At 71.2% G+C, this 56163-nt stretch carries 59 protein-coding genes and 1 tRNA gene (2 of these 60 running past the window's edge); 38 read left to right on the plus strand and 22 right to left on the minus strand.

The window, feature by feature from the left end:
* The 4 genes from ACLQ2N_RS01280 to ACLQ2N_RS01295 form a co-directional block, all read right to left on the minus strand.
* A protein-coding gene (locus ACLQ2N_RS01280; protein ID WP_425808432.1) for a PQQ-binding-like beta-propeller repeat protein crosses the window boundary here: on the minus strand, positions 1-776 show its beginning. It extends 1990 nt beyond the left edge of the window; only the first 776 of its 2766 coding nucleotides appear in the window; its start codon is at positions 774-776; the stop codon falls past the left edge of the window.
* 230 nt (positions 777-1006) lie between these two features.
* Positions 1007-1297, minus strand: coding sequence for a hypothetical protein (locus ACLQ2N_RS01285; protein ID WP_425808433.1), 291 nt, complete (start codon positions 1295-1297; stop codon positions 1007-1009).
* A gap of 55 nt (positions 1298-1352) precedes the next feature.
* Positions 1353-2105 (minus strand): TetR/AcrR family transcriptional regulator, encoded by a 753-nt coding sequence (locus ACLQ2N_RS01290; protein ID WP_425808434.1) that lies wholly within the window; start codon positions 2103-2105, stop codon positions 1353-1355.
* A 26-nt stretch (positions 2106-2131) separates the two neighbouring features.
* On the minus strand, positions 2132-3067 hold the full coding sequence (locus tag ACLQ2N_RS01295) for an AurF N-oxygenase family protein (RefSeq protein ID WP_425808435.1): 936 nt from the start codon (positions 3065-3067) through the stop codon (positions 2132-2134).
* A gap of 177 nt (positions 3068-3244) precedes the next feature.
* Here ACLQ2N_RS01295 and ACLQ2N_RS01300 point away from each other — a divergent pair, with 177 nt between their 5' ends.
* Both ACLQ2N_RS01300 and ACLQ2N_RS01305 read left to right on the plus strand, forming a co-directional pair.
* The gene (locus ACLQ2N_RS01300; protein ID WP_425808436.1) at positions 3245-4363 is read left to right on the plus strand and encodes a ferritin-like domain-containing protein; all 1119 of its coding nucleotides are present in this window, start codon (positions 3245-3247) and stop codon (positions 4361-4363) included.
* Entirely contained in the window at positions 4347-5390 is a 1044-nt protein-coding gene (locus tag ACLQ2N_RS01305; protein ID WP_425808437.1) for a protein kinase family protein, read from the plus strand. Before ACLQ2N_RS01300 ends, ACLQ2N_RS01305 begins: the two co-directional genes overlap by 17 nt.
* 2 nt (positions 5391-5392) lie before the next feature.
* Here the strand turns inward: ACLQ2N_RS01305 and ACLQ2N_RS01310 are convergent, their stop codons facing one another.
* Positions 5393-5890: a GNAT family N-acetyltransferase gene (locus ACLQ2N_RS01310; protein WP_425808438.1), complete on the minus strand. Its 498-nt coding sequence runs from the start codon at positions 5888-5890 to the stop codon at positions 5393-5395.
* Between the two features lie 87 nt (positions 5891-5977).
* On the opposite strand from ACLQ2N_RS01310, the gene ACLQ2N_RS01315 reads away from it, so the two are divergent.
* A complete protein-coding gene (locus tag ACLQ2N_RS01315) occupies positions 5978-6844 on the plus strand; it encodes a hypothetical protein (protein ID WP_425808439.1) in 867 nt (288 codons plus the stop codon).
* Between the two features lie 7 nt (positions 6845-6851).
* Here the strand turns inward: ACLQ2N_RS01315 and ACLQ2N_RS01320 are convergent, their stop codons facing one another.
* From ACLQ2N_RS01320 to ligD, 7 genes are all read right to left on the minus strand, one after another.
* The gene (locus tag ACLQ2N_RS01320; protein ID WP_425808440.1) at positions 6852-7157 is read right to left on the minus strand and encodes an SCO0607 family lipoprotein; all 306 of its coding nucleotides are present in this window, start codon (positions 7155-7157) and stop codon (positions 6852-6854) included.
* A gap of 76 nt (positions 7158-7233) precedes the next feature.
* Entirely contained in the window at positions 7234-8331 is a 1098-nt protein-coding gene (locus ACLQ2N_RS01325; RefSeq protein ID WP_425808441.1) for an amidase family protein, read from the minus strand.
* A 4-nt stretch (positions 8332-8335) separates the two neighbouring features.
* Entirely contained in the window at positions 8336-9793 is a 1458-nt protein-coding gene (locus ACLQ2N_RS01330; RefSeq protein ID WP_425808442.1) for a penicillin-binding transpeptidase domain-containing protein, read from the minus strand.
* A complete protein-coding gene (locus tag ACLQ2N_RS01335; RefSeq protein ID WP_425808443.1) occupies positions 9790-11187 on the minus strand; it encodes an FtsW/RodA/SpoVE family cell cycle protein in 1398 nt (465 codons plus the stop codon). Before ACLQ2N_RS01335 ends, ACLQ2N_RS01330 begins: the two co-directional genes overlap by 4 nt.
* Before the next feature lie 103 nt (positions 11188-11290).
* Positions 11291-11626: a zinc-ribbon domain-containing protein gene (locus ACLQ2N_RS01340; protein WP_425808444.1), complete on the minus strand. Its 336-nt coding sequence runs from the start codon at positions 11624-11626 to the stop codon at positions 11291-11293.
* Positions 11623-13737: a PBS lyase gene (locus ACLQ2N_RS01345; RefSeq protein WP_425808445.1), complete on the minus strand. Its 2115-nt coding sequence runs from the start codon at positions 13735-13737 to the stop codon at positions 11623-11625. Before ACLQ2N_RS01345 ends, ACLQ2N_RS01340 begins: the two co-directional genes overlap by 4 nt.
* A 148-nt stretch (positions 13738-13885) precedes the next feature.
* A complete protein-coding gene (ligD, locus tag ACLQ2N_RS01350) occupies positions 13886-14776 on the minus strand; it encodes a non-homologous end-joining DNA ligase (RefSeq protein WP_425808446.1) in 891 nt (296 codons plus the stop codon).
* A gap of 62 nt (positions 14777-14838) precedes the next feature.
* On the opposite strand from ligD, the gene ACLQ2N_RS01355 reads away from it, so the two are divergent.
* On the plus strand, positions 14839-15927 hold the full coding sequence (locus tag ACLQ2N_RS01355; protein ID WP_425808447.1) for a Ku protein: 1089 nt from the start codon (positions 14839-14841) through the stop codon (positions 15925-15927).
* Between the two features lie 100 nt (positions 15928-16027).
* On the opposite strand, the gene ACLQ2N_RS01360 is transcribed toward ACLQ2N_RS01355, so the two are convergent.
* Complete coding sequence (locus ACLQ2N_RS01360) at positions 16028-17938, minus strand: S53 family peptidase (RefSeq protein WP_425808448.1); 1911 nt, start codon at positions 17936-17938, stop codon at positions 16028-16030.
* Between the two features lie 385 nt (positions 17939-18323).
* Here ACLQ2N_RS01360 and glyA point away from each other — a divergent pair, with 385 nt between their 5' ends.
* Entirely contained in the window at positions 18324-19631 is a 1308-nt protein-coding gene (glyA, locus tag ACLQ2N_RS01365) for a serine hydroxymethyltransferase (protein ID WP_425808449.1), read from the plus strand.
* Between the two features lie 61 nt (positions 19632-19692).
* Here the strand turns inward: glyA and ACLQ2N_RS01370 are convergent, their stop codons facing one another.
* A complete protein-coding gene (locus tag ACLQ2N_RS01370; protein WP_425808450.1) occupies positions 19693-19938 on the minus strand; it encodes a DUF397 domain-containing protein in 246 nt (81 codons plus the stop codon).
* On the minus strand, positions 19935-20798 hold the full coding sequence (locus ACLQ2N_RS01375; RefSeq protein WP_425808451.1) for a helix-turn-helix domain-containing protein: 864 nt from the start codon (positions 20796-20798) through the stop codon (positions 19935-19937). The genes ACLQ2N_RS01370 and ACLQ2N_RS01375 overlap by 4 nt, the downstream gene beginning before the upstream one ends.
* Positions 20799-20996: 198 nt before the next feature.
* On the opposite strand from ACLQ2N_RS01375, the gene ACLQ2N_RS01380 reads away from it, so the two are divergent.
* Together ACLQ2N_RS01380 and ACLQ2N_RS01385 are read left to right on the plus strand one after the other, a co-directional pair.
* Positions 20997-21848, plus strand: coding sequence for a hypothetical protein (locus tag ACLQ2N_RS01380; protein WP_425808452.1), 852 nt, complete (start codon positions 20997-20999; stop codon positions 21846-21848).
* 299 nt (positions 21849-22147) lie between these two features.
* Positions 22148-23059, plus strand: coding sequence for a MarR family transcriptional regulator (locus ACLQ2N_RS01385; protein WP_425808453.1), 912 nt, complete (start codon positions 22148-22150; stop codon positions 23057-23059).
* A gap of 10 nt (positions 23060-23069) precedes the next feature.
* Here the strand turns inward: ACLQ2N_RS01385 and ACLQ2N_RS01390 are convergent, their stop codons facing one another.
* Both ACLQ2N_RS01390 and ACLQ2N_RS01395 read right to left on the minus strand, forming a co-directional pair.
* Entirely contained in the window at positions 23070-23492 is a 423-nt protein-coding gene (locus tag ACLQ2N_RS01390) for an NUDIX hydrolase (RefSeq protein WP_425808454.1), read from the minus strand.
* Positions 23489-24148, minus strand: a complete 660-nt coding sequence (locus tag ACLQ2N_RS01395; RefSeq protein WP_425808969.1) for an NUDIX hydrolase — start codon at positions 24146-24148, stop codon at positions 23489-23491. Before ACLQ2N_RS01395 ends, ACLQ2N_RS01390 begins: the two co-directional genes overlap by 4 nt.
* A gap of 408 nt (positions 24149-24556) precedes the next feature.
* Between ACLQ2N_RS01395 and ACLQ2N_RS01400 the strand changes: the two genes are divergently transcribed.
* The 7 genes from ACLQ2N_RS01400 to ACLQ2N_RS01430 all read left to right on the plus strand — a co-directional run bounded on the left by ACLQ2N_RS01400 (position 24557) and on the right by ACLQ2N_RS01430 (position 29804).
* Positions 24557-25066: a nucleoside-diphosphate kinase gene (locus tag ACLQ2N_RS01400; protein ID WP_425808455.1), complete on the plus strand. Its 510-nt coding sequence runs from the start codon at positions 24557-24559 to the stop codon at positions 25064-25066.
* Positions 25067-25146: 80 nt separating this feature from the next.
* Entirely contained in the window at positions 25147-25446 is a 300-nt protein-coding gene (locus ACLQ2N_RS01405; protein ID WP_425808456.1) for a hypothetical protein, read from the plus strand.
* Between the two features lie 150 nt (positions 25447-25596).
* The gene (locus tag ACLQ2N_RS01410; protein WP_425808457.1) at positions 25597-26181 is read left to right on the plus strand and encodes a CYTH domain-containing protein; all 585 of its coding nucleotides are present in this window, start codon (positions 25597-25599) and stop codon (positions 26179-26181) included.
* Positions 26182-26220: 39 nt separating this feature from the next.
* Entirely contained in the window at positions 26221-26985 is a 765-nt protein-coding gene (locus ACLQ2N_RS01415) for a hypothetical protein (RefSeq protein ID WP_425808458.1), read from the plus strand.
* Between the two features lie 2 nt (positions 26986-26987).
* Positions 26988-28382, plus strand: coding sequence for a hypothetical protein (locus ACLQ2N_RS01420; RefSeq protein WP_425808459.1), 1395 nt, complete (start codon positions 26988-26990; stop codon positions 28380-28382).
* Positions 28383-28440: 58 nt separating this feature from the next.
* A complete protein-coding gene (locus tag ACLQ2N_RS01425) occupies positions 28441-29178 on the plus strand; it encodes a class I SAM-dependent methyltransferase (protein WP_425808460.1) in 738 nt (245 codons plus the stop codon).
* A gap of 173 nt (positions 29179-29351) precedes the next feature.
* The gene (locus ACLQ2N_RS01430; RefSeq protein WP_425808461.1) at positions 29352-29804 is read left to right on the plus strand and encodes an ATP-binding protein; all 453 of its coding nucleotides are present in this window, start codon (positions 29352-29354) and stop codon (positions 29802-29804) included.
* Between the two features lie 14 nt (positions 29805-29818).
* On the opposite strand, the gene ACLQ2N_RS01435 is transcribed toward ACLQ2N_RS01430, so the two are convergent.
* The 4 genes from ACLQ2N_RS01435 to ACLQ2N_RS01450 all read right to left on the minus strand — a co-directional run bounded on the left by ACLQ2N_RS01435 (position 29819) and on the right by ACLQ2N_RS01450 (position 31070).
* Complete coding sequence (locus ACLQ2N_RS01435; protein ID WP_425808462.1) at positions 29819-30073, minus strand: hypothetical protein; 255 nt, start codon at positions 30071-30073, stop codon at positions 29819-29821.
* A gap of 99 nt (positions 30074-30172) precedes the next feature.
* Positions 30173-30586, minus strand: coding sequence for a PIN domain-containing protein (locus ACLQ2N_RS01440; RefSeq protein WP_425808463.1), 414 nt, complete (start codon positions 30584-30586; stop codon positions 30173-30175).
* A complete protein-coding gene (locus tag ACLQ2N_RS01445; RefSeq protein WP_425808464.1) occupies positions 30583-30846 on the minus strand; it encodes a CopG family transcriptional regulator in 264 nt (87 codons plus the stop codon). The genes ACLQ2N_RS01440 and ACLQ2N_RS01445 overlap by 4 nt, the downstream gene beginning before the upstream one ends.
* Positions 30847-30998: 152 nt before the next feature.
* Positions 30999-31070: transfer RNA gene (locus ACLQ2N_RS01450), tRNA-Arg, on the minus strand.
* Positions 31071-31286: 216 nt separating this feature from the next.
* Between ACLQ2N_RS01450 and ACLQ2N_RS01455 the strand changes: the two genes are divergently transcribed.
* The 24 genes from ACLQ2N_RS01455 to ACLQ2N_RS01570 all read left to right on the plus strand — a co-directional run bounded on the left by ACLQ2N_RS01455 (position 31287) and on the right by ACLQ2N_RS01570 (position 55779).
* Entirely contained in the window at positions 31287-31700 is a 414-nt protein-coding gene (locus tag ACLQ2N_RS01455; protein ID WP_425808971.1) for a response regulator, read from the plus strand.
* Positions 31701-31755: 55 nt separating this feature from the next.
* Positions 31756-32859 carry an ArgS-related anticodon-binding protein NrtL gene (gene nrtL, locus ACLQ2N_RS01460; RefSeq protein WP_425808465.1) on the plus strand — a complete coding sequence of 368 codons (1104 nt, stop codon included), beginning with the start codon at positions 31756-31758 and terminating at the stop codon, positions 32857-32859.
* Between the two features lie 25 nt (positions 32860-32884).
* Positions 32885-34276 (plus strand): diaminopimelate decarboxylase, encoded by a 1392-nt coding sequence (gene lysA / locus ACLQ2N_RS01465; protein ID WP_425808466.1) that lies wholly within the window; start codon positions 32885-32887, stop codon positions 34274-34276.
* Between the two features lie 125 nt (positions 34277-34401).
* Complete coding sequence (locus ACLQ2N_RS01470; protein WP_425808467.1) at positions 34402-35712, plus strand: homoserine dehydrogenase; 1311 nt, start codon at positions 34402-34404, stop codon at positions 35710-35712.
* 6 nt (positions 35713-35718) lie between these two features.
* Positions 35719-36789, plus strand: a complete 1071-nt coding sequence (gene thrC / locus ACLQ2N_RS01475; protein WP_425808468.1) for a threonine synthase — start codon at positions 35719-35721, stop codon at positions 36787-36789.
* A 310-nt stretch (positions 36790-37099) separates the two neighbouring features.
* A complete protein-coding gene (gene thrB / locus ACLQ2N_RS01480; protein ID WP_425808469.1) occupies positions 37100-38017 on the plus strand; it encodes a homoserine kinase in 918 nt (305 codons plus the stop codon).
* Between the two features lie 405 nt (positions 38018-38422).
* A complete protein-coding gene (gene rho / locus ACLQ2N_RS01485) occupies positions 38423-40441 on the plus strand; it encodes a transcription termination factor Rho (protein WP_425808470.1) in 2019 nt (672 codons plus the stop codon).
* A 287-nt stretch (positions 40442-40728) separates the two neighbouring features.
* Positions 40729-41829 carry an LCP family protein gene (locus tag ACLQ2N_RS01490; RefSeq protein ID WP_425808471.1) on the plus strand — a complete coding sequence of 367 codons (1101 nt, stop codon included), beginning with the start codon at positions 40729-40731 and terminating at the stop codon, positions 41827-41829.
* A 155-nt stretch (positions 41830-41984) separates the two neighbouring features.
* On the plus strand, positions 41985-42209 hold the full coding sequence (gene rpmE / locus ACLQ2N_RS01495) for a 50S ribosomal protein L31 (RefSeq protein ID WP_018102644.1): 225 nt from the start codon (positions 41985-41987) through the stop codon (positions 42207-42209).
* Positions 42210-42359: 150 nt separating this feature from the next.
* Positions 42360-43436 (plus strand): peptide chain release factor 1, encoded by a 1077-nt coding sequence (prfA, locus tag ACLQ2N_RS01500; RefSeq protein WP_425808472.1) that lies wholly within the window; start codon positions 42360-42362, stop codon positions 43434-43436.
* Positions 43437-43484: 48 nt separating this feature from the next.
* On the plus strand, positions 43485-44330 hold the full coding sequence (gene prmC / locus ACLQ2N_RS01505) for a peptide chain release factor N(5)-glutamine methyltransferase (RefSeq protein ID WP_018102642.1): 846 nt from the start codon (positions 43485-43487) through the stop codon (positions 44328-44330).
* Positions 44331-44385: 55 nt separating this feature from the next.
* The gene (locus ACLQ2N_RS01510) at positions 44386-45033 is read left to right on the plus strand and encodes an L-threonylcarbamoyladenylate synthase (protein ID WP_425808473.1); all 648 of its coding nucleotides are present in this window, start codon (positions 44386-44388) and stop codon (positions 45031-45033) included.
* Positions 45030-45671: a protein-tyrosine-phosphatase gene (locus tag ACLQ2N_RS01515; protein WP_425808474.1), complete on the plus strand. Its 642-nt coding sequence runs from the start codon at positions 45030-45032 to the stop codon at positions 45669-45671. Before ACLQ2N_RS01510 ends, ACLQ2N_RS01515 begins: the two co-directional genes overlap by 4 nt.
* A 91-nt stretch (positions 45672-45762) precedes the next feature.
* A complete protein-coding gene (locus ACLQ2N_RS01520) occupies positions 45763-47181 on the plus strand; it encodes an MraY family glycosyltransferase (protein WP_425808475.1) in 1419 nt (472 codons plus the stop codon).
* 260 nt (positions 47182-47441) lie between these two features.
* Positions 47442-47879: a hypothetical protein gene (locus ACLQ2N_RS01525; RefSeq protein WP_403987707.1), complete on the plus strand. Its 438-nt coding sequence runs from the start codon at positions 47442-47444 to the stop codon at positions 47877-47879.
* A 226-nt stretch (positions 47880-48105) separates the two neighbouring features.
* Positions 48106-48927 carry a F0F1 ATP synthase subunit A gene (gene atpB, locus ACLQ2N_RS01530; protein ID WP_425808476.1) on the plus strand — a complete coding sequence of 274 codons (822 nt, stop codon included), beginning with the start codon at positions 48106-48108 and terminating at the stop codon, positions 48925-48927.
* Between the two features lie 67 nt (positions 48928-48994).
* Entirely contained in the window at positions 48995-49243 is a 249-nt protein-coding gene (gene atpE / locus ACLQ2N_RS01535; protein WP_018102636.1) for an ATP synthase F0 subunit C, read from the plus strand.
* Positions 49244-49280: 37 nt separating this feature from the next.
* Positions 49281-49826, plus strand: coding sequence for a F0F1 ATP synthase subunit B (locus ACLQ2N_RS01540; RefSeq protein WP_425808477.1), 546 nt, complete (start codon positions 49281-49283; stop codon positions 49824-49826).
* Positions 49823-50638 (plus strand): F0F1 ATP synthase subunit delta, encoded by an 816-nt coding sequence (locus ACLQ2N_RS01545; protein ID WP_164399146.1) that lies wholly within the window; start codon positions 49823-49825, stop codon positions 50636-50638. Before ACLQ2N_RS01540 ends, ACLQ2N_RS01545 begins: the two co-directional genes overlap by 4 nt.
* Before the next feature lie 137 nt (positions 50639-50775).
* Positions 50776-52347, plus strand: a complete 1572-nt coding sequence (gene atpA, locus ACLQ2N_RS01550; protein WP_111338206.1) for a F0F1 ATP synthase subunit alpha — start codon at positions 50776-50778, stop codon at positions 52345-52347.
* 3 nt (positions 52348-52350) lie between these two features.
* Positions 52351-53265, plus strand: a complete 915-nt coding sequence (locus ACLQ2N_RS01555) for a F0F1 ATP synthase subunit gamma (protein ID WP_164399147.1) — start codon at positions 52351-52353, stop codon at positions 53263-53265.
* Positions 53265-54707 (plus strand): F0F1 ATP synthase subunit beta, encoded by a 1443-nt coding sequence (atpD, locus tag ACLQ2N_RS01560; protein ID WP_330313744.1) that lies wholly within the window; start codon positions 53265-53267, stop codon positions 54705-54707. Before ACLQ2N_RS01555 ends, atpD begins: the two co-directional genes overlap by 1 nt.
* Positions 54708-54816: 109 nt before the next feature.
* Positions 54817-55191, plus strand: a complete 375-nt coding sequence (locus tag ACLQ2N_RS01565) for a F0F1 ATP synthase subunit epsilon (protein ID WP_425808478.1) — start codon at positions 54817-54819, stop codon at positions 55189-55191.
* Positions 55192-55332: 141 nt separating this feature from the next.
* Entirely contained in the window at positions 55333-55779 is a 447-nt protein-coding gene (locus ACLQ2N_RS01570; RefSeq protein WP_020207372.1) for a DUF2550 domain-containing protein, read from the plus strand.
* A 147-nt stretch (positions 55780-55926) separates the two neighbouring features.
* Here ACLQ2N_RS01570 and ACLQ2N_RS01575 read toward each other — a convergent pair whose 3' ends face one another.
* On the minus strand, positions 55927-56163 hold the 3' end of the coding sequence (locus tag ACLQ2N_RS01575; RefSeq protein ID WP_425808479.1) for a glycosyl hydrolase family 18 protein. 1653 nt of this gene lie beyond the right edge of the window; the window shows 237 of its 1890 coding nt (coding positions 1654-1890); the start codon falls outside the window, past its right edge — the gene reads right to left on this strand; the stop codon is at positions 55927-55929.

Genomic DNA, 56163 nt, shown 5'->3' on the forward strand with positions numbered 1-56163 from the left:
AGGTCGCGCAACTCGTCGGGGACCCCGCCCAGTTCCGGGGCGGCCTGCGCGATGCGTTCGGCGGCCTCGGCCGGGGGGCCGTCGGCCAGCGGGGTCGTCCCGGTCGCCGCGTAGGCGAGCAGCAGGCCGAGCACGAAGAGGTCGGAGGCCGGGCCCGCCTCCTCGCCCGCGAGCTGTTCGGGGGTCAGATAGCCGAGCCGCACGGAGAGCCGGCCACCCGGGCCCGCCGACGCCTCGGCCGCCGCGCCCAGCGGACCGAAGGCGGTGAGCCGGGGGCCGTCCTCGGCGAGCAGCACGGTCCCGGGCGCGAGGCCGTGCAGCACGGCGCCGGTGGCGTGGACCCGGGACAGGATCTCGGCGATGCCGGCGCCCAGTATCCGCACGGTACGCGCGGGGAGCGGCCCGGCGGCCTCTATGGCCTCGGCCAGGGTCAGCGCGGGGACGTACGGGGCGGCGGTCCACGGCGCGTCGGACCCGTCCGTGCGGGTCTCCAGCGGCTCGTCGACCCAGCCTCCGGCGAGCCGGCCCGCGAGGCGCGCCTCCGCGTCGAAGCGGTGGCGGAAGGCGGGCGAGGCGGCGAGCTCCGGCCGGGCGGCGGTGACCACGACGAGCTCGCCGGAGTCCGTACGGTGCGCGAGGCCGGGGTCCGTACCGTGCGCGAGGCCGGGGTCCGTACGGTGCGCGAGGTACTGCACCGCGGCGGCCGTCTCGCGCAAGCGGGCCAGCACGGTGTACGGACCGAAACGGCGTGGCTCGTCCTGACGCGGCGCCTCCATGGCGCATCCCCCCTTGTGACCGTCCCCGTCCGACCCCAGGGACCAGACGACCGATCTTAGGGCCTGCCGTCCCGCTGCCGTCTGCCGGGCGACGCCTGGCACGCACGCTCGCGGCGTTGCCGAAAAGCCCTAGTAGCTCCGCTACGAGGACTCCCCGGCGCCTTGCGATCGCAGGCACCAGACGCCGCCCGGCCGCCCTCCGGGCGACGACGGCAGCGGGACGGCAAGCCCTAATGGGGCGGTTCCGGCCGGTCACCGCCCGGCTTGGACCACGGCCACCGGGGCCGGTTCCGCTCGCGCCCGCCGGGGGCGTACTCGTAGATCCACCCCCGCTGGATGCCGAGCCGCTTCGTGTGACCGGCCGGGGTCCTGCGGTACGCGTACACCGTGGGGGGTCCGCCGGCCGCGTCCGGGACCGGGACCTCGTACCACTTGGGCGGATGGCCGGTCGCGCCGGTGAGGACGGGCAGGACCCGGCCGTCCAGCGGGCCGCCGACGAAGGCGGTGTTCTCGCTTCTCACCGGGCCAGTCTGACCGATCGGACGGACCGGTCCCGAACGGGCGGCGCGGACCCGCTCAATCCGGCGGCAGCAGATGCGCGGCGACGCGCGTCAGCGGGGCCAGCCGGTCCACCAGCCGCCCGGCCGGGCCCTCCACGGTCTCCAGCGGGAGCAGCGCGGCCACGGCGGCCGCGGTCTGCGGGTCCGAGGACGAGGTGACGGCCAGCAGGCCGATGAACTGGTCGACCAGCCAGTCCCGCAGTTCGGCCGCGTCCGGCCGCTTGCCCTCGTCCAGCCAGATCAGCGAGGCCGCCTCGACCGCCGCGATCCAGGTGCGCACCATCATGCTCATCCGGGGCGCGGGTTCGCTGTGCCGGTCGTGGCCCAGGTGCAGCAGGATCTGTTCGGCCGCCGCGCGGCGCACCTCGTCCACGATGGTGGTCGTCCGGGAGGTCTCGGCGACGCTGCCGCCCCGGAGCAGGGCGCTGAATCCGGCGTCGTGCTCGTCCACGAAGGCGAGGTAGCGGTCGAGGACGCGGGTCACCCGCTCGGTCGGCGGGCCCTCGGCGGGCTCGGCGAAGCACAGTTTCAGCTGCTCGGCCGCCGAGCGGAGCGCCGCCTCGTACAACTGCTGCCGTCCGCCCGGGAAGTAGCGGTACACCAGCGGGCGCGACACCCCGGCCACGGTCGCGACCTCGTCCAGCGAGACCTCGTCGGGGGGCCGGTGCGCGAAGAGCGTGAGCGCCGCGCCGAGCAGCTGGGCGCGGCGCTCCTCGACGCTGAGTCTTCGGTACGCGCGGCCGGTCGGCGCGGTGGCGGCAGGGGTCATGGCCCCCAGACTAAGGGCTGTCACCGTCACGCCAGCAGGCCCGAGCTCTTCCAGAGCCGGCGCCCCACACCGTTCAGGACGCCGATGTCCTCGAAGAAGTCGGTCAGCCGCTTGGCGCCCGTCTGCATGACCTCCGTCCGGTGCCCGCTGGCCTTCACCTGGGCGACCGCCTCGTGGCGGTCCAGCCCCACGTTCTCGTACACCTGCGGGTTGATGAAGCAGACGGAGAAGACCCGGGCGGCCTGTCCGCAGCTGACGCGGGCCAGTTCGCGTTCCCAGCGGGGCGCGGTGACCATCTGGCGACGCAGCTCCTCGCGGGCGTAGCGGACGTGCCGCGCCTCCTCGATGACGTGGATGCGGGTCACGCCGCGCACCAGGGGCTGGACGCGCTCGTCGGGGAAGGTCAGCCGCTGCATCCAGTCGAGGATCTCCTCGCCGAGGAGCGTCCCGGCGAACGAACCGGGGGTCGTGGAGACGCTCTTCAGGACGCGCGCCATGTTGTGGTAGCGGCGCGGCACGGTGTACGTGGGCCCGCCGCCCCAGGTGATCATGCGGCCGAACATCATCGAGTGCCGGCACTCGTCGGCGATCTCGGTGAGCGCGTAGCGGACGTGGTTGCTGGTCGGGGGCTTGTCGTAGACGTGCCGTACGAGCAGCTGCATGAGGATGATCTCGAACCAGATGCCGAGCGAGGCGAGCGAGGCGGCCTCGTGCCGGGCCAGTTCCTGCCGCTGGTCGTGCGACATGCGCTTCCACAGCGGGGTGTCGTAGAGCGAGACCAGCTCGGGCGGCCAGAACCACTTGCCGTCCTCCGGCAGCGCGTCCCAGTCGAGCTCCTTGTCCGGGTCGAAGGAGTGCTTGGCGGACGCCTCCAGGAGCCGTTCGGCGATCTGCTCGCGGCCGCGCAGCGGGCCGAGTGCGTCGCGGAGCGCCTGCAGGTCGCTTGTCGTCACGGTCGTCATCGCGGAGGCACCTCACCCATGGGTTACCGACGGTCACCCACTATGAGACGGCTTGTCAGCAAGCCCGTCAATCCCTTGTGTGCGACTTGTTGACCACGCGTCTACCAACGTGTGAACCTGCCAACTGAGCGGGGAGCCCGCCGACTTCCCGGCAGTCGCGAGGCGAAGGAGCCGTACGTGTCGACCCACGACCTCTACACCACCGCCCCCGAGGAACCGCTGTGGACCGTGCCGGCGACCGGCGCCGCCCGCTTCAGCTGGGACTACGACGACGGCCGCGAACGCCTTCTCGCCCTGTACCAGAAGGGCAAGGACAAGCAGTGGGACGGCAACAAGCGCATCGACTGGAGCCTGGAGGTCGACCCCGCCGACCCGCTCGGCACCCCCGACGAGGCCCTGACCCTGTACGGCACCCCGCACTGGGCGCGGATGACCGAGAAGGACCGGGGCGAGCTGCGCAAGCACTACACCTCCTGGCAGTTCAGCCAGTTCCTGCACGGCGAGCAGGGCGCGATGATCTGCGCCGCCCGCATCGTGGAGGCCGTCCCCGACCTGGACGCCAAGTTCTACTCCGCGACCCAGGCCATGGACGAGGCCCGGCACGCGGAGATCTACGGCCGGTTCCTGCACGAGAAGATCGGGATGCTCTACCCGGTCAACAACAGCCTTCAGAGCCTGCTCGGCGACACCCTGCGCGACTCCCGCTGGGACATGCCCTACCTCGGCATGCAGGTCCTCATCGAGGGCCTGGCGCTGGCCGCGTTCGGCATGATCCGGGACACCACCACCAAGCCGCTGCCCAAGCAGATACTCGCCTACGTCATGCAGGACGAGGCCCGCCACGTCGCCTTCGGGCGAATGGCGCTGCGTGACTACTACAAGCAGCTCAGCGACGCGGAACGGCGCGAGCGCGAGGAGTTCGTCATCGAGGGCTGCTACCTGATGCGCGACCGGCTCAGCGGGGTCGAGGTCCTGGAGAACTTCGGCGTCGGCGGGCAGGAGGCGAAGGAACTCTCCGAACACTCCGAGTTCCTCCAGCTCTTCCGTAAGCTCCTGTTCAGCCGCATCGTCCCGTGCGTCAAGGACATCGGCCTGTGGGGCGAACGGCTCCAGAAGGCGTACGTCGACATGGGCGTCCTCGAACTCGGCGACTCCAACCTCGACCTGCTCATGGCCCAGGACGAGGAGATCGCCGAACAGCTGGACAAGGACCGCTTCGAGGCGGAGGAGCGGGCCAGGGTGGCCGAGGTGGCCGAGGCGATCGCACAGGGCGGGGCGGATGGGGCGGAAGTCTGACGGCGGCCGCGCGGCCGTCCACGCGGCGGTCGCGGCCCGGCTCGCCCTGCTGAGCGACCGCCGCATCGGCCGGGAGGTCGCCGCGGCGGCCCCGCTGGGTTCCGGCATGGGCGGCAGGGCGGCGGAGCTGGACGTCGACGGCACCCGCGTCTTCGTGAAACGGGTGCCCCTCACCGACCTCGAACTGCGCCCGGAACACGTCCGGTCCACGGCCAACCTCTTCGGGCTGCCGGTGTTCTACCAGTACGGGATCGGCTCGGCCGGGTTCGGCGCGTGGCGGGAACTGGCCGCGCACATCCTCACCACGCACTGGGTCCTCGGCGGCGCCCACCCGGACTTCCCCCTGATGTACCACTGGCGGGTCCTGCCCGACACCCCGCCGCAGGGGTACGTGGACGAGTTCGGCGGCATCGAGGGCGCCGTGGCCCACTGGGAGGGCCACCCCGCCGTGCGCACCAGGCTGGAGGCCATCGGCCGGTCCACCGCGAGCCTGGTCCTCTTCCTGGAGCACGTACCGCACACCCTGGGGTCCTGGCTGGCCGAACACCGCGCCGCCGCCGCGCGGGGCGGCGAGGCTCCGCCGTACGCCCGGATCGACGCGGCCCTGGCGCGCGGCGCGGACTTCATGAGTGCTCAGGGATTCGTGCACTTCGACGCCCACTTCCGCAACGTCCTGACCGACGGCCGGTCGGTCCGCTTCGCCGACTTCGGCCTGGCGCTCAGCTCCGCGTTCGAACTCTCCGCCGAGGAGTCCGCGTTCCTGGCAGCCCATCTCGCGTACGACCGCCACTACGTCGCCGGCCACCTGCTGCGCCACCACCTGTCCGACGAGGTGTACGACGCCGCGTTCCTCCGCACCTGGCTCACCGGCACCCGCCCCGCCGGCGTACCCCCCGAAGCCGCCGCCCTCCTCGACCGCCACGCCCCGGGCGCTCTCGCCCTGGACGCCTTCCACCACCGCCTCCTGACGGAGAGCAGGCGCACGCCGTACCCGTCCGCCGCGATCGAGGAGGCGGCGGGGCGGTGACCCTACGCGGGCCGCTCCATGCAGACCAGGTCCGTGCGGTCGTCCCACGACGGTACGGCGGTGAAGCCGAGGCGTTCGTAGAGCGCGACGGCCCCGGTGCGCCACCGCCAGACCGAGAGCCGCACGGTGCGCGCGCCCGCACGCCGGGCCTCCTCCAGGGCGGCGCCGAGCAGCGCGGAGGCCACGCCCCGGCCGCGCGCGGCGGGGTCCGTCCACAGCCGCTTGATCTCCGCCGCCCCGCCGACCGGGCCGGTGACCACGACGCACCCCACCGCCGCACCGCCGTCCCGGGCGACGAGCACGGTGGCGTCCGCGAACGCGCGGTCCGGGGCCTCGGTCTCCAGCCGGTAGCGGTCCGGCAGCCCGGACGCGTCCGCGACGGGCACGCCCTTCTCCGCCTCCGTGCACAGGTGGTAGGCGGTGAGCAGCGCGGCCAGGCCGGGCACGGAGTGCAGGGAGCCGGGCGGCGGGCAGTCCACGGAGAGGGGGCGGTCGTTCATGGCCCGAGAATCGCACGGCACCGCACCGGACCTCCGGCCGGGCAGGCCCCGGGAGCCGTGGCGCGCGCATGCCGTAGCTTGTGCGCCATGAGCATGCCCCCGCCGCCGCAGGACCCTTACGGTGCACCCCAGGGCCCCTACGGCCCGCCGCAGCCCCAGCCGAATCCGTACGCCCAGCAGCAGCCCTGGGGAGCCCCGCAGGGGCCCGCGCCCCAGCCGTGGGGGGCTCCGCCCGGCGGGCCCGGGTTCCCGCCCGCCCGGCGGACCCGGCCCGGGGTGATCGCGGCGGTCGTCGTCGGGGCACTCCTGGTGGCGGGCGGCGTCGTCTTCGGCGTCGTACAGCTGGGGGACAAGGCCGACGACAAACTGCCGGTGTCCAGCGGGTCCAGCGGGTCCAGCGGGTCCGGCGGGTCCGGCGGGTTCCCGGCGGCCGAGTACCGGCTGACCGTGCCGAAGACGCTCCTGGAGGGGGAGTACACCCTCCAGGAGGACACCTCGGCGACGGACGGCAAGGACATCGAGGACACGTACGACCCGACCGTCCGCGACCCCAAGGCCGTGGTCACGCAGTACGCGTCGAAGGACGGCGGGACGCTGATCGTCTCCGGGATGTGGGGGCGCATCAAGAAGCCCGAGTTCTCCCGCGACACGATCCTCAAGGGGGCCGCCGGGACCGAGGGGATGACCGTGGCGGTGCCCGCGCGGGAGTTCACGCCCGAGGGCTACGGGATCACCGTCGCCTGCGAGGTCGTCCGCTCCGAGGACGGCGGCATCACCAGCACGCTGCCCATGTGCGCGTGGGGCGACGACAACACCGCGTCCTTCGTCGCCGTCGTCACCGCCGAGACCGCGCTCCAGGACCCCGACGAGGTCGACCTCGCCGAGGCGGCGCGCCAGGCGGCCCAGGTCCGCAAGGAGATGCGCAAGCCGATCGGGGCCGGGGCGGCCGGCTGACCGGCCGTTACTCCGAGACCTCGATGATCTTCCCGTCCTTGTCGAGGGTGTGCTCGTTCCAGTACGTCCACCACGTGTCGTCCACGTGCTCAGGGACCTTGCCCTCGGGGTAGCGGGCGTACCCCTTGGGCGGCTCCTCGCCGTCCTTCACGCACGCACTCCCGGTGCTGCCGACGTACAGCACCGGGTACTCGCCGCCGGAGCAGACCGCGTCCGCCGTCGAGCAGGCGGACGTGAGCAGCGCGAACACCGCGCCGGCGGAGGCGAGGGCGGCGGTGGTCCGCAGGGGGCGGGGGCGACGGGTCGTACGCATCGTGGGACTCCTTCAGCAGGTGGCTGTCGGAGTCCAGGCTGCCTCCCGGGAGCCGGGCCGCCCTGAGTACACGTACTCATCCACGGGGTTCGCGTACGTGTGCGAACGGCACACCCGGCCCCGAAAGCGCCCGCTCCGCCGCCCCCGCCGCGCCCAGCAGTTCCGCGTCCCGCCCCCGGGCGGCCACCAGGTGCAGCCCCACCGGGCAGCCGTCACCGGTGACTCCGGCCGGCACGCTCGCCGCCGGATGGCCGCTCAGGTTGAACGCCCAGGTCAGCGCCGTCGAGAAGGTGTCGCCCGGACCCGCGTGGCCGTGCGGGCGGGTCGGCGTGACCGGCGTCAGGAGCAGCGGCGTCCGGGCGAAGAAGGCGTCCAGGCGGCGGTCGTTCTCGGCGCGCACCTCCGCCTCCGGCGGCCGTACGTCCCCGCCGCGCACGGCGAACCAGGCCGACTTCGGGTCCAGCAGATCGCAGCCGCCCCCGGTCAGCCGCACGACCCCGGCCGCCTCCAGCCGCCGCACCGCGCCCCGCACCACGGCCGCCACCTCCGGCTCGGTCTCCGCGAAGCCCAGGTCCGGGCTGTAGGCGGCAGACAGCGGCAGCGGGGGAGGGGCCGGGGCGTAACCGTCCAGGACGCACCGCAGATACGTCTCCGCCTCCGCCGCCGACGCCGCCAGCACCCCGGCCGAGGCGAGCCCCGACCGGTCCGGCGAGGGCAGCAGGCCGTTCGTCGTCTTCAGGCCGAACACCCCGCACCAGGCGGCCGGGATGCGCACCGACCCCGCCCCGTCGCTGCCCGTCGCCAGCGGCACCAGGCCCGCCGCGACCGCCGCCGCCGAGCCCGCCGACGAACCTCCCGGGGTCCGGTCCGCGCGCCAGGGGTTGACGGTCCGCCCGTGCCGGCCGAGGCCCCACGTCTGCCAGTACGTCCCCGGACCGGGCACGGAGGTCGAGCCGACCGGCACCCCGCCGGCCGCGATCAGCCGGCGCGCCGCGTACGAGCGGATGCCGGTGCGGCCCTTCACCGCGAAGGGGAGCCCGGCCAGCGGCAGCCGGGACGCGGCGGGGAGCCGGGCGAGCGCGTCCTCGGGCCAGACGTCGAGGAAGGCGCAGAGCCCGGGGTCCTCGCGGGCGATGGAGGCCAGCACCTCGCGCAGTTCCCCGGAATCCGTCACCCGTTCAGTCTTCCAGGGCCGCCTCCATCACGGCACGGGCGATCGGGGCCGCGCTGCCGCCGCCGCTGATGTCGGCGCGGTCGGCCTCGGCGTCCTCGACGACCACGGCGACCGCGACCGCCGGCCGGGCCGCGCCGTCGGCCTGCGCCCAGGAGATGAACCAGGCGTACGGCAGGTCGGAGTTGTCGACGCCGTGCTGGGCGGTGCCGGTCTTGCCGCCGACCGTCGCCCCGTCGATCGCCGCGTTGGTGCCCGTGCCGTCCTGGACGACGTCGACCATCATCTGCCGCAGTCGCGTCGCCGTCATCGGGTCCATCGCCCGGTGGTACGAGCGCGACCCCGTGGTGTGCACCGTGGCTCCGTCGTGCTTGGTCGTCCGCTCCACCAGGTGCGGGTACATCAGCTCCCCGCCGTTGGCGACGGCCGCCGCGACCATCGCCATCTGGAGCGGGGTCGCGGTGGTGTCGAACTGGCCGATCGAGGACTGCGCCAGCTGGTCGTCGCTCATCTCCGTGTCGAAGTTGCTCTTCGCCACCCCGGACGGGATCTTCAGACCGGTGTCGTTGAAGCCGAACCGCTCGGCCGCCGCCACCATCCCGTCGAGCCCGACCTCGACGCCGAGGTGCGCCATCACGGTGTTGCAGGAGACCCGGATCGCGTCCGCCAGCGACGCCTTCTCGCAGCCGCGCGCCTCGTTGGGCAGCACGGTCGAGGTGCCGGGCAGCACGTACGGGGACGGGGTGTCGGTCTCCGCGTCCGGGTCGGTGACGACCTCCGCGTCCAGCGCGGCCGCCGCCGTCACGATCTTGAACGTGGAGCCCGGCGGATAGGTCTGCCGGATCGCCCGGTTGAGCATGGGCCGGCTCTCCGCGTCGTTCAGCTCCCGCCAGGCACCGGTGGCGGACGCGCCGGTGCCGGACAGCCGCTCGGGGTCGTACGAGGGGGTCGAGACGAGCGCGAGGATGCGCCCCGTCGCCGGTTCGACGGCGGCGACCGCGCCCCGCCGGTTGCCGAGGCCCTCGTACGCGGCGCGCTGCATCGCGTCCCGGACCGTGGTCACGACGTCCCCGCCCGGCTGCCGGCTCCGGCTCACCTCGCCCCACAGGGGGAGCGGCGCGAGCAGCGGATCGGTGCCGGCGAGGAGGGAGTCCTCGGCGTTCTCGATGAGGGTGGTGCCGTACGTCTGCGAGGCGTACCCGGTCACCGGCGCGTACAGCGGCCCGTACCGGTAGGTCCGTTCGTACGCGAGCTGTTCGCCGGTGTCCTTCGAGCCGGTGACGGGCCGCCCGTCGACCAGGATGTTGCCGCGCCGTTGGTCGTAACGGGCGATTGTGTTGCGCCGGTTGGCCGGGTTGTCGTCCAGCGCGTCGGCCTCGAAGACCTGGACCCGGGCGGCGTTGGCCAGCAGCGCTACGAGCAGCAGCAGGCAGAACGCGGCGGCGTGCCGGATGTAGCGGATCACCGCTCGTCCTCCGCCCCGGGAGGCGCCGCGGGCACCGACGCCACGACGCCCGCCTCCGCCTCGTCCGGCGCCGGTCTGCGGGCGAGATCGCTGACCCGGATCAGCAGCGCCACGATGATCCAGTTGGTGACCACGGACGAACCGCCCTGCGCCAGGAACGGCATCGCCATCCCGGTCAGCGGGATCAGCCCCATCACCCCGCCCGCGATCACGAAGACCTGGAGCGCCAGGATCGAGGCGAGGCCGATCGAGAGCAGCCGCCCGAACGCGTCGCGCAGCGAGAGCCCCGCCCGGAAGCCGCGCGCCACCAGCAGCGCGTACAGCAGGAAGAGCGCGGTGAGCCCGGCGTACCCCAGCTCCTCGCCCGCCGTCGCCAGGATGAAGTCGGACTTCGCGGCGAACCCGATGAGCACGGAGTGGCCGAGCCCCAGCCCCGTACCGAGCATCCCGCCGGCCGCGAAGGCGAACAGCGACTGGGCGAGCTGGCCGGGACCGCGTCCGGCGTCGATCGAGGCGAACGGATCGAGCCAGTCCTGCACCCGGCTGTGCACATGCGGTTCGAACGAGCCGACGACGAACGCGCCGACCGCCGCGAGCAGCAGCCCCACCGCGATCCAGCCCCGGCGCCCGGTCGCCACGTACAGCAGGATCACGAAGAGGCCGAAGAACAGCAGCGAGGTCCCCAGATCGCGTTCCAGGACCAGGACGCCGACGCTGAGCAGCCAGATCGCCACGATCGGGCCGAGCACCCGCCCGGTGGGGAGCTGGAACCTCCAGACCTTGCGGCCGGTGTACGCGAGCGCGTTGCTGTTCGCCGCGAGATAGGCGGCGAAGAACACCGCGAGCAGGATCTTGGCGAACTCGCCGGGCTGGAAGGAGAAGCCGCCGACCCTGATCCAGATCTTCGCCCCGTTCACCGCCGGGAAGAAGATCGGCACGATCATCAGGACCAGCGCGGCGGCCACCGACACGTACGCGTAGCGCTGGAGGATCCGGTGGTCGCGCAGGAACACCACGACCGCGATGAAGAACGCGACGCCGATCGTGGACCAGATCAGCTGGGTCGTCGCCGCCCGGTCGCCCGGGGTCTCCAGGTCCAGCCGGTAGATCAGCACCAGGCCGATCCCGTTGAGCAGGACGGCGATGGGCAGCAGCAGCGGGTCGGCGTACGGGGCGCGGAGCCGTACCGCGAGATGCGCGAGCAGCGCGAGCAGGCCGAGCCCGCCGCCGTAGCCCGCGACATCGGGCGGGACCGCGTCGTCGTGCGCGAGGCCGACCGCGGCGTAGCCGTAGACGGAGATCAGGACGGCCCCGATGAGGAGCGAGAGTTCCACGCCGCGCCGCCGGGGCAGGCGCAGCTCGGGCGGGGGTGCGTCCGCCGTCGATGCGGTCATGCCCCGCAACGTAGCAAGACGCGGGTGTTATGTCGGTTATGTCGCGATGTGGAGGCGCCGTGGGCCGGGACTCACGGCACCTCCTCCGCGACCGGGCGCCCGGTCACTGCTGGTACGGGTTCTGCCCCGGCCCCGAAGGCCCCGAGGCGCCCGGCGCGTAGCCCTGCTGCGGCGCCTGGCCGAACGGGTTGCCGCCCTGCGAGGCCGCCTGCTGGGCCAGCAGCTGCTCGGCCTGCTCCTTGGGTATCCGCTGCTCGCCGCCGCAGAACGTGCACTGCGTGGCGTACGAGGTCGAGATCGGGAACAGCGGCACGAAGAACAGCGTGAACTTCGTGACCCGCTTGCGCAGCGTGTGCGCCGCCGGATTCCCGCACCAGCCGCAGACCAGCGTCAGGATGGCCAGCTGGTAGAGATAGCCTCGCGTGCCGAAAATGATCATGTCGGTTCCTTCCCCGTGTTCTCCGGGAGCGCCCGGCGGCAGAGCGCGAGCAGCTTTTCGTCGGTGTACGTGTCGTGGCTGCCGTAGGCGCCGTCCGGCGCGTTGTGACGGCGTACGGAGGTGAGCTCGGCGAGCAGCACACGTGCCGCGTCCGACCCTGCACCAGCGGGCCTCATCCGCGCCAGGCATTCCGCCACCCGGACCCGGGCCCGGTGGTTCTGCTCCCAGGCGGCCAGCAGCACCGGCAGGGACTCCTCGGCACGACCGGAAACCTCCCACAGAGCGATCGCCGCGTCCACCCTCACCCACAGGTTCCCGTCGCGCAGCAGTTCCCGCAGCCGGGGAGCGGTCGCCGCCGCCCGCCCGCCGAGCCGCCTCACCGCGACCGCCGCCGCCCGTCGCGCGTCCGCGTCCCAGGAGGCGAGACCCGCGATCAGCGCGGGCAGCACCGCGTCGGCGTCCCCTTCCACCGCCCACAGCGCCCCGGCCGCCTCGGCCGCCTCCGCCGTCCCGGTCCGCCGCAGCAGGGCCCGCAGCTCCGGTACGGCGCAGAGCGAGGCGGGCCCGAAGGCGGCGAGCGCCCGCAACGCCGCCGTACGCAGCCGCTCGCCCCCGGTGTCCGGGGCCTCGCACAGCACCCGCAGCACCTCCGGGGCCGCCGCGCCCGCCCGGAGCGCGGTGAGCGCGCGCAGCAGCGGGCCCACCCGGTCGTTCGCCCGCTCGTCGAGCACCGCCTCGCCCAGCCGCCGCTGCAACGCACCGGTCAGCGGCCGGGCCGCCTCGCCCAGGCGGGCGATCGCGGGCCCCACCTCGTACGGCACCAGGGGATGCGCGAGGGCCGCCGTCAGCGCCGGCAGGGCGCGCGGGTCGCCCAGCCGGGCCAGGGCCGTCGCCGCACTGCCCAGCCGGGTCCGCCCGTCCGGCCAGGTCCGCACCCAGGCCCCGGGGTCCGCCGCCACCCGCGCCGCCAGCGCGTCCGCCGCGGGGGCGGCCAGCCCGAACAGCCCCTCCAGCAGGTGCTCGGCGGCCTCGGCGAGCCTCGGCTGGGGTGCGGCCAGCTGCTCGCCCACCAGCCGCACCAGCTCCGCGTACGAGCCCCGCCAGCCGCCGATCAGCCGGTCGCTCATGCGGACGGCGTCGACGCGCTGCCAGGGGTCGGGACTGCGCAACTGGGCGGCCAGGAGCGCGGTCCGCTCGGCGACCCGGTCGTCCAGCCCGGCGTGCAGCGTGCGCAGCAGATCGGCGGTCCAGGGCGCGGCCCGCCCCGCCGTCTCCTCGGCGGACAGCGCCCGCACCTGCCCCCGCGGGGAGACCGGGACCGCCTCGGCGCCCGGCCCCGGCGGTTCGACGGGGCGCGCCCGGGTGCCGCCGGGGCCGGCGGGCGGGGTGCGCAGCTCGCCCAGCAGGCCCGTCACCACGGGCACCACGTCGTCCGGCAGCGAGCGCGGTGCGCAGCGCGCCAGCTGGGCCAGCGCCGCGAGCCGCAGCCCCGGCGGGCCCGTCTCCGCGACCAGCCGGCCGAGCCAGTCGGCGACCGGGCCGGCGAGCGGCCGGTGACGCAGGGCGAGCCGTCCCGCCGCCTCGACCAGGGCGAGCCGCACCTCCTCGTCCCGCTCCGCCGCCAGCCGCGCCCGCAGCAGGCCCAGCACCCTGGCCGGGTCGTCGTGCAGGGCGGCCAGCGCGAGCGGGGCGCTCAGCCGTACGCCCGGGTCGTCGTCGGCCAGCAGCGTGAAGAAGACCCTGGCGCCCGCGGTGACGGCCGCCGCGGCCATCGCGTAGTTGGCGGCGGCCTCCGCCTCGTCCTCGCCGATCTCCTCCTCGTCGTCCGCGCCGAGGTCGATGCCGCCGATGCTGGTCAGCAACTCGACTATGTCGCCCCGGTCCGGCACCCAGGGATCGGCGACCAGCTCGAAGAGGAAGGGGATGCAGGCGAGCGTGCACGGATAGACGTCGCCCTGGTGGTGCACCGCCCCGTACATCCCGTCCAGCGCCCGTTCGCGCTCCGCCGGGTCGGCGGAGGCCAGGCCCCGTAACAGCGCCGGCACGTCGTCCGCCGGTCCGTGGGCATGCCTCATCGAGGCCCAGTCGACCTCTTCGATTCCCGCGAACACGCCATCGCCTCCCCGCCGACGTCACACACGCAGTGTCTGCGCAGAGTGTGCACCACGGCTCGGACGATCCGACCGTGTGCGACGCGCTATTGCCCTGAGACATGACAAGAGTCGCGTGCGTACGGTAGGGGCGGGGCGGTACGTACGGCTAGGCCGGAAGCGGCCGTCCCTCGTCCGGGGCGCACAGCGGGGCGAGCAGGTCGCCGTGCCGGTCCAGCCGCGCCGCCATGTCGTCCGCCAGGAACACCAGGTCGCCGGGGGAGCGGCAGCCCTCGATCTCGTCCCAGGTGACCGGCGCCGAGACGGCCGGCTCGGCGCGGGCGCGCAGGGTGTAGGGCGTGGCGGTGGTCTTCGCGGCGGCGTTCTGGCTGAAGTCGACGAAGACCTTGCCCGGCCGCAGCGCCTTCCGCATCCGGTGCACCACCAGGCCGGCGAGCTCCCGCTCCGCCCGGACGGCGAGGCCCTTCGCGTACGCCGACACCGCCGCCGAGTCCGTGGGGACGATCGGGACCAGCAGATGCAGGCCCTTGGAGCCCGAGGTCTTCCCGTACGCCGTGAGGCCGTCCTCGGCCAGCCGCTCCCGCAGCCACAGCGCGACCCGGCAGCACTCGACCACCGTGGCGGGCGCCCCCGGGTCGAGGTCGAGGACCAGCCGGTCGGCCACCGCCGGGGTCTTCGCCCGCCACTGCGGGGTGTGGAACTCCACCACCAGGTTGGCGGCCCACATCAGCGAGGCGAGGTCCTGGACGACCACCTGTTCGGACGGCTCGCTCTCGCGGTGCGGCACCGGGGTCCGGTGTACCCAGGACGGAGTACCGGGGGGCGGGTTCTTGGTGAAGAACACCTGGCCCTCGTGCCCGTCCGGATAGCGCAGGAAGGACACCGGCCGGTCCCGCAGATGCGCGAGCAGCACCTCGGAGGCCGTGGCCGCGTAATAGTGCAGCACCTCGCCCTTCGTGGTGCCGGTGGCCGGATACAGCACCTTGTCCAGATTGCTCAGGGACAGCCGTCGCCCCTCCACCTCGGTGATCGGCGTCATACGATAAGAATCACACGCGAAACGTCTCTTTCTTCGTATGCACGGACTCAAGGGGTGAACCGGTGAGATCCATCTGGAACGGCGCCATCTCCTTCGGGCTGGTCAGCATCCCGATCAAGCTGGTCAACGCCACCGAGAACCACTCGATCTCGTTCCGGCAGATCCACGTCGAGGACGGCGGGCGCATCCGCTACCGCAAGGTGTGCGAGCTGGACGGGGAGGAGGTGACCTCCGCCGAGATCGGCAAGGCGTACGAGGACGCCGACGGCTCCATGATCCCGATCACCGACGAGGACCTGAGCCACCTGCCGCTGCCCACCGCGAAGACCATCGAGATCGTGGCCTTCGTCCCGGCCGACGCCATCGACCCGCTCCAGATGGACGCGGCCTACTACCTCTCGGCCAACGGGGTCCCGGCGGCCAAGCCGTACACCCTGCTGCGCGAGGCCCTGAAACGGAGCCGCAAGGTGGCCCTCGCCAAGTACGCGCTGCGCGGGCGGGAGCGGCTGGGCATGCTCCGGGTCGTGGACGACGTGATCGCCATGCACGGGCTGCTCTGGCCGGACGAGATCCGGGCCCCCGAGGGCGTCGCCCCGGAGTCCGACGTGACGGTGCGCGACGCCGAGCTGGACCTCGCGGACGCCCTCATGGACACCCTCGGTGACGTCGACATGGACTCGCTGCACGACGACTACCGGGAGGCGGTCGAGGAACTGGTCGCCGCGAAGGCGTCGGGCGAGGCGCCGGAACCGGCCGACAAGGGCGCCAAGGGGGGCGGCAAGGTCATCGACCTGCTCGCCGCCCTGGAGAGCAGCGTCAAGGCCGCCAAGGAGGCCCGGGGCGAGGAGGGGGACGAGGACAGCGGCGAGGGCGGGGAGTCCGTCGCGGACGTCCACTCCCTCAGCGACCGCAAGGCGTCCGGCACGTCCGGCAGGAAGACGGCCGCGGGCTCCGGGGGCGCCGCCAAGAAGTCCGCCTCCGCTCCGAAGTCCACCGGCGGCAAGAAGTCCACGGCGAGCGGTACGGGCAAGCAGGCGGCCAAGAAGACCGCCGCCAAGAGCACCACGAAGAAGACGGCCGCCAAGAAGACGACGGCGAAGAAGCAGAGCGGGTCGAAGAGCACGACGTCCCGCAAACGCGCCTCGGCCTGACGCCTGCCCGCACGAATGAACATGGGGCCGGTCCACCGAGAACGGTGGCCGGCCCCATGCCCCAGGGGGTGTACTGCCCCCTCGTCCCAGCGCCGGGCGCTCAGCGCCGGCGGTAGGAGCTCACATAACCGGCGGCCGGGGTGCCGACGCCCGTCACGTCGTCGTAGCCGCGCACGGCCGACAGCGAGGCGTCCTTGCCCAGGCTGCGCACGGTGGTCCGCAGGCCGTCCGCCGCGTCGACGCCGTTGACGTAGTCCACCCGGACCACGGCCAGGTCACGGTGCGCGCCCAGCGGGTGGTCGGTCACGTCGTGGTACGCCTTCGACTGGTACCGGGAGTAGATCGCCGGGTTGGCGAAACCGATCGGCCGGCCGTGCTGCGCCTGCTGCGCCAGGGCCTGGATGCCCGCGATGACCGGGGCCGCCAGCGAGGTGCCGCCGATGCGGTACTCGTCGTAGCCCAGCGAACCGTCGGGCAGGGTCTGGGTCTGGCCGACCAGGAAGCCGGTGTTCGGGTCGGCGACGGCCGCGATGTCCGGGGCGGTGCGCATCCGCGTCTTCCCGTTCGCCCGCGCCAGCGAGTCGGGCACGACCCCGCGCTGGTAGAACGGCTGCTCCACGGTGGAGCTGGTGCCGCCGCCCGCGCCCGAGGTGTACGCGCCGGGGAACCCTTGCCAGCTGCGCCCGTCCGCCGCCAGCGGGGCGTTGAGCGTGCCCCAGCCGGTCTCCCAGAGGTACGTGTCGCGCTTGCCGACCGCGAGCGCGGTGCCGCCGACCGAGGTCACCCAGGCCGAATTGGAGGGAACGTCGATCTGCTTGGTGCCGGTCGACGCGACGTTGTCGCCGTTGTCGCCGGAGGAGAAGTAGAAGCCGATGCCCTCGACCGCGCCCATCTTGAACACCTGGTCGTAGGCGAGCGCCAGGTCCGGGGTCTGGTTGGCCTCGACGTCGCCCCAGGAGTTGGAGACGATGTCGGCGAGGTGGTGGTCGACGACCTTGTTCAGCGAGTCCAGCAGGTCGTTGTCGTAGCAGGAGGCGCCGCCCACGTACACGATGCCGGCGTCGGGCGCGACCGCGTGCACGGCCTCGACGTCGAGGGTCTCCTCGCCGTACCAGCCGGACGCGCTGCACTCCTCGGTCTTCGTGTAGTCGTCGGGCAGCACCTGGCTCAACTGGCCGCGCTTGTACCCCGCGTCGCCGTTGCGCTTGGCGTACTCGGCGGCGTCCTTCGCGATGGTGGGCGAGGCGTACGCGTCGGTGATGGCGACGGTCACCCCCTTGCCGGTGTAGCTGCCGGCCCCGTACGCGGCGCGCAGCTGCTTGCCGGTGTAGCCCTTGACCGCGTACGGCGCCTTGGAACCGTACGCACTCGGCAGCGAGGTGGCCGTCTTCGAGCCGAAGTACGTGGAGAGCGGCCCGGAGTTGCGGAAGACCGCGTCCGGCGGCGGCAGCACGTCGTCGTGGCGCGAGGTGTGCGGGGCGTTGTCCAGGCCGGAGACGGCGAGCACGGCGTCGCCCAGCGCGGCGGGCACCGACGCGTTCGCGGCCGGGGCCCGGTAAGTGCGCCCGCCCTTGCGGTAGTTGCGCAGCTGGGTGCTGAACGCCTTCTCGGCGGCGGCGACCTCGCCGGTGGCCGAGACGTAGTGCTCGTTCGCCCCGGTGACCGTCAGCCCATTGGCCTCCAGCCACTCGCTGACCCGGTCGATCTGCTCCCGGGTGGCCCCGAAGCGGGCCTGCGCCTGCGCGGGGCTCAGGAACTTCCCGTACGAGGACGAGTCCGGGTCCGACACGGCGGCGGCGTAGGCGGCGAGGCCCTTGGCGTCCCGGCCCGCGAGGTGCACCCGGACGGACACCTTGGTGCTGTCGGTGGCAGCCCCCTGGTCGGCCGAGGCGGTGGCCCAGGACGGCTTGGTGCCCTGCAACGCGTCCCGGCCGCCATGGGCGGAGTCGGCGCTGGCGTCGGGTATCCCGAGGGCGAGCGCCCCGGCGAGCAGCGGCAGTGTCACTGCCATGCTCAGCCCGGAACGTCGTCCGGCGCGGCTGATTCTCAAAACAACAACCCCCTGCGATATGGGTCTCGCGTGCGGAGCATGTGCCGAATGAAGTGCACATGTAATGAGCCACTCTGGCGAGGAACGATTCATGCAGGGGGCATGCATTTGCCAAGACTCCGCCAAGCACCCGGGGTCGGTGACCGGTTCACCCCGAATCGCTGGGTAGATGATCATTGCGCCCCTCGCCGGGCCACCCGGTAAGGTGCGGAAGGCCGCGACTGGCGCGCACTCCTCGCGGGGTGCTCAGTGGAATCGACCACGAGGGAGCGGCACACCCCGGGCGCGCCCGGGGGCGTCACGCCGGAGAGCCGTCCGCCTGGGCATCCGGGTCCACGCCGCAGCCATGCGACCGACCCGGGAGGAACCCGTGACCGCGTCCGTACCCGCACAGCCCCGCCACCCCGCCCTGGCGGGCACCGATCCCGAACTCGCCGCCCTCGTGGCCGCCGAGGAGCAGCTCCAGGCGGACACCCTGCGCCTGATCCCCAGCGAGAACTACGTCTCCGCCGCCGTGCTCGAAGCGTCCGGCACGGTGCTCCAGAACAAGTACTCCGAGGGCTACCCCGGCAAGCGCTACTACGAGGGCCAGCAGATCATCGACCAGGTCGAGACGCTGACCGCCGAGCGCGCCAAGGCCCTCTTCGCCATGGACCACGCCAACGTCCAGCCGTACTCCGGCTCACCCGCCAACCTCGCCGTCTACCTGGCGTTCCTCAAGCCCGGCGACACCGTGCTCGGCATGTCCCTGCCCATGGGCGGCCACCTCACGCACGGCTGGGGCGTCTCCGCCACCGGCACCTGGTTCAACGGCGTCCAGTACGGCGTGCGCCGCGACACCGGCCGCGTCGACCTGGACGAGGTCCGCGACCTGGCCCTCGCCGAGCGGCCGAAGCTCATCTTCTGCGGCGGCACCGCCGTGCCCCGCACGATCGACTTCGCGGGCTTCGCGCAGATCGCCCGCGAGGTGGGCGCGGTCCTGGTCGCGGACATCGCCCACATCGCGGGCCTGGTCGCGGGCGGCGCCCACCCCTCGCCCGCGCCGCACGTGGACGTCGTCTCCACCACCACCCACAAGACCCTGCGCGGTCCGCGCGGCGCGATGCTCCTCAGCCGCGCCGAGCACGCCCGCGCCCTGGACCGCGCCGTCTTCCCCGGCCTCCAGGGCGGCCCGCACAACCAGACCACGGCGGCCATCGGCGTAGCCCTGAAGGAGGCGGCCACCCCGGACTTCCGCGCCTACGCCCACGCGGTGGTGGCCAACGCCCGCGCGCTGGGCGAGGAGCTGGCGGCCCGGGGCTTCGACCTCGTCTCCGGCGGCACCGACAACCACCTGCTGCTGGTGGACCTCACCGGCAAGGACATCCCCGGCAAGCCGGCGGCCAAGGCCCTGGACCGCGCGGGCATCGTCGCCAACTACAACGCCGTCCCCTACGACCCCCGCAAGCCCTTCGACCCCTCCGGCATCCGCCTCGGGACGCCAGCGCTGACGTCGCGGGGCATCCCGGCCTCGGAGATGGCCACGATCGCGGGGTGGATCGACCGCGTGGTCACGGCGGCCCGGGCGGGCGACGAGTCCGTGATCACCGAGGTCCGCGCCGAGGTGAAGGAACTGATGGACGCGTACCCGGCCCCGGGGCTGCCGGTCGCCTGAGCCGCCGCACACGACAGTGCCCCGCACCGGAGCGGTCCGGTGCGGGGCACTGCGGAGGCTGTCAGCCCTGGGCGGCGTACGCGATGAACTCGTTCCACGTTGCGGGGGAGAGGGCGAGTTCGGGGCTGTGCTGGTCCTTGGAGTCACGGACGTGGACGGCGGCGGGGCAGGCGGCGACCTCGACGCAGTTGTCCCCCTCGGAGCCGCTGTGGCTGGACTTGCGCCAGTCCATGGCCACCTCGACACAGGCGTCACCCTGCGAGCCGCTGTAGCTGCTCTTGAACCAGGTCAGACCGGACGTGCTCATAGCGCTCCTCGCATTCGCTTCAGCAGGCTCAGCGAGTCCTCGGGAGTCAGAGCCTGTGAGCGCAGTTTCGCATACCGCTGCTGGAGGATGCTGATCTCTTTCGGATCAGAGATCAGCCGCCCGTTCTGCTGGCCCTCCGAGTAGGCGAACCATCGGTGTTCGGGCGTCTCCGCCAGCAGGATCGGACCATCCGTGCCTGCGTGGTGTGGCTGACGCGTGGGCATGATCTGAAACTCCACGTTCCAGTTCCCCTCGATCAATTCGATCAAGTGGTCCAGGAGTTCACGCGTAACGTCGTCTCCGCCCGTGTGCCGCTCCAGCACCGACTGCTCCACGATGAAGCTGAACGCCGTAGGCGGCTTCCGATGGATGGACAGCAGCTCCTGCCGGGCCAACCGTGCCGCGATCCGCTGCTCCAACTCCTCCGGGTCGGGCAGGGGCGGCACGTCGAGCGAGATGGCCCGTGCGTACGCCTCGGTCTGCAACAGGCCCGGGATCACCCGGCAGTCGTACGTATAGAGGCTGATGGCCGTCGCCTCCAGGCGCGCCCACTGCACGAACCAACTCGCCAGTCCCGCCTGCCGGGACAGGAACGGCGCTGCCTTCCGCAGTGCGCCCGTGTTGCCGAGCACCGGTTCCGCGCTCTGCACGAAGCCGAGGTCCGGCATCCGGCGGCCCTGCTCGATGGAGGCGATCGTGTGCTTCGAGTAGCCGACGAGTGACCCGAACTCCTCGCGGCTCAGGCCCGCGTGTTCGCGTAGGGCATGGACGACCGCGCCGAAGGTGCGCAGACTGTCCGAAGCCTCCGGCTCCGTACCGCCCGCAGATCCCGTACCGCCGTCCGTGTTCCCGTAGGCCATCGTGGCCACCTTTCGCGCCGCACCCCGTCGTACCGCTTCTGACTCGGTGTCATGGTCGCGGTGGGGGTTACGTACTGTCCACCAGGCGTGTGCGTACGCTGACGCAGCGTACGCGCTGCGGACCTGGTGCGAGCGAGGTTTTTCGGCGTTGCGTGCGAAGGGCCACGGTGAGGCGTCGACCGCATGTACGTTCCCGCCATGGACATGGACAAAACGAGCGAGAACGCGGAGTCGCGGTTCTCCGCTCTCCTCGCCGCTGCGGCGAGGCTTCCGGGCGTACGGATCGACCGGGAGGCGTACCTCCGGACTGCACTGCGCCGTCACTGCTCGGAGGAGGACATCCGCAGGGCGACCGAGGAGACCCCGGCGGCGGCGGGCATACCTCTCGACGTCCTGGACCGGGTGGCGAACGAGTCGATCCGCTACGAGACCGCCAAGGTGAGCGCGATATCGGCGGCCACCGGCCTTCCCGGCCTCCTCGCCATGCCCGCCACCGTGCCGGCCGATCTCGCCCAGTACGTCGGTCACATGCTGCGCATCGCGCAGAAGCTCGCCTATCTCTACAGCTGGCCCGACCTGTTCTCCGGCGAGGACGACCTGGATGACGCGACCAGGAGCGTGCTCACGCTCTTCTTCGGGGTGATGTTCGGGACTCAGTCCGCGAACGCGGCCGTGGGGAAGGTGGCGGAGGCGATGGCCAAGCAGGTCGCCAAGACGTTGCCGAAGAAGGCGCTGACCAAGGGCGTCGTCTATCCGGTCGTGAAGAAGATCGCGCAGCACCTCGGCGTCAGCATGACGAAACAGACGTTCGCCAAGTCCGTATCGAAGGCTGTTCCCGTCGTCGGGGCGGTGGTGTCCGGCGGGTTCACCTTTGCGACCTTCCTCCCCATGGCCAAGCGGCTCAAGAAGCATCTCTCCGGCCTGGAGATCGCAGAGCCGACCGGTCAGGTCATCGTGGGCGAGACCGTGCCGCCCACGGATGGGGTGAACGTCCCGAAGCAGAGCCGCGATTGGCGGCTCGTCCGGCGCCGTAAGGAAGTCGAGGAGTGATCGCCCGCTCGGATCTCGGATCTCGGATCTCGGGTGCCGGGTGGCGCGTTCAGGATGCCGCTTGAGCTTCGGGCTCCGAGACCCGAGCGGTGTTCTTCATCGGGCGGGAAAAGCCGGAAAGGGGTAACCCTCCCACCCTCCCTATCCCGTCACGGCCAGCAAGTATGACTAATAGTGAGCGAGTTGCAGCGGAAAGTCGCGGCTGCGTACGGTGCCCCCAACGAAACGACCCCGACGCGGTGTTCACAGCACCGGCCGGGGTCTGACCCAAGATCGACCCAACAGAAAGTCCCGATCTCATGGCTGCCCAGCACTTTAGTCCCGCCCTGCCCGCCTCCGCCGAAGGCCCCCGCCCGCCCCGCGCGGCCCGTACCGGCTACGGCAAGCGCTCCGCGCCCGGCCAGGACTCGCCCCGCCCCGCCGACTTCACCGGCCTCCCCGCGCGCGAGCGGTACGTCGCGGCGTACATCGACCGTCTGCCCGAAGGCGCCGCCATGGACATCAAGTCGCTGGCCAAATCCCTCCCCCTGTACGGCCAGATGGCCATCGGGTCCGCCCTGCGCGCGCTCGCCGTGGCCGGGCACCTGCGCCGCGTACGCCGCCGGGTCGACGGGGACGGCCAGTGCCGCTGGGTCACGTACACCTACTGGTCCCGGACCGCCCGCGACAACGAGTGGTGGACTGCCGCGCTCTCCGGGGCGCCCGCCGCCCCGGTGGACGTACCCCCGCAGCGCACCGCCCCCGAGCCGCCCGACCCGCCGAAGCCGAAGCCGGAGGCTCCCGCCGCACCCTCCGCCGCGTACCTCGCCCTCGCCGGACTCGGCCGCCGCGAACCCCGGCTGGCGCTCTCCGCCGCCGACTGCGCCGCCCTGGAACCGCTTGCCGCCGCCTGGTTCGCACGTGGTGCGAGCGCCGAGCACCTGGCGTCGGCACTCACCGCCGGACTCCCGGAGCCCGTCACGCACCCGCTCGGCCTGGTGCGCCGCCGCCTCACGGACAAGATGCCGCCGCACATCCCGGACGCGCCCGGCCCCGCGAACGGCCTCCGGGTCGAGTGCGTCGAATGCGGCCGTCCCGGCCCGGCGGACGCCCTCCCGGACGGCCTCTGCCGCCCTTGCCGGGGCTCGCAGGCACAGACCGCGCCCCCAGGCGCCGCCGACGGGGTCCCGGCCCGCGTTGCCGGGCTCCGCGAGCTGCTGCGGACGCCCTGAGCGCGTACGCTCACCCGGTCGACGCGGACAAGGCCCCGTCGAGATAGTCCTGTACCGGCTCGAACAGTCCGTACGGCACGTACTCCGGGATATCGCCGTGGGCGACCCAGGCAAGCTCGGCCAGCTCCTCGGTATCGGCGACGTGAGCTGTGCCGCCCAGGATCTGGCAGGCTGTGTAGGACATGAGGCGGCCCGTCTTGGGGTGAACGCGCTCGCCGAGCAGCTTGACCGCCTCGACGGTCAGCCCGGTCTCCTCTTGGGTCTCCCGTACAGCGGCGTCCTCGCGGGTCTCGCCGGGCTCGACCTCGCCGGCAGGGAACTGCCAGGAGAGCTGTCCCTCGCTCACCCGGCGGCGGACCATGAGCACACGGCCTTCGTGAACGACGATGGCGGCGGCGATGCCTGGCCGCTCATCCGTGGTCTGCTGCGTCACGTCTGCTCCTCCAGGGCGGCCAGGACGGGTGGGAAGATCGTATCGACGGAGATGAAGCGGGGCACCGCGTTTCTGGGCACCCACATCACGTCGATGTTCTCTGCGGTGTCGCTGTTGGTGGCTTCACCGGCCAGGTACTCGCAGAGGAAGTACTCACACAGGACTCCGGTGGCCGGGTGCAGCCGGTTCCCGAGATGCTTGCGTACCGCGCAGTGGACCCCTGTCTCGTCCAACGTCTCGCGCACCGTGGTGGTCTCCGCCTTTCCGCCGGGCTTGATGACGCCAGCCGGGAACTGCCATGTGATCCCCGCAGCGTCGCTGTCCCGACGGCAGACCAGAAGGACGTCGCTCTCGCGGGCGACTACCGCGATGGCCACACGCAGTGCCTGCGCACCGGGTGGGACTGAGTCTGACGGCGGCTGCTCCTTCGCCAGCAGAAGCGCGAAGCGCTGACGTGCGGCGGGCGGGGCCTGCTCGTGCGCCGTGTCGAGCAGCTGCTGCATCTCCCGGCGAGGCGTGACGGACGAGTCAGCATGCCACGCCGCCACTGTCCTGACCGCAATGCCCAGGTGAGCGGCGAACTGTTCGTTCCCGAGCCGTAGAGCGGACTGCAGCAGGCACGCGTACCGGCCACTCCAGCGCTCGACCACGTCCACAAGGACTGCCCCCTCATCGCTGTCGCAGTGCAGGAACGCCGTCAGGCCGTACTGCACTCCTGCTGCACCGGCACTGCATTGGCTCGCGCTAAGAGCGCCGGAAGAATCGAAGTCATCGGGAGCCGGGGAAGTCGCTGCTCGTAGCTCGGCACCTGGGAGAAGCGCAAGAGGCGCGAAAGCCGCCGGACGACCGTAGGGAGATTCTAGGTGCGCTCGCTCAGCGGATAATAGATATGGGCAGGTTGGCCAGAACAGGACGCTGGGGACAGGCTCCCCTTTCACGCGGATGATCGCCATGCTGGCGCCTTGACCGCACGTCTGAACCATCCGGCCAGCGCCGGTAACCTCATCGGACGACGGCTGATAGCACGTCATGTTCGTTATCACGCAAGGCGAAAGGGAAAGTCAATGGCCGAGGTTCAGGCACACACTGTCGAGCGCACGCTCGTCCTGCTCAAGCCCGATGCGCTGGCGCGTGGCCTGGCAGGAAGGGTCATCTCGCGGTTCGAGGACGCGGCACTGAAGATCGTCGGCACGAAGATGAAGTGGATGGACGAGGAGTTCACCCGCAAGCACTACTTCGACCTGGAGGAGCGGCTGGGGGCCGAGGTGTACAACGTCACCTCGACGTTCATGCAGCGGGGGCCGGTCATCGCCCTGGTGCTGGAAGGCTTCGACGCAATCGCGACGGTCCGCAAGATCGTCGGTAGCACGTACCCGAACCAGGCTCCGGCCGGCACGGTGCGGGGAGACCTCTCCCACTACAGCTCGGGGGCCAGCATCGCCTCCGGCAAGGCGGTCGCGAACCTCGTGCACGCCTCCGGAAACGCGGAGGAGGCCAAGCAAGAAGTGGAGCTGTGGTTCGAGAAGGACGAACTGCAGGACTACAAGACGCTGGCCGAGATCTACACCTACTAGCAGCGGGTCACGGCGTCACCGCGGGGACGCCTGGGCGTTGATCACTACTGGGGCACGACCGTTTGAACCGAGAGGGCACCATGACCAACCAGACCCGCCTTGCCTCCACCGACGAGCTGGAGTCGATCTTCCAGCGCGAGCTGGCGACCGACCGCTGGGCGGCCACCGAGACCGCTTACGCCTTGGCCGTACGCCATCGTGACCTGGGTGACTGGCCCGCGTCGCGCGAATGGGTTCAGCAGTGCCTGCGTCTGCTGGAGGGTTTCCCCAGTGAGACGGAGGAGCAGGTCGCCACCCGCCGCACCTCGGCAGGAGGAGTCTCGCTGCCGACCTACCTGCACTCAGGGATCGTCGAGGCACGCTTCGGCGACCTCGGCTGAGACCTACCGATTGACCTGGGTGATGCGGCTGGCACCCGCATCGGCCGCATCACCCAGCTTGACCACCAACCTCATAGCGGTGCCCGATCGGACCGCCCCGCACGACAGGGTCCGGGTGGCTTCGCCATGCCCGAAGCAAGGAGACAGGCCGTGGCCGTCGAGATCGAGATGCGCGCCCGATTCACCAAGGAGATTCACGACCAGCTCGTAACCCGCCTGAATACGGATGGCGAGGACCTGGGCCCCGACGACAAGCACATCTACTTCTACGTGCTGCCCGACCAGCTCTTGAAGGTCACTGACAATACGGCCGCCGGCACCGCCAAGATCACCCTCAAGGGGAGCAAGATCGGGCAGGGTGCGGCCTTCGCGGAGACGGAGTTCGCCATCGCCCCCGCCGACGTTCCCGCCGCGGTGAAGGTGTTCAACGCCCTCGGATTCGAAACGGTGATGCACGAGGCGTTCAACTTCCGTCACAACTTCCGCTTCCGGGAGGTCGAGATTGCGGTCAAGTGGAGCGAGGCGTGGGGCTACCACGCCGAGTTCGAGGTCCTGCTGGAAGACGGGGCCTCGGACGCCGCCCGCACCGAGGCCGAGGCCACGATCACGGACGTCGCCGCGGCGCTCGGCGTGCCCCTGATGACGGAGCAGGAGCTGGCCGACTTCACCGCCGCCTTCGAGGCGGCCGAGAAGGAACGCAAGGAGCGCGAACAGCAGGCCGCGCCGATCCGGTAGGGAACATCACCGCGGAGACCACCAAGGGGGTGGGCACGAGTGAGCACGACCCCGCTGACCACAAGTCTCATCGACCTGGCTGCCCGAGGGCAGCTCCCGCTCCACCAGCACATGGACCACGCCACCGCCGCATGGATCAGCGAGCACAGGCCCGACTTCTCGCCGACGTCGGCACCGGTGCTGCGCCCACAGTCGAAGGAACTGCTCGTGCACGGCGGATTGCCGACACAGTGGTGGGCAGATCCCCGGCTGTACACGTCGCTCCACGGCGTGCGGCACGCCATGAGGACGGCGGCGCTCGCTGCCGTCCTCGCCGAGGCGAACGGCCTCGACGACGCCGACGTCACCACGGCGATCCTCGCCGCCGCCGTACATGACTGCCAGCGACGCAACGACCAAGAGGACCGCGGACATGGCGCCCGCGCGGCCGTCTGGCTCGCGGCGAACGCCGACGCCGTCTGGGGACACTTCGGCCTCGCCGCCACACCACGGCGGATCGTGCAGGCGGCCACGGCCGTACGGCTGCACGACCTCCCGTACGAGGAGTTCGCGGCCGACGACAAGGCCGACCACGCCCGCGCCGAGCGCATCACCGACGTGGTCAAGGCCGCCGACGCCCTGGACCGCTACCGCTTGCCCAAGCTCAAGTGGTGGCCCGACTCCCGGTACGTCCGGGAACCCGCCTTCGAGCAGCTGCGTGGGCTCGCCTTCGATCTGGTCCTGGTCTCGGAGCGGGCTTACCTCGCCGGGGCCAGCGGTCCCGCAGCCGTCCGTTACGCGCTTGCCGAGAAGGGCCTGGTCTGACCATGGACTTCCTTGACGCCTATCACTTGTGGGCTGATGCTCACGCCTTCTTCGACTCCGCTCTCACACCGAGCGTCACCGACCATGCCGCGCCACTCGGCGGCAAGACCGCGGCGTGGGACAGGCGCCTTGCCGAGGACACCCCGAACGGGCACCTGCTGCGGCAGAACGCTCTCTTCGAGGCCCTCAGCGGAAACGGCAAACTGCACCTGCTGCACGTCACCCACGCCCTGGAGGAGATCAGCCGACAGGGCGTCCTCTACCCGTCGGGCGGCTGCCTTGTCGGAAGCATCTACTGCGCGCCGCTCACCGCGACCGAGCAGGGCTTCCGCATGCACAACCTCGGCGCGTACGTCCTGACGAAGGAGGCGCCGACCTTCCTGGCCAAGCTCGGCGTCACCGATCGGGTCCCTACCCCGCTGATCTTCGAGATCGTCACCCCGCCGCAGGCGTATCGCGGGCTCGCCGGTGTGGACTACCTGCGGCTGGGTCTCATCCACCTGCAGATCTACAGCCACCTCGAATACCTGCTGAGCAAGAACGAACGCCACCAGCTGCGCGAGACCGTCGTCAGCCGGGTCAAGAACTCGGCAGCGTTCCTCGCTGCCGCTGCCGCCGTCGCCTACCAGGGCGCCCAGGTCGATGCCGAGCCATTCCTCAAGCTGCTCGACGAGACAATCCCCCGCCTGCCGATCCTCGGCTACCTGTACTTCGAAGCGGTCGCCGAGTACCTGATGCTCCACTCGACGTCTCACCACACCCGGCGCTTGGCCGAACTCGGCGAGCTGAACAACTGGCTGTACAAGGAAATGCTGTTTGCCTCCTTCCCCGCCATGGCCGGCAAGTTCGACCTCGCGACGTTCCGTCCCCGTCCGAAGCAGCTGGCCGCGCTCATCCACCGAGTCGACCCGACCATCGACACCAGCCACGCGAGCGCGTACCTGGTCGAGCGGATCAGCTACCTCGTCGCCGCCCGCTTCTTCGCGCCTGGCGATGCACCCGAAGCCTGGCACCGCAGGCGCTGGGAGTTCGACTCCCTGGCTACCCAGCTCGGACCGCTCCTCGGCCACCTCATCCACCGGGAACTGCGCACCTTCGGCCGCTACCCCGACTTCTACTTCTACTTCGACCAGCACAAGGCCCTGCAAGCCTGGAACTACTGGAACCACATGGACATCGTCGCCCCGTTCAACGGCACGATGCCCAAAGGCGAGATCGGCATCAACCCGGCCTACCCCCACCTCGACTACCGCGTCTGGCGCGCCGAGCAGGACGACACCGGCCACCTCCACGCGGCCGAAGAGCTCGCGCTGACCATCGCCCCGCGGCTGGTGGACATCAAGTACACCCTCATGCGCAACAACCAGTGGGCAGCTCCCGCACCCAGCCCTGCCTGATCAACACCACCGATCGCGGCACACCACCCCGAGCCACCTCACACGCAGGAGATCCGTGATGAGTCCCTCCGGCATGCCCTCCATCGACCTCCTCGGCGAGCAGATCGCCTCGGTCCTCGCCGACCCCGCCACCACCCACGGCCTTGCCCGCGCCCTCCGGGCCGCCGCCAAGGAGATCGAGCTCCACCGCTATCACCACGCCAGTCGACGCGCCTGGCCCAGCGGCCGCATCGACGGCAAGCCCGCCAAGGTCCAAATCGGCGGCGGAGCCCACCGCATCGACGGCTTCTTCAACATCGACCTCGTCCCGCCGGCCGACCTCCTCTGGGACATCCGCGAGGGCATCCCCCTCCAGGGCGACAGCACCGACGAGATCTTCTCCGAGCACTTCCTGGAGCACATCGACTACCCGCGCTCGGCCAAGCACTACGTCCGCGAGGCCCACCGCGTCCTCGTGCCGGGCGGCCGGATCATCACCGGCGTTCCCGACGCCGCCTTCGCCCTGAGCCAGTACCCCGGTCCCCTGAACGCCACCGACGAGACGATCGAGCGCTGGTACGCCAAGCGCGACTGCCGCAGCGACATCAACACCCGGCTCGACCTCGTGAATCTCGTCTTCCGCGACCAGGACGACGACCCCACGTACACTCCGCACCTGTGGGCCTATGACTACGAAAAGCTCGTCCAGCTCTTCACCGAGGCCGGCTTCACCACCGTCGGACCCTGGCCGTTCGACCCCACCATGGCCAACCCGAAGCGCCGCTGGGGCAGCGTCTACGTCGTTGCCACAAAGTAGCCCACAGGCCGCCCGGCTTCGACGCGACCGACGCCCTACGACTTGCTGAGCCGGCGCCGGAGCGCAGCCCGCCCGGCGCTACCTTCGCCGCGCACGACGTGCGCGCGTACGGTCACCTGGAGTACGCGGATGATCACTGGTGCGCGCCACGGGCGTACCGCCAGATTGTCGGCATGACACCACAGCCCCTCGCGGTCGCCCCCCACACTCCGGCCACCGCCGACGCGTTCACCCAGCGCTTCAGCTCCACCCCGCGCGGCGCCCGGCTCGCCCGGCGGCTCGCACTGCACCAGCTCGACGCCTGGGGCATGCCGCACGGCAGCACGGCCTCCGACACCGCCGCCGTGCTCGTGGCCGAACTCGCCGCCAACGCCGTCACGCACGGCCGCGTCCCCGGCCGCGACTTCGAGCTGTCCCTGCGGCTCACCGGCCGGACCCTGCGCATCGAGGTCTCCGACGCCCGGGGCGAACGCCGCCCGCCGTCCGGGGCAGTGGCCGAGCCCCCACCGCTCGCCGAGGAGGGGCGAGGACTGCTCCTGGTGGCAGCCCTCGCCACACGGTGGGAGGTACTGGACCGGGCCCCGGTGGGCAAGACGGTCGCGGCGGAGCTGGAGCTGGCGAGCTGACGGACCGCGTTCGCTCAGACGGTGACGATGAGGGCCGCCACCGCGAACAGCGCCGCCGCCGTGCCGGCCAGCGCGCTGAGCACGCCGATGCAGCGGAAGAGCGCTGCGGGCCAGGCGAAACGCGACGTGGCGGGCACTCCCGCGTTGAGCGCCCACAGCGCGATGCCCTCTTTGTGGCGTCGCGCCATCTCGGTGGCGTTCCGGACCATCCGCAACCCGAAGACCGTGAAGATGAGCGCGATGAGCAACCCCACGACGATGACAAACATGTTCCCCCCCCTGGGCACACGCGCCACGGACGGCGCGGCCCGACCGTATACCCATACGCGAAGACCCCGACTACGCCCCCGCGCCTCGAGGAGGAGCGGTCAGATCTTGATCACGGTCGCGCGTCCACCGCAGAGGGTCATGAGGTCCTCCGGATCGGAGGTGAGGATCGTGACCGGTCCAGGTGCGGTCAGAGCGGTAGCGGCGAGCATCGCGTCGGTGGCGTACTTGTGGCCGTGCAGACCGGCATCGGCGAGAAGCGTGGCGGCGTGCCGGGCGATCGGTTCGGTGATCGGTTCGATGACCAGACGGGAGAGCGTCCACTCCAGGGCCGGGCGGTTGATGCGGGGGTGGATCACTTCGACGAGGGTGGCCGCCGAGGTGATCGCGCGCAGGTCGTCGGCGCGTGCCAGAGCGAGCCAGCCGATGGCGGCCCGGTCGCGCAGGACGGCCTTGGCCAGTCCTTCGCTGTCAAGGACGAGGGTTCCGCCGGGGGCTGCGGGAGACAGGGTCACGCCGCGTTCGCTCCGGGCTCGGTCTGTTCGCGCCGTGCCCGGGTCAGTTCGTCCCGCAGGGACTGGATCTCATCGTCCGTGACAGGTCCGTGTTCGGCCTCGGCGACCGTGATGAGTTCGTTGAGGTTGTCGCGCTCGATCTGGCGGGCGACGGCCGCGGCTACATAGGCGGACAAGCCGGAGGGGCCGCTGCGGGCCTTGGCGGCTTCGGCGATGTCGCGCGGCATGGTGATCGAGTACTTGCCGGTAGGCTCGCTCATGCCACTTATCCTACTGCTTATCCTCCCATCGGGGGGGCGACGTGGTTAAGCGGCCGGGGCCCCGCCACGTGGGCCGTGTGTGGCTCGACATCAAAAAAGAGGTTCCCGACCCGCGTCGCGGGTCAAGAACCTCTTTGGCACTTCTTCCGAAGTGCCCCCGGCAGGATTCGAACCTGCGCACCCGGCTCCGGAGGCCGATGCTCTATCCCCTGAGCTACGGGGGCGTATCGCTGTGCTGCTTGGCGACGGGGGAAACACTACCAGCTCCGACGGGGTGCCCGTGAACAGGTATTCCGCGTCATCGCGTGACGGCGTGTGCCCCCTCGTACGCACATCCGGCCATCCTCGTGGACCCTCCTCCGGGGGCGGAAGTGGGCAAAACCCGGACGCAGCCCTTCCGCCGCGCCTACCCTCGAAGGGTGTCTGGGGCATGCGGCCGCGTGCTTGTTGTCGACGACAACAAGGTCATCCGGCAGTTGATCAGGGTCAATCTCGAGCTGGAGGGCTTCGAGGTCGTGACCGCGGGCGATGGTGTCGAGTGTCTGGATCTCGTGCACCGGGTCCGCCCCGACGCGATCACGCTCGATGTGGTCATGCCCCGGCTCGACGGCCTCCAGACCGCCACCCGGCTGCGGTCCGATCCGCGCACCGAGCGTCTGCCGCTCGCGATCGTCAGCGCCTGCACGCCGTACGAGGTGGACCACGGGGTCGCCGCCGGGGTGGACGCGTTCCTGGCCAAGCCGTTCGAGCCGGGCGAGCTGGTGATGCTCGTGCACCGGCTCGTCGAGCGCGGCCGGTCGTCCGTGCCGGCCGCCGGGCCGGGCGCCGGGCGGGCGGAGAGCGCCGCCGGCTGACCGCATGGCGAAACCGGTTCGCGAAGGGCCCCCCTCCCTCCCATACGCTTGTCCCGTGACCCCCGTCGACCTCTCCACGACCGTGCTGCACGCCGTGCGCCGCGCGGTCCGCGAGGACGCCCTTCACGCGCCCGTGCCCGCGCGCGTGCGGGTGGAGAGGACCCGGCCCGGCGGGCGCGGCGACTACGCCAGCGCCGTCGCCCTCCAGCTCGCCGGACCCGCCGGCCTCGCCGCCCGCGAGGTCGCCGAGATCCTGCGCGACCGGCTCGCCGGAGCCCCCGGAGTCGCCGGAGTCGAGATCACCGGACCCGGCTTCCTCAACTTCACGCTCGACGCCGCCACCGGCGCCGCCGCCCACCGCGACCTCGTCCACCGGGTGCGGGAGCAGGGGGAGCGGTACGGGTACGGGGACGCCCTCGCCGGACAGCGGGTGCGGCTCGTCCACGCCCGCGAGGTCCGGGCCGCCGTCACCGCCGACGCGGTCCGCCGCCTCCTGGCCGCCCAGGGCGCCGCCGTACGCGTCAGCTGCGCGGGGGAGCCGGATGCGGACTGGGCGCGGCTCGGGGTGAGCGCGGAGGCGTACGAGAGGGAGCACGCGGAGGCGCCCGCCGACGCCCCCGGCGAACCGCCCGCCCCCCTACGCCCCGTCCCCGCAGGCGACACCACCGCCGTCCTCCTCGCCCGGCTCGGCCCCGACGCCGCCCGCTGGGGCCTCCTCCGCGCCGCCGGGCACGACCGTGCCCCCCTCGGGCCCGAACTCATCGCGCAGACCGAGGCCAACGCCCTCTTCCGGGTCCGCTACGCACACGCCCGCGCCCGTGCCCTGGTCCGGGAGGCCGGCCGGCTCGGCGTCACCGTCGCGGGGCCCGGCGAGGACATCGACACCGCCGGGGCCGACACCCTGCTCACGCTGCTCGACGCGCACCCCGCCGTCCTGGCGGCCGCCGCCCTGCACCGCGCCCCCGACCGGCTCGCCCGGCACCTCGAAGCGGTGGCCGCCGCCTTCTTCGACTTCCACGACGCCGCCCACCCGCTCCCCGCCGGGGACGAGAAACCCTCGGCCGCCCACCGCTCCCGGACGGCCCTCGCCGAAGCCGCCGGGACGGTGCTGGCCGGCGGCCTGTCCCTGCTCGGCGTCAGCGCGCCCGAACACCTCTGAACACCCGAAAGAGCAGAGCCACACGATGAGCCGATCCGCACACCCCGCCGGACCCCGTCACGCCGACGTCATGTCCGACGGCCACTACCTCGCCCCCGCCGACGACCTCAACGTCCTCGACGAGAAGGTGTGGTCCCGCACGGTCACCCGCGACGAGCACGGGGCGGTGACCGTCGGCGGGCTCACGGTGTCCCGGCTGGCCGAGGAGTTCGGCACCCCCGCCTACTTCCTGGACGAGGCCGACTTCCGGGCCCGCTGCCGCGCCTGGTCCGACGCCTTCGGGCCGGGGGCCGACGTCTTCTACGCCGGCAAGGCGTTCCTCTCCCGGGCGGTCGTGCGCTGGCTCAGGGAGGAGGGGCTCAACCTCGACGTCTGCTCGGGCGGCGAGCTGGCCACCGCGCTCGACGCCGGGATGCCCGCCGAGCGCATCGCCTTCCACGGCAACAACAAGACCGTCGAGGAGATCGAGCGCGCCGTCGCGGCCGGCGTCGGGCGCATCGTCCTCGACTCCTTCCAGGAGATCGTCCGCGTCGCCCACATCGCGCAGGGCCTCGGCAAGCGCCAGCGCGTCCAGATCCGGGTCACCGTCGGCGTCGAGGCGCACACCCACGAGTTCATCGCCACCGCCCACGAGGACCAGAAGTTCGGGATCGCGCTGGCCGGCGGACAGGCCGCCGAGGCCGTGCGCCGGGCGCTCACCCTGGACGGGCTCGAACTCGTCGGCATCCACTCCCACATCGGCTCCCAGATCTTCGACATGGCCGGCTTCGAGGTCTCCGCCCGCCGCGTCGTGCAGCTGCTCGCCGAGGTGCGCGACGAGCACGGCGTCGAGCTGCCCGAGATCGACCTCGGCGGCGGCCTCGGTATCGCGTACACCTCCGAGGACGACCCGCGCGAACCGCACGAGATCGCCAAGTCGCTCGGCGACATCGTGACCCGCGAGTGCGAGGCCGCCGGGCTCGCCACCCCCCGCATCTCGGTCGAGCCCGGCCGCGCCATTGTCGGCCCGACCGCCTTCACGCTGTACGAGGTCGGCACGGTCAAGCCGCTGGAGGGCCTGCGCACCTACGTGAGCGTCGACGGCGGCATGTCGGACAACATCCGCACCGCGCTGTACGACGCCGAGTACAGCGTCGCGCTCGCCTCGCGGACCTCGGACGCCGAACCGATGCTCGTCCGGGTCGTCGGCAAGCACTGCGAGAGCGGCGACATCGTGGTCAAGGACGCCTATCTGCCGTCCGACCTGGCCCCCGGCGACCTGATCGCCGTGCCCGCCACCGGCGCGTACTGCCGCTCCATGGCGAGCAACTACAACCACGCCCTGCGCCCGCCGGTCGTCGCCGTGCGGGACGGGGAGGCGCGGGTGATCGTCCGGCGCGAGACGGAGGAAGATCTCCTGCGTCTCGACGTCGGCTGATGCCGTATTTCCGGGGGCGTACCACGGTATCCCCGTAAACATCTCAGGATCCGGACGGGTGGCGGGAACACCCGTCCGGTGAGTGAGACTGGTCCGTACTACAGGTGTAAAGGAAACGAGGTCGGATGATGCGTACGCGTCCGCTGAAGGTGGCGCTGCTGGGCTGTGGTGTGGTCGGCTCAGAGGTGGCGCGCATCATGACGACGCACGCCGACGACCTCACGGCGCGCATCGGCGCCCCGGTGGAGCTCGCCGGCGTCGCCGTCCGCCGGCCCTCCAAGGTGCGCGAGGGGATCGACCCCGCCCTGGTCACCACGGACGCGACCGCCCTGGTCAAACGCGGCGACATCGACGTCGTCATCGAGGTCATCGGCGGCATCGAGCCCGCCCGTACGCTGATCACGACCGCCTTCGAGCACGGCGCGAGCGTCGTCTCCGCCAACAAGGCCCTGCTCGCCGAGGACGGCGCCGCCCTGCACGCCGCCGCCGAGCAGTACGGCCGGGACCTCTACTACGAGGCCGCCGTGGCCGGTGCCATCCCGCTCGTCCGGCCGCTGCGCGAGTCCCTGGCCGGCGACAAGGTCAACCGGGTGCTCGGCATCGTCAACGGCACCACCAACTTCATCCTCGACAAGATGGACACCAGCGGCGCCGGCTACTCCGAGGCGCTGGACGAGGCCACCGCCCTCGGTTACGCGGAGGCCGACCCCACCGCCGACGTGGAGGGCTTCGACGCCGCCGCGAAGGCCGCGATCCTCGCCGGGATCGCCTTCCACACCCGGGTCCGCATCGGCGACGTGCACCGCGAGGGCATCACCGAGGTCACCGCCGCCGACATCGCGTCTGCCCGCCGCATGGGCTGCACCGTCAAGCTCCTCGCCATCTGCGAGCGCGCCGCCGACGGCGCGTCCGTGACGGCCCGCGTCCACCCCGCGATGATCCCGCTGAGCCACCCGCTCGCCTCGGTGCGCGAGGCGTACAACGCGGTGTTCGTGGAGGCCGAGGCGGCCGGACAGCTGATGTTCTACGGCCCCGGCGCGGGCGGGGCGCCCACCGCGTCCGCGGTCCTCGGCGACCTCGTGGCCGTCTGCCGCAACAAGCTCAACGAGGCCCCCGGGCCCGGCGAGTCCGCGTACACGCGCCTGCCGGTGAGCCCCATGGGCGACGTCGTCACGCGGTACCACATCAGCCTCGACGTGGCCGACAAGCCGGGCGTGCTCGCCCAGGTCGCGACGGTCTTCGCCGACCAGGGCGTATCCATCGATACGGTCCGCCAGCAGAGCCGGCCGGACAGTCAGGAAACCGACGGCGAGGCATCGCTCGTCGTCGTCACCCACCGCGCGCCCGACGCCGCCCTCTCCGGGACCGTCGAGGCGCTGCGCAAGCTCGACACCGTGCGCGGTGTCGCCAGCATCATGCGTGTTGAAGGGGAGTAAGGACCCATGACCACCAAGGGCACCCACCAGTGGCGCGGCATCATCGAGGAGTACCGGGACCGCCTCCCGGTCACGAGCACGACGCCGGTCGTCACGCTCCGTGAGGGCGGCACGCCGCTCGTCCCCGCTCAGGTCCTCTCCGAGCGCACGGGCTGCGAGGTGCACCTCAAGGTCGAGGGCGCCAACCCCACCGGGTCCTTCAAGGACCGCGGCATGACCATGGCCATCACCCGGGCCAAGGAGGAGGGCGCGCAGGCCGTCATCTGCGCCTCCACCGGCAACACCTCCGCCTCGGCCGCGGCCTACGCGGTCCGGGCCGGCATGGTCTGCGCGGTCCTCGTGCCGCAGGGCAAGATCGCGCTCGGCAAGATGGGCCAGGCGCTCGTGCACGGCGCCAAGATCCTCCAGGTCGACGGAAACTTCGACGACTGCCTGACGCTGGCCCGCTCGCTCTCGGACAACTACCCCGTCGCGCTGGTCAATTCGGTCAACCCGGTCCGTATCGAGGGCCAGAAGACCGCCGCGTTCGAGATCGTCGACGCGCTCGGCGACGCCCCGGACATCCACGTCCTCCCGGTCGGCAACGCGGGCAACATCACCGCGTACTGGAAGGGGTACACCGAGTACGCCGCGGACGGCGTGTCGACGCACAAGCCGCGCATGTGGGGCTTCCAGGCGTCCGGCTCCGCGCCCATCGTGCGCGGCGAGGTCGTCAAGGACCCGTCGACCATCGCGACCGCGATCCGGATCGGCAACCCGGCCTCCTGGGACTTCGCGCTGGCCGCGCGGGACGAGTCGGGCGGCTTCATCGACGAGGTCACGGACCGTCAGATCCTGTCCGCCTACCGCCTGTTGGCCTCGCAGGAGGGCGTCTTCGTGGAGCCCGCGTCGGCCGCGTCCGTCGCCGGTCTGCTCAAGGCCGCCGAGGAGGGAAAGATCGACCCCGGCCAGAAGATCGTGTGCACGGTGACCGGGAACGGCCTCAAGGACCCCGACTGGGCCGTCGCGGGCGCCCCGCAGCCCGTCACCGTCCCGGTCGACGCGGCCGCCGCCGCCGAGAAGCTGGGCCTGGCGTAACCACGTCACGCGTGGCCCCTCCCCGGGCCGGTCCGCGCAGCGGCCCGGGGAGGCGCCCGCGCTCGCGACGAGGCGTCAGAAAAGGCCTCTACCGGCCCTTTCCGGCGACAAGAGCGCACCGCGGGCGTGCGACACGCATCGTGCGCCTCCTGTGCGCCCTATGTCGCCACAGAACCTTCCTTCGATAAGCTGTCCCCAACCCGCCCCGCCGCGTCTGCCGGGGTGCCCCGGGCCGTTGCGGCTCCCCCGAAGAATCCCCGCCCGCAGCCCCCGGAACCCCCGCCGCCTCACAAGGAGAGTCGTCACAGCGATGGCCGGTCCCGCCTTCCGAGCCGCCGCCGTCCGGGTGCGCGTCCCCGCGACCAGCGCCAACCTGGGCCCCGGTTTCGACGCCCTCGGCCTGTCGCTCGGCCTGTACGACGACGTCGTCGTCCGCGTCGCCGACTCCGGACTGCACATCGACATCGCCGGTGAGGGCGCGGACACCCTGCCCCGCGACGAGAAGCACCTGCTCGTACGGTCCCTGCGCACCGCCTTCGACCTGCTCGGGGGACAGCCCCGCGGCCTGGAGATCGTCTGCGCCAACCGCATCCCGCACGGACGCGGCCTCGGTTCCTCCTCCGCCGCCATCTGCGCCGGAATCGTCGCCGCCCGGGCCGTGACGACCGGGGGCGACGCCCGGCTGGACGACGCGGCCCTGCTGGAGCTCGCCACGGAGATCGAGGGCCACCCCGACAACGTCGCGGCCTGCCTGCTCGGCGGATTCACGCTCGCCTGGATGGACGGCGCCTCCGCCCGCGCGATCAGGATGGACCCCGCTGATTCCATCGTTCCGGTGGTTTTCGTCCCCGGCAAGCCGGTGCTCACCGAGACCGCCCGCGGCCTCCTGCCGCGCACCGTCCCGCACGTCGACGCCGCGTTCAACGCCGGCCGTGCCGCCCTCCTCGTCGAGGCCCTGACCAGGCGCCCCGAGCTGCTGCTCACGGCCACCGAGGACCGGCTGCACCAGGACTACCGCGCGCCCGCCATGGCCGAGAGCGTCGAACTCGTGGCCCGGCTGCGCGCCGAGGGCGTCCCCGCGGTCATCTCCGGCGCCGGTCCGACGGTGCTGGCCCTGGCCGGGGACGGCGCGGCCGACAAGGTCGCCCGACTGGCGGGCGAGGGATGGGCGGCCAACCGGCTCGCTCTCGACGCGCAGGGCGCGAGCGTTCTGCCGCTCTCGGGCTAGGCCGAGAGGCTGCTGGCCGAGAAGTGATTGCCGGTGAGGGAGAGGGGGAATGTTTGTTGGAGCCGGTAGTGTTAATCTCAAGTCTGCAATCGACGTCCATGAGGCGCGTTGCTTCGTGTCCCCTTCGGGACCACCATTTCTTCCGGGAGCCCCCCCAACTGCCTGAGCAGCCTGCCTGAGCAGTTGCGAGCACGCTCCGGAACCGGCACGACACCCCTCCGCTCATCCAGGAGTGGGCCGAGCAGGGGGATGCTCGCGCCGGGCACACGCACACCTCATCTCTCCGCCGTTCCATCCGGCGGACCACCGCCCCGGCACGGGCCGCACCAACCGAGGACCGCAGCCGGACAGCACAACCGGTCGCCGAGCCAGAAGGCCGACGTCCGCTCCAGGGAAGGACCCTTCGTGAGCGACACCACCGATCTGATGGGCGTGACTGCCGACAAGAACGTCGACAGCGCCGCGCCCGCCGAAGGTGCTGCCACTGGCACCACCGCACGGCGCCGCCGCTCCGGCACCGGCCTTGAGGGCATGGTCCTGGCCGAGCTGCAGCAGGTCGCGTCCGGCCTCGGCATCAAGGGCACCGCGCGGATGCGCAAGGGCCAGCTGATCGAGGTCATCAAGGAGGCCCAGGCCGGCGGCGGCTCCACCGCCCCCAAGGCCAAGGCCACCGAGGCCCCCGCCGAAGGCGCCGAGACCAAGCCGAAGCGCCGCGCCACCTCGAAGGCCCGCACCGGCGCCGACGAGGCCCCGGCCGCCGCGCCCGCCGACAAGGCCACGGCCCAGCAGCAGATCGACATCCCGGGCCAGCCGGCCAGCGACGACCAGCCCGCGGGCGAGCGCCGTCGCCGCCGCGCCACCGCGCAGGCGGGCAGCCCGGAGAGCAAGCCGGACGCCAAGGCGCAGAGCAAGGACCGCGCCCAGGACGAGCCGAAGCAGGAGCAGAAGCACGAGGCGCCCGCCGAGGACCGCTCCGGCGAGTCCAAGGCCGAGGCCGGCGCGGACAACGCCGAGGGCCGCCGCGGCGACCGCGGCGACCGCCAGCGCGGGGACCGGGGCGAGCAGCGCCGCGACCGCCAGCGCGACCGCCAGCGCGGCAAGGGCGACGACCAGGGCGGCAACCGCCGTCAGGGCGGCGGCCAGAACCAGGGCGGCAACAACGGCCCGCAGGACGACTTCGACGACGAGGGCGGCCGGCGCGGCCGGCGCGGACGCTACCGCGACCGCCGCGGCCGTCGCGGACGCGACGACTTCGCGAGCGACGCCCCGCCCGTCACCGACGACGACGTCCTGATCCCCGTCGCGGGCATCCTGGACATCCTCGACAACTACGCGTTCATCCGGACCTCCGGCTACCTGCCCGGCCCGAACGACGTCTACGTCTCGCTCGCCCAGGTCCGCAAGAACGGCCTGCGCAAGGGCGACCACGTCACCGGTGCGGTGCGCCAGCCCAAGGACGGCGAGCGCCGCGAGAAGTTCAACGCGCTGGTCCGCCTCGACTCGGTCAACGGCATGGCGCCGGAATCCGGCCGCGGCCGCCCCGAGTTCCAGAAGCTGACCCCGCTCTACCCGCAGGACCGGCTCCGCCTGGAGACCGACTCCAACGTCCTGACGACGCGGATCATCGACCTGGTCGCCCCCATCGGCAAGGGCCAGCGCGGTCTGATCGTGGCCCCGCCGAAGACCGGCAAGACCATGATCCTCCAGGCCATCGCCAACGCGATCACGGTCAACAGCCCCGAGTGCCACCTGATGGTCGTCCTCGTGGACGAGCGTCCGGAAGAGGTCACCGACATGCAGCGGTCGGTGAAGGGCGAGGTCATCTCCTCGACCTTCGACCGCCCCGCCGAGGACCACACCACCGTCGCCGAGCTGGCCATCGAGCGCGCCAAGCGCCTCGTGGAGCTGGGTCACGACGTGGTCGTCCTGCTGGACTCGATCACCCGCCTGGGACGCGCGTACAACCTCGCCGCCCCGGCCTCCGGCCGCATCCTGTCCGGTGGTGTCGACTCGACCGCGCTCTACCCGCCGAAGCGCTTCTTCGGTGCCGCGCGCAACATCGAGGACGGCGGCTCGCTGACCATCCTGGCCACCGCGCTGGTCGAGACCGGCTCGCGCATGGACGAGGTGATCTTCGAGGAGTTCAAGGGCACCGGCAACATGGAGCTCAAGCTCGACCGCAAGCTCTCCGACAAGCGGATCTTCCCGGCGGTGGACGTCGACGCGTCCTCCACCCGCAAGGAGGAGATCCTGCTCGGGAGCGAGGAGTTGGGAATCGTCTGGAAGCTGCGCCGGGTGCTCCACGCCCTCGACCAGCAGCAGGCCATCGAGCTCCTGCTCGACCGGATGAAGAAGACCCAGTCGAACGCGGAGTTCCTGCTCCAGATCCAGAAGACGACGCCGGCCCCGGGCAACAACGACTAGTCGTCGCCCCTCCGGCAGCACACAGGGCCGCCCCCGCACCCCCGGTGCGGGGGCGGCCCTGTGCCGTACCCCGTTGCCGTCCCGAGACCTTCGCCACACGGGCGCCGTCGCGCGGCACCTTCGTACGACCGTTGCATGGTCCACGAAACCGCAGGTGAGCGCCGGAATACCGGCCGGCACGGCCGCCGTGCGAGCCGTTCTGGACCCACACGGGGGCCACAGCCGCCTGTGCCACGCTTCTTGTCGCCGCCAACGCAAGGGGGTAGCCGACGGAACGAGGGAGACGCATGAGCGAGCGAAGTGGGAGCAGTGGCCGAATACGGGCCACCGGCAAGCGCCGGAAGAAGCCGTCCCGCGGCCGCAGGGCGACGCGGATCGCCGTCTGGAGCCTGGCCGGCGCGGTCGTCGTGGGCGGTGCGGGGCTCGGCTACGCGTACGTCCACCTCAACGGCAACCTCCAGGCCGTCGACATCAACACCGCGCTCGGCAAGGACCGCCCCGAGAACGTCGACAACGGCTCCGAGGACATCCTCGTCCTCGGCTCCGACTCCCGCTCCGGCGCGAACGGCGAGTACGGCGCCGACGAGGGCGCGGCCCGCTCCGACACCGCGATGGTCGTCCACGTCAACAAGGGCCACAGGACCGCGAGTGTGGTCTCCATCCCGCGCGACACCCTCATCACCCGGCCCGACTGCACCGGCGACGTCAGCGGCAAGCCCGTGGCCGGACAGCAGCGCGCCATGTTCAACACGGCGTACGAGGTCGGCGGACCGGCCTGCGCGGTCAAGACCGTCGAATCCATGTCCGGCGTCCGCATGGACCACTACGTCGAGGTCGACTTCACCGGCTTCAAGAAGCTGATCGACAAGCTCGGCGGCGTCGGGATCACCACCACCGAGGCGATCGACGACCCCGACAGCCATCTGGACCTCCAGCCGGGCACCCACACCCTGAACGGCGAGCAGTCCCTCGGCCTGGTCCGCACCCGGCACAGCGTCGGCGACGGCAGCGACCTCGGCCGCATCCAGCTCCAGCAGGCGTTCATCAAGGCGCTGATGCAGCAGGTCAAGAGCGTGGGCGTGTTCGACGGCACCAAGCTGTACGGCATCGCGGACACCGCCACCAAGGCCGTCACCACCGACTCCGACCTCGGCTCGGTCACCAAGCTCGCGGGCTTCGCCAAGGGCCTCAAGGGCCTCGGCTCCGACAACGTGAACATGGTGACCCTGCCGGTCCAGTACGACCCCGCCGACCCCAACCGCGTCATCCCGCTGGAGAAGGCCGACCAGCAGGTCTGGGACGCGCTGGGCGCCGACAAGCCGATCCCCGCCTCCGCGACGAAGCAGTCGGCGGGCGACAAGGGCGACGCGGGCAAGATCGTCCGGTGACCCCGGCCCCCGGCCGCGCCCGGGGGGAATACCCGGCCGTCCCCCCTGGTTTTGGGAGATACGGCCGGTCCTGGCAGACTGGTACGTCGGCCCCGGTTCACGGACGCGCAATCCGCGCGTACGACCCGGAGCCCTCCCGAACCTAGGAGACACCCTTGAAGCGCGACATCCACCCCCAGTACGTCGAGACGCAGGTCAGCTGCACCTGTGGCGCGTCGTTCACCACCCGCTCCACGCTGGACAGCGGCACCATCCGTGCCGAGGTCTGCTCCGAGTGCCACCCGTTCTACACGGGCAAGCAGAAGATCCTCGACACCGGTGGCCGTGTGGCCCGCTTCGAGGCCCGCTTCGGCAAGGGCGCCAAGGCCGCCGGCAAGTAGCGAGCCGTCCGCGCCGGTCCGCGGCGCCCTCTTCCCGGGGGCGCCGTGGCCGGCGTTTTTTTCCGGTCCGGGCACGGGGTCTCCGTACCCCGGCCCCGGCAGGCACCCACCGGCCGGCAGGCACGACGAGCGAAGGAACCAGGAGCCGAGATGTTCGAGGCGGTCGAGGAACTGATCGGCGAGCACGCCGATCTCGAGAAGCAGCTCGCCGACCCCGCGGTCCACGCCGACCAGGGCAACGCGCGCAAGCTCAACAAGCGCTACGCGGAGCTGAGCCCGATCGTCGCGACGTACCGCTCCTGGAAGCAGTCCGGTGAGGACATCGAGACCGCCCGCGAGTTCGCCGCCGACGACCCCGACTTCGCCGCCGAGGTCAAGGAGCTGGAGCAGCAGCGCGAGGAGCTCACCGAGAAGCTCCGCCTCCTGCTCGTCCCCCGGGACCCCAGCGACGACAAGGACGTGCTGCTGGAGATCAAGGCCGGGGCGGGCGGCGACGAGTCCGCGCTGTTCGCCGGCGATCTGCTGCGCATGTACCTGCGCTACGCCGAGCGCGTCGGCTGGAAGACCGAGATCATCGACTCCACGGAGTCCGAGCTCGGCGGCTACAAGGACGTCCAGGTCGCCGTGAAGACCAAGGGCGGCAACGGGGCCACCGAACCCGGCCAGGGCGTCTGGGCCCGGATGAAGTACGAGGGCGGGGTGCACCGCGTGCAGCGCGTGCCCTCCACCGAGTCCCAGGGCCGCATCCACACCTCCGCCGCCGGTGTCCTCGTGACGCCCGAGGCCGAGGAGGTCGACGTCGAGATCCACGCCAACGACCTGCGCATCGACGTGTACCGCTCGTCCGGCCCCGGCGGCCAGTCCGTCAACACCACCGACTCCGCCGTCCGCATCACGCACCTGCCGACCGGCGTCGTCGCCTCCTGCCAGAACGAGAAGAGCCAGCTCCAGAACAAGGAGCAGGCGATGCGCATCCTGCGCTCCCGGCTGCTGGCCGCCGCCCAGGAGGCCGCCGAGCAGGAGGCTTCGGACGTACGTCGCAGCCAGGTGCGTACGGTCGACCGGTCCGAGAAGATCCGGACGTACAACTTCCCGGAAAACCGGATCTCGGACCACCGCGTCGGCTTCAAGGCGTACAACTTGGACCAGGTGCTCGACGGAGACCTGGACGCGGTCATCCAGGCGTGCGTCGACGCCGACTCCGCCGCCAAGCTGGCAGCCGCCTGAGCCCACCGCCCGCCCCGCCCCGCTCGTGACCCCGTACGGAGAACCGCGATGAACCTGCTGCTCGCCGAGGTGGCCCAGGCCACCCAGCGGCTGGCCGACGCCGGTGTTCCCTCACCGAGATTCGATGCCGAGGAACTCGCCGCGTTCGTGCACGGCGTCAAGCGGGGCGAGCTGCACAACGTGCCGGACGCCGACTTCGACGCCCGCTACTGGGAGACCATCGCCCGCCGCGAGGCCCGCGAACCGCTCCAGCACATCACCGGACGCGCCTTCTTCCGCTACCTGGAGCTCCAGGTCGGCCCCGGCGTCTTCGTGCCCCGCCCCGAGACCGAGTCGGTCGTCGGCTGGGCCATAGACGCCGTCCGCGCGATGGACGTCGTGGAGCCGCTGATCGTGGACCTGTGCACCGGTTCCGGCGCCATCGCCCTCGCCATGGCCCAGGAGGTCCCGCGCTCCCGCGTGCACGCCGTGGAGCTGTCCGAGGACGCCCTGAAGTGGACCCGGAAGAACGCCGAGAACTCGCGCGTCACCGTCCACCGCGGCGACGCGCTCACGGCCCTGCCCGAGCTGGACGGCCAGGTCGACCTGGTCATCTCCAACCCGCCGTACATCCCGCTCACCGAGTGGGAGTACGTGGCGCCCGAGGCGCGCGACCACGACCCCGAGATGGCGCTGTTCTCCGGCGAGGACGGCCTCGACACCATCCGGGGCATCGAACGCACCGCGCACCGCCTGCTCCGCCCCGGCGGCCTCGTCGTCATCGAGCACGCCGACACCCAGGGCGGCCAGGTGCCCTGGATCTTCACCGAGGAGCGGGGCTGGGCCGACGCGGCCGACCACCCCGACCTCAACCGGCGCCCCCGGTTCGCCACGGCCCGCAAGGCGATGCCGTGACCGGGGGGCGCCACCCGTACCAGCCCTACCCGTACATGCTTGAGGAGGCCGGCTGATGGCACGGCGATACGACTGCAACGACGCGACCGACCGCACGACGGGGCTGCGCGAAGCCGCGTCGGCCGTCCGCCGCGGCGAGCTCGTCGTGCTGCCCACCGACACCGTGTACGGGATCGGCGCGGACGCCTTCGCCTCCGAGGCGGTCGGCGACCTCCTGGAGGCCAAGGGCCGGGGCCGCAACATGCCCTCGCCGGTCCTCATCGGGTCCCCGAACACCCTGCACGGCCTGGTCACCGACTTCTCCGAGCAGGCGTGGGAGCTGGTCGACGCCTTCTGGCCGGGCGCCCTGACCCTGGTTGCCAAGCACCAGCCGTCGCTCCAGTGGGACCTCGGCGACACCCGGGGCACGGTCGCCGTCCGGATGCCGCTGCACCCGGTCGCCATCGAGCTCCTCACCGAGGTCGGCCCGATGGCCGTGTCCAGCGCCAACCTGACCGGCCACCCGTCGCCGGAGGACTGCGACGCCGCCCAGGAGATGCTCGGCGACTCCGTCTCCGTCTACCTCGACGGCGGCCCGACCCCCGGCATCGTGCCCTCCTCCATCGTCGACGTCACCGGCAAGGTGCCCGTCCTGCTGCGCGCCGGAGCGCTCTCGGCGGAGGAGCTGCGCAAGGTGGTACCCGACCTCGAGGTGGCCAATTGACCGCCCCCGAGGGGCGTGGCATAGCGGGGCGGCCCGACACTTTCCGCATCCTCCACGTCAGCACCGGCAACGTCTGCCGCTCGCCGATCACCGAGCGGCTGACCCGGCACGCCCTGGTGCACCGGCTGGGGGACCCGCTCCAGGGCGGGCTGATTGTGGAGAGCGCCGGAACCTGGGGCCACGAGGGCGCCCCGATGGAGGCCAACGCCGAGGTGGTCCTCGCCGACTTCGGCGCCGACGCCACCGGCTTCACCGGCCGTGAGCTGCTGGACGAGCACGTGATCCGTGCCGACCTCGTGCTCACGGCCACCCGCGACCACCGCGCCCAGGTCATCTCCATGGGCCACTCGGCCGGGCTGCGCACGTTCACGCTCAAGGAGTTCACCAGGCTGGTCCGGGCCATAGACCCGGCCACCCTGCCCGACGCCCGGGAGGAGGGCGTGATCGAGCGCGCCCGCGCCCTGGTGCGGGCCGCCGCGGCGCTGCGGGGCTGGCTGCTGGCCCCGACCGCGGACGCCGACGAGGTCCACGACCCGTACGGCGCCCCGATCACCTTCTTCCGTTCCGTCGGCGACGAGATCAGCCAGGCCCTGGACCCGGTCGTCACCGCGCTGACCGGCGTCTCCGCGCCCCGCTGACGTCCTCCGTGCAACCATCGTGGGCGGCTCCGTGTCCTCGACCATGGGACCGACCTAGTTAAGGTGTGGGCTGAGATGGCCGGCGATATCTGTGGGGCAGCCCGTGCGTGATTACCTGCTGACACTCTGTGTCACGGCCGCTGTGACCTACTTGCTCACCGGACCGGTGCGCAAGTTCGCCATCGCGGTCGGGGCGATGCCCGCGATCCGCGCGCGCGACGTCCACCGCGAACCGACGCCGAGGCTCGGCGGCATCGCGATGTTCGGCGGGCTGTGCGCGGGGCTCATCGTCGCCAACCACCTCGCCAACCTCGACGGTGTCTTCGAGCTCTCCAGCGAACCGAGGGCGCTGCTCTCCGGGGCGGCGCTGATCTGGCTGATCGGGGTCCTCGACGACAAGTTCGAGATCGACGCCCTGATCAAGCTGGGCGGGCAGATGCTCGCCGCCGCCGTCATGGTCCTCCAGGGCCTCACGATCCTGTGGCTGCCGATCCCGGGCGTCGGCACGGTCGCCCTCACCCCGTGGCAGGGCACGCTGCTCACCGTGGCGCTGGTCGTCATCACCATCAACGCGGTCAACTTCGTGGACGGCCTGGACGGGCTCGCGGCGGGCATGGTGCTCATCGCCGCAGCCGCGTTCTTCCTGTACACCTACCGGCTCTGGTACGGGCACACCATCGAGGCCGCCGCCCCGGCGACGCTGTTCGCGGCGATCCTGATGGGCATGTGCCTCGGCTTCCTGCCGCACAACATGCACCCCGCGCGGATCTTCATGGGCGACTCGGGGTCGATGCTCATCGGCCTCGTGCTCGCGGCCGGCGCGATCTCGGTGACCGGACAGGTCGACCCGGACAACATGAGGCTCTTCGAGGGCAGTGAGCGCCAGGCGACCCACGCGATGCTCCCGGTGTTCATCCCGCTGCTGCTGCCGCTGACCATCATCGCGATCCCGGCGGCGGACCTGGTGCTGGCGATCGTGCGGCGCACCTGGAACGGCCAGTCGCCCTTCGCGGCGGACCGGGGCCACCTCCACCACCGCCTGCTCAACATCGGCCACTCGCACAGCCGGTCGGTGCTGATCATGTACTTCTGGTCGGCGCTGATCGCCTTCGGTGCGGTGGGGTACTCGGTGCACTCGACGTCCCTGTGGATCGTGATCGTGATCGTCGGGCTGAGCGCGCTCGGGCTGATCCTGCTCCTGCTGCCCGCGTTCACCCCGCGCGCCCCGCGCTGGGCGGAACGCTTCGTGCCGCCGCGCTACCGCCGCGGGCGGCGTCGCGGGGAGGGGCCGGGGGCCGCGTCGGAGGAGGCCGCAGAAGGCCAACAGGGGCCCGTGGACGGCCAGATGGAGACGGGTGCGACCGGTGGGGCGGAGGGTGCCCCCGGGGAGCGTGAGGCGGCTGCCGGGGCGCCTGTCGCCGCGGGTGTCTCGGGCGTCAACGGAGCGACCGCCATCGGCCACCGTTCGCGTACGACTGACCGTCGGGCGGCCGGTTCCACCCGACGGTGAAACGGGCACCGGTGCCCATTAGCAGGCGAATTGAAGCTGTGTCTCGCTCACGCGTGCTCGTTAGCCCTCACGTGTGACAGCAAGCACACTTTCTAGGTAAAGACCTCATCAAATAGTTTGTGATACCGTTCACGAAGCCCGGTGACAGAGCCGAAGGACCTGATGTAGCACGGTCCATCGGCCCGAGGCATCGACTCGGACCGGGCCTACGCTCGTCCATGACGACACACTGCCCACCCCCTGCAAGCGGAGCTGCCGCCATGCCGTCCAACGACGTCCGGACTCTCCTCCAGACCGCCGTACCCACCGCTGTCGCCGGCGCCGTAGCCGCCGCGATCAGCGCTGGCGTCGCGGGCGGCAAGGGAGCCCTGGGCGCGATCGTGGGGACGATCGTGGTCATCCTCTTCATGGGCATCGGACTCCTGGTCCTGCAACGGACCGCCCGGTCCATGCCCCACCTCTTCCAGGCGATGGGACTCGCGCTCTACACGGCGCAGCTCCTGCTCCTGTTCATCTTCGTCGCCGTGTTCAAGAACACCTCGCTGTTCAACCCGAAGGCGTTCGCGATCACCCTGGTCGCGACGACCCTCGTGTGGATCGGCGCACAGGCGCGTGCGCACATGAAGGCCAAGATCCTTTACGTGGAACCCGAGTCCGAGAAGGCCGACAAGGCCGGGAAACCGGGGTCCGACGCGTGAAGGGTAGGGGCGGAATAAGTGCGGGGTCAGGACCCTGCTATCGTCCGGTTCCAACTGCGGCACTGCGGGCGCGTGCATGTGAGCTGACGCCTGCTCGATCGCGAGGCTCACATGCCTGACTGCCGCTCACACATCCGAAACACCAGTCCAGTGCCGAACCGCGGCTGCGCGCCGCGCCGACACAACGAGGTTGCCGTACCTATGCGCCACGCTGAAGGAGCCCGCGGTGAGTGCTGACCCGACACAGGTGCTCGCCTTCGAGACCGATTGCCACCTCTTCGACGGTTGTGGCTTTCCGGCACCCGGCCTGCACTCGTTCCTGTTCGAGCCCCTCTGGGGCGACGCGGACAGCAACGTGTACTTCAACAAGACGATGCTGCTGGCCCTGCTCGGCTCGGTGATCATCGTTGGCTTCTTCTGGGCCGCCTTCCGCAAGCCGAAGTTGGTGCCCGGCAAGCTCCAGATGACGGCCGAGGCCGGATACGACTTCATCCGCCGCGGCATCGTCTACGAGACGATCGGCAAGCGCGACGGCGAGAAGTACGTGCCGCTGATGGTCTCCCTGTTCTTCGTCATCTGGATGATGAACCTCTGGTCCATCATCCCGGTTGCCCAGTTCCCCGTGACGGCGATCATCTCGTACCCGGCCGCACTGGCCGCGATCGTCTACTTCCTGTGGGTCGGACTGACCTTCAAGAAGCACGGCTTCGTCGGCGCCCTCAAGAACTTCTCGGGTTACGACAAGAGCCTCGGCGGGGTCCTGCCGCTCTCGATGACCATCGAGTTCTTCTCGAACCTGCTGGTCCGGCCGTTCACGCACGCGGTCCGGCTCTTCGCCAACATGTTCGCGGGCCACACGCTCCTGCTGCTCTTCACGATCGCCAGCTGGTACATGCTCAACGGCATCGGGATCGCCTACGCAGGTGTGTCGTTCGTGATGGTCATCGTGATGACCGCCTTCGAACTCTTCATCCAGGCTGTTCAGGCTTACGTCTTCGTGCTGCTGGCCTGCAGCTACATCCAGGGCGCTCTCGCCAAGGGCCACTGAGCACCCCACTCCTGAAGCACCCGGTGGCCAACCCCCACCGGACATTGAAAGAGAAGGAAGAACCGGCATGTCCGCTCTCCAGACCCTCGCCGCCGGCGTCGAAATCAAGGGCAACCTCGGCTCGATCGGTTACGGCCTCGCCGCGATCGGCCCCGGCGTCGGCATCGGCATCATCTTCGGTAACGGCACCCAGGCGCTCGCCCGTCAGCCCGAGGCTGCCGGTCTCATCCGCGCCAACCAGATCCTCGGCTTCGCCTTCTGTGAGGCGCTCGCCCTGATCGGTCTGGTCATGCCGTTCGTCTACCCGACCTCCTGACCGGTCGCGAACAGCCCATTCGACGGAAGGCACTGACGTGAACCCCCTGGTTCAGCTCGCGGCGGAGGAGACGGAAAACCCGCTCATTCCGCCGATCCCTGAGCTCGTCATTGGCCTCATCGCTTTCGTCATCGTCTTCGGCTTCCTCGCCAAGAAGCTCCTCCCGAACATCAACAAGGTTCTGGAAGAGCGCCGCGAGGCCATCGAAGGCGGGATCGAGAAGGCCGATGCGGCCCAGACCGAGGCCCAGAGCGTTCTTGAGCAGTACAAGGCTCAGCTCGCCGAGGCCCGCCACGAAGCCGCTCGTATGCGCCAGGAGGCGCAGGAGCAGGGCGCCGTGATCCTGCAGGAAATGCGTGCCGAGGGCCAGCGCCAGCGCGACGAGATCGTCGCCGCCGGCCACGCCCAGATCGAGGCCGACCGCAAGGCCGCCGCCGCCGCGCTGCGCCAGGACGTGGGCAAGCTCGCCACCGACCTGGCCGGCAAGCTCGTCGGTGAGTCCCTGGAGGACCACGCCCGCCAGAGTGGCACCGTCGACCGCTTCCTCGACGAGCTCGAAGCGAAGGCCGAGGCCGTCCGATGAACAGCGCGAGCCGCGAGGCACTGGCTGCCGCACGCGAGCGCCTCGACGCGCTGACCGACTCCACGTCGGTCGACGCGGCGAAGCTCGCCGAGGACCTGGCCGGCGTCACGGCGCTGCTGCACCGCGAGGTGTCGCTGCGCCGGGTCCTGACCGACCCGGCGCAGCCGGGCGAGGCCAGGGCCGAGCTGGCAGGCCGCCTGCTCGGCGGCCAGGTGGGCGGCGAAGCCGTGGACCTGGTCTCCGGCATGGTCCGCTCGCGCTGGTCGCAGTCGCGTGACCTGGTCGACGCGGTCGAGGAGCTGGCGAACACCGCCGACCTCACCGCAGCCCAGCGCACCGGCGCCCTGGACGACGTCGAGGACGAACTCTTCCGGTTCGGCCGCATCGTCGCCTCGGACACCGGCCTGCGTGCCGCGCTCACCAGCCGGACCGCGACCCCCGCCGCCAAGGGCGAGCTGCTCCGCAGCCTGCTCGGCGGCAAGGCGCGGCCCGCCACCGAGCGCGTCATCGTGCGGCTTGTCACCCAGCCGCGTGGACGTAGCCTGGAAGCGGGACTCGACTCCCTCTCCAAGCTGGCCGCGGAGCGCCGGGAGCGCATGGTCGCGATCGTCACCTCCGCGGTGCCGCTCAGCGATCGGCAGAAGCAGCGCCTGGGTGCCGCCCTGGCGAAGATCTACGGCCGCCAGATGCACCTGAACCTGGACGTGGACCCCTCGGTCCTCGGCGGGATCGCGGTACGGGTCGGCGACGAGGTCATCAACGGCACCATCGCGGACCGCCTCGACGAGGCGACCCGTCGCATGGCCGGCTGACGCAGGCGCAGCGCAACAGAACAGAGCAAGACCAGCGGCCCGGTTGGGCCGTGCAGAAACTGCAGAAGATTCCTGGGGGTCGGCCCCCAGACCCCCTTAAGAAACTTCGGGCCCAACAAGGAGAGCAGGGAACCCAGATGGCGGAGCTCACGATCCGGCCGGAGGAGATCCGGGACGCGCTGGAGAACTTTGTCCAGTCGTACAAGCCGGACGCGGCCTCGCGCGAGGAGGTCGGTACGGTCAGCGTTGCCGGCGACGGCATCGCGAAGGTGGAGGGCCTGCCCTCCGCCATGGCGAACGAGCTGCTGAAGTTCGAGGACGGCACCCTCGGTCTCGCCCTCAACCTCGAGGAGCGCGAGATCGGTGCGATCGTCCTCGGCGAGTTCAGCGGCATCGAGGAGGGCCAGCCGGTGCAGCGCACCGGTGAGGTGCTCTCCGTCGGCGTCGGCGAGGGCTACCTCGGCCGCGTCGTCGACCCGCTCGGCAACCCGATCGACGGTCTCGGCGAGATCGCGACCGACGGCCGCCGCGCCCTCGAGCTGCAGGCCCCTGGCGTCATGGTCCGTAAGTCGGTGCACGAGCCGATGCAGACCGGCTACAAGGCCGTCGACGCCATGGTGCCGATCGGCCGCGGCCAGCGTCAGCTGATCATCGGCGACCGCCAGACGGGTAAGACCGCCCTGGCCGTCGACACGATCATCAACCAGCGCGACAACTGGCGCTCGGGCGACGTGAACAAGCAGGTGCGCTGCATCTACGTCGCCATCGGTCAGAAGGGCTCGACGATCGCCTCCGTGCGCGGCGCCCTCGAAGAGGCCGGTGCGCTCGAGTACACGACCATCGTCGCCGCCCCGGCGTCCGACCCGGCCGGCTTCAAGTACCTCGCGCCGTACACCGGCTCGGCCATCGGCCAGCACTGGATGTACCAGGGCAAGCACGTCCTGATCATCTTCGACGACCTCTCGAAGCAGGCCGACGCCTACCGCGCCGTCTCCCTGCTGCTGCGCCGTCCGCCGGGCCGTGAGGCGTACCCCGGCGACGTCTTCTACCTCCACTCGCGTCTGCTGGAGCGCTGCGCCAAGCTCTCCGACGACATGGGTGCCGGTTCGATGACGGGTCTGCCGATCGTCGAGACGAAGGCGAACGACGTGTCGGCGTTCATCCCGACCAACGTCATCTCCATCACCGACGGCCAGTGCTTCCTGGAGTCCGACCTGTTCAACGCCGGCCAGCGTCCGGCTCTGAACGTCGGTATCTCGGTCTCCCGCGTCGGTGGCTCCGCCCAGCACAAGGCCATGCGCCAGGTGTCCGGCCGGCTCCGCGTGGACCTCGCCCAGTACCGCGAGCTGGAGGCGTTCGCCGCCTTCGGTTCCGACCTGGACGCGGCCTCGAAGGCGTCGCTGGAGCGCGGTAAGCGCATGGTCGAGCTGCTGAAGCAGCCGCAGTACGCCCCGTTCCCGGTCGAGGAGCAGGTCGTCTCCGTCTGGGCCGGCACCAACGGCAAGATGGACGACGTCCCGGTCGAGGACATCCGCCGCTTCGAGACGGAGCTGCTGGAGTACCTGCGCCGCGAGCGCAAGGACCTCCTCACCAGCATCCGCGAGGGCGCCAAGATGTCCGACGACACGCTGCAGGCGATCGCCGACGCCGTCGCCGCCTTCAAGCAGCAGTTCGAGACCTCGGACGGCAAGCTCCTGGGCGAGGGCTGATCGATGGGCGCTCAGCTTCGCGTTTACAAGCGCCGCATCCGCTCCGTCACCGCCACGAAGAAGATCACCAAGGCGATGGAGATGATCGCCGCCTCGCGCATCGTCAAGGCGCAGCGCCAGGTGGCGGCGTCGACGCCGTACGCCACCGAGCTGACCCGCGCGGTGACGGCGGTGGCGACCGGCTCCACCACCAAGCACCCGCTGACCACCGAGGCCGAGTCCCCGGCCCGGGCCGCGATCCTGCTCATCACGAGCGACCGCGGTCTGGCCGGCGGTTACTCCTCCAACGCCATCAAGGCCGCGGAGAAGCTGACCGAGCGGCTGCGCGGTGAGGGCAAGGAGGTCGACACGTACGTGATCGGCCGCAAGGGTGTCGCCTACTACGGGTTCCGCGAGCGCAAGATCGCGGACTCGTGGACCGGCTTCACCGACAGCCCGACGTACGCGGATGCCAAGCGGGCGGCTGCGCCCCTGATCGAGGCGGTGTCCAAGGAGACCGCCGAGGGCGGCGTCGACGAGCTGCACATCGTCTTCACGGAGTTCGTGTCGATGATGACGCAGAACCCGGTCGACGACCGGATGCTGCCGCTCAGTCTCGGTGCCACGGAGCAGGAGACCGGCAAGGGCGAGATCCTGCCGCTCTTCGACTTCGAGCCGTCGGCGGAGGACGTCCTCGACGCCCTGCTTCCGCGGTACGTCGAGAGCCGTATCTACAACGCGCTGCTGCAGGCCGCTGCTTCCGAGCACGCCGCCCGCCGCCGCGCGATGAAGTCGGCCACCGACAACGCCGGTGAGCTCATCAAGACGCTCTCCCGGCTTGCCAACGCGGCCCGCCAGGCCGAAATCACCCAGGAAATCAGCGAGATCGTCGGTGGTGCCAGTGCGCTGGCCGACGCGACCGCGGGGAGTGACAAGTAATGACGACCACAGTTGAGACGGCCGTTGCCACGGGCCGCGTCGCCCGGGTCATCGGCCCGGTCGTCGACGTGGAGTTCCCCGTCGACGCGATGCCGGAGATCTACAACGCGCTGACCGTCGAGGTGGCCGACCCGGCCGAGGACGGCAAGCTCAAGACGCTGACGCTCGAGGTCGCCCAGCACCTCGGTGACGGCGTGATCCGTGCGATCTCGATGCAGCCGACCGACGGTCTGGTCCGCCAGGCCCCGGTCACCGACACGGGCACCGGCATCACGGTCCCCGTCGGCGACATCACCAAGGGCAAGGTGTTCAACACCCTTGGCCAGATCCTGAACAAGCCCGAGGCCGAGGCCGAGGTCACCGAGCGCTGGCCGATCCACCGCAAGGCGCCCAACTTCGACCAGCTCGAGTCCAAGACCGAGATGTTCGAGACCGGCGTCAAGGTCATCGACCTCCTCACCCCGTACGTCAAGGGTGGAAAGATCGGTCTGTTCGGTGGTGCCGGTGTCGGCAAGACCGTGCTGATCCAGGAGATGATCTACCGCGTCGCCAACAACCACGACGGTGTGTCGGTGTTCGCGGGCGTCGGTGAGCGCACCCGTGAGGGCAACGACCTCATCGAGGAGATGGCCGACTCCGGCGTCATCGACAAGACGGCGCTCGTCTTCGGCCAGATGGACGAGCCGCCGGGGACCCGTCTCCGCGTCGCCCTGGCCGGTCTGACCATGGCGGAGTACTTCCGCGATGTGCAGAAGCAGGACGTGCTCTTCTTCATCGACAACATCTTCCGGTACACCCAGGCCGGTTCCGAGGTGTCCACCCTGCTCGGCCGTATGCCGTCCGCGGTGGGTTACCAGCCGAACCTGGCCGACGAGATGGGTCTGCTCCAGGAGCGCATCACGTCGACCCGCGGTCACTCGATCACCTCGATGCAGGCGATCTACGTCCCCGCGGACGACCTGACCGACCCGGCGCCGGCGACCACCTTCGCCCACCTCGACGCGACGACGGTTCTCTCCCGTCCGATCTCCGAGAAGGGCATCTACCCGGCCGTGGACCCGCTGGACTCCACGTCCCGGATCCTGGACCCGCGGTACATCGCCGCGGACCACTACGAGGCCGCCATGCGCGTCAAGGGGATCCTCCAGAAGTACAAGGACCTCCAGGACATCATCGCGATCCTCGGTATCGACGAGCTGGGCGAGGAGGACAAGCTCGTTGTCCACCGTGCCCGTCGCGTCGAGCGCTTCCTGTCGCAGAACACCCACGTCGCCAAGCAGTTCACCGGCGTGGACGGTTCGGACGTTCCGCTCGACGAGTCGATCGCCGCGTTCAACTCGATCTGCGACGGTGAGTACGACCACTTCCCCGAGCAGGCGTTCTTCATGTGCGGTGGCATCGAGGACCTGAAGGCCAACGCCAAGGAGCTCGGCGTCTCCTGAGCCCCCGGCTCACCGAGGGGGGCGGGTGCGTCCCGTCCCCCTCACCACGCCCCGTAGAATTGACCCAACACCCGGCACGACCGCCGGGTGGTGACCCGAGGAGCCACCCTTGGCTGCTGAGCTGCACGTCGAGCTGGTCGCCGCGGACCGCAGTGTCTGGTCCGGCGAGGCCACCCTGGTCGTCGCGCGCACCACGTCCGGCGACATCGGCGTCATGCCCGGTCACCAGCCGCTTCTGGGTGTGCTGGAATCGGGCCCGGTGACGATCCGTACGAGCGAGGGCGCGACCGTCGTCGCCGCCGTGCACGGCGGTTTCATCTCGTTCGCCGACGACAAGCTCTCGCTTCTCGCGGAGATCGCGGAGCTTGCCGACGAGATCGACGTCGAGCGCGCCGAGCGTGCGCTCGAGCGTGCGAAGTCGGACACGGACGCCGTTTCCGAGCGGCGCGCCGAAGTACGACTGCGTGCGGTGGCGGCACACTAGCCACCTCACGACATGGCTTTACCCTCAGCCGCGGCCCGTGCCGGAGACCCCTCCGGACCGTGTCGCGGCTGAGGCGATGCAGATGCAGATGACGTACGGACGGACATCCGTTCACTCGACGACGCGAGGAGGTCGGTGGAGATGTACCTCGCGCTGTGGGTGGGCGGACTGGTCGTCGCACTGGTCGCGCTGGGACTCTTCGTCTTCGGTCTGCGCCGGCGGCTGATCCAGCGCTCCGGCGGGACCTTCGACTGCAGCCTCCGGTGGAACGTACCCGAGGAACCCGACCTGTCCGGCAAGGGCTGGGTGTACGGCGTCGCCCGGTACAGCGGCGACAAGGTGAACTGGTTCCGGGTCTTCAGCTACTCGCCGCGTCCGCGCCGGGTCCTTGAGCGGTCCGCGATCGAGGTCGTGGCCCGCCGGATGCCGGAGGGCGAGGAGGAGCTGGCGCTGCTCTCCGACGCGATCGTGCTCGGCTGCCTCCACCGGGAGACCCGCCTGGAGCTGGCGATGAGCGAGGACGCGCTGACCGGCTTCCTCGCCTGGCTGGAGGCGGCCCCGCCGGGCCAGCGAGTCAATGTGGCCTGAACAGGGGTCTCGCTGGAAGGGGGCACCTCCCCGGACGGAGTCCGGGGGAAGGTGAACGCGGCCTGAGAGCCGCGTACGGCATGCGAAAACCGGGGAGACAGGGGGCGGACCTGTCTCCCCGGCGTTTTCGGGGGGTGTGCCTCGGGGTTACTTGAGGCCGGTGTTCATCGCGCTCACGAGTTCACCGTTGCTGGTGTCGCCGCTGAACTCCCAGAAGAACGCGCCTCCCAGGCCCTGCGTCTTCGCCCAGGCCATCTTGGACTTGATGGTGGCCGGGGTGTCGTAGCTCCACCAGTTGGTGCCGCAGTGGGCGTACGCGGTGCCGGCGATCGTGCCGGTCGTCGGGCAGGTGTTCTTGAGGACCTTGTAGTCCTCGATGCCCGC

Source organism: Streptomyces sp. DT224, from assembly GCF_049844595.1.
Classification (GTDB): Bacteria; Actinomycetota; Actinomycetes; order Streptomycetales; family Streptomycetaceae; genus Streptomyces.

Coding starts and splice junctions, on each gene's coding strand:
- ACLQ2N_RS01290 (WP_425808434.1), bottom strand. CDS start 2,105: ATGACCCCTGCCGCCACCGCGCCGACCGGCCGCGCGTACCGAAGACTC.
- ACLQ2N_RS01295 (WP_425808435.1), bottom strand. CDS start 3,067: ATGACGACCGTGACGACAAGCGACCTGCAGGCGCTCCGCGACGCACTC.
- ACLQ2N_RS01305 (WP_425808437.1), top strand. CDS start 4,347: ATGGGGCGGAAGTCTGACGGCGGCCGCGCGGCCGTCCACGCGGCGGTC.
- ACLQ2N_RS01310 (WP_425808438.1), bottom strand. CDS start 5,890: ATGAACGACCGCCCCCTCTCCGTGGACTGCCCGCCGCCCGGCTCCCTG.
- ACLQ2N_RS01315 (WP_425808439.1), top strand. CDS start 5,978: ATGAGCATGCCCCCGCCGCCGCAGGACCCTTACGGTGCACCCCAGGGC.
- ACLQ2N_RS01320 (WP_425808440.1), bottom strand. CDS start 7,157: ATGCGTACGACCCGTCGCCCCCGCCCCCTGCGGACCACCGCCGCCCTC.
- ACLQ2N_RS01335 (WP_425808443.1), bottom strand. CDS start 11,187: ATGACCGCATCGACGGCGGACGCACCCCCGCCCGAGCTGCGCCTGCCC.
- ACLQ2N_RS01340 (WP_425808444.1), bottom strand. CDS start 11,626: ATGATCATTTTCGGCACGCGAGGCTATCTCTACCAGCTGGCCATCCTG.
- ligD (WP_425808446.1), bottom strand. CDS start 14,776: ATGACGCCGATCACCGAGGTGGAGGGGCGACGGCTGTCCCTGAGCAAT.
- ACLQ2N_RS01360 (WP_425808448.1), bottom strand. CDS start 17,938: ATGGCAGTGACACTGCCGCTGCTCGCCGGGGCGCTCGCCCTCGGGATA.
- glyA (WP_425808449.1), top strand. CDS start 18,324: ATGCGACCGACCCGGGAGGAACCCGTGACCGCGTCCGTACCCGCACAG.
- ACLQ2N_RS01370 (WP_425808450.1), bottom strand. CDS start 19,938: ATGAGCACGTCCGGTCTGACCTGGTTCAAGAGCAGCTACAGCGGCTCG.
- ACLQ2N_RS01375 (WP_425808451.1), bottom strand. CDS start 20,798: ATGGCCTACGGGAACACGGACGGCGGTACGGGATCTGCGGGCGGTACG.
- ACLQ2N_RS01380 (WP_425808452.1), top strand. CDS start 20,997: ATGGACATGGACAAAACGAGCGAGAACGCGGAGTCGCGGTTCTCCGCT.
- ACLQ2N_RS01385 (WP_425808453.1), top strand. CDS start 22,148: ATGGCTGCCCAGCACTTTAGTCCCGCCCTGCCCGCCTCCGCCGAAGGC.
- ACLQ2N_RS01400 (WP_425808455.1), top strand. CDS start 24,557: ATGGCCGAGGTTCAGGCACACACTGTCGAGCGCACGCTCGTCCTGCTC.
- ACLQ2N_RS01405 (WP_425808456.1), top strand. CDS start 25,147: ATGACCAACCAGACCCGCCTTGCCTCCACCGACGAGCTGGAGTCGATC.
- ACLQ2N_RS01420 (WP_425808459.1), top strand. CDS start 26,988: ATGGACTTCCTTGACGCCTATCACTTGTGGGCTGATGCTCACGCCTTC.
- ACLQ2N_RS01425 (WP_425808460.1), top strand. CDS start 28,441: ATGAGTCCCTCCGGCATGCCCTCCATCGACCTCCTCGGCGAGCAGATC.
- ACLQ2N_RS01430 (WP_425808461.1), top strand. CDS start 29,352: ATGACACCACAGCCCCTCGCGGTCGCCCCCCACACTCCGGCCACCGCC.
- ACLQ2N_RS01435 (WP_425808462.1), bottom strand. CDS start 30,073: ATGTTTGTCATCGTCGTGGGGTTGCTCATCGCGCTCATCTTCACGGTC.
- ACLQ2N_RS01445 (WP_425808464.1), bottom strand. CDS start 30,846: ATGAGCGAGCCTACCGGCAAGTACTCGATCACCATGCCGCGCGACATC.
- lysA (WP_425808466.1), top strand. CDS start 32,885: ATGAGCCGATCCGCACACCCCGCCGGACCCCGTCACGCCGACGTCATG.
- ACLQ2N_RS01470 (WP_425808467.1), top strand. CDS start 34,402: ATGATGCGTACGCGTCCGCTGAAGGTGGCGCTGCTGGGCTGTGGTGTG.
- thrC (WP_425808468.1), top strand. CDS start 35,719: ATGACCACCAAGGGCACCCACCAGTGGCGCGGCATCATCGAGGAGTAC.
- thrB (WP_425808469.1), top strand. CDS start 37,100: ATGGCCGGTCCCGCCTTCCGAGCCGCCGCCGTCCGGGTGCGCGTCCCC.
- ACLQ2N_RS01490 (WP_425808471.1), top strand. CDS start 40,729: ATGAGCGAGCGAAGTGGGAGCAGTGGCCGAATACGGGCCACCGGCAAG.
- prfA (WP_425808472.1), top strand. CDS start 42,360: ATGTTCGAGGCGGTCGAGGAACTGATCGGCGAGCACGCCGATCTCGAG.
- prmC (WP_018102642.1), top strand. CDS start 43,485: ATGAACCTGCTGCTCGCCGAGGTGGCCCAGGCCACCCAGCGGCTGGCC.
- ACLQ2N_RS01510 (WP_425808473.1), top strand. CDS start 44,386: ATGGCACGGCGATACGACTGCAACGACGCGACCGACCGCACGACGGGG.
- ACLQ2N_RS01525 (WP_403987707.1), top strand. CDS start 47,442: ATGCCGTCCAACGACGTCCGGACTCTCCTCCAGACCGCCGTACCCACC.
- atpE (WP_018102636.1), top strand. CDS start 48,995: ATGTCCGCTCTCCAGACCCTCGCCGCCGGCGTCGAAATCAAGGGCAAC.
- ACLQ2N_RS01545 (WP_164399146.1), top strand. CDS start 49,823: ATGAACAGCGCGAGCCGCGAGGCACTGGCTGCCGCACGCGAGCGCCTC.
- atpA (WP_111338206.1), top strand. CDS start 50,776: ATGGCGGAGCTCACGATCCGGCCGGAGGAGATCCGGGACGCGCTGGAG.
- ACLQ2N_RS01555 (WP_164399147.1), top strand. CDS start 52,351: ATGGGCGCTCAGCTTCGCGTTTACAAGCGCCGCATCCGCTCCGTCACC.
- atpD (WP_330313744.1), top strand. CDS start 53,265: ATGACGACCACAGTTGAGACGGCCGTTGCCACGGGCCGCGTCGCCCGG.
- ACLQ2N_RS01570 (WP_020207372.1), top strand. CDS start 55,333: ATGTACCTCGCGCTGTGGGTGGGCGGACTGGTCGTCGCACTGGTCGCG.